Source organism: Pseudomonas sp. TMW22091 (assembly GCF_022496705.1).
GTDB lineage: Bacteria > Pseudomonadota > Gammaproteobacteria > Pseudomonadales > Pseudomonadaceae > Aquipseudomonas > Aquipseudomonas saxonica.
In genome coordinates this window covers 115,343-173,013 of the sequence record NZ_SCFI01000009.1, presented here as the reverse complement: position 1 = coordinate 173,013, position 57,671 = coordinate 115,343, and the positions used below count along the sequence as shown (strand labels likewise).

Below are 57,671 nucleotides of genomic sequence, written 5' to 3'. Positions count from 1 at the left end.
AGACCACGACGGGAGTGGTGATCTTTGCTGTTAGCTTTGAAGTGACCTTGCAGCGTGTTGATGTTAAAGGTCAGCAGTGCAACCTGCACTTCTGGAGAACCTGTATCACCTGGAGCTTGCTGGTAGTCTTTTACGATTTCTGCTTTGTGTTCGATTGTCAGTGCCATGAGGCATTTCCTTTCAATTAGGGGTCTGCTTGCGAACAAGACAGATCCAATAGGCCGAGGACAAATCCTCGTATTTAAAAATGAGATGTGACCGTGCCTAATAACAGCCACCCTCGTTTCAGTCCGGCCCGGGACAATAACATCCCGACCCGGCCTGTTCCGGTCATTCCGACCGAATCAGTCGACGCGGCGCAATGCGCCCGTCTTCGCTCACTTCACCGATACCGATAAAGCGACCGTTGTGATCTTGTACCCGCACCATGCCGAACTTGGGCGCATCGGGAGCGCGTACTGGCTGGCCATTGAGCCAGTAAAACGCGCTAGCCTCCGAAAAGTGCAGTAACGGCCAATCAAGCAAACCGCTGTCTGAAGGCATCAGGAAACGATCCACCGCTTCGTTACCACCTTCGGCATGCACAGCTTCCAGCTCTTCCAGCGTGACGGTTTGGGCCAGGCTAAACGGGCCTGCATGCGTACGACGCAGTTCTGCAACGTATGCACCGCACCCTAATTGCTCACCAATATCTTCCACTAGGGTACGGATATAAGTGCCTTTGGTGCAGTCGACGGCCAAGCGTGCAGTGTCGCCTTCGCTGGCCAACAATTCGAGGCGGGTAATAGTAACAGAACGCGGTTCACGCTCCACCACTTCGCCTGCACGTGCCAACTTGTAAAGGGGCTGGCCATCACGTTTGAGAGCAGAGTACATCGGCGGTATCTGACTGATTTGCCCGCGAAATTTCGGCAATATAGCTTCAATATCGGCGCGACCAACGGTCACCGGGCGCGTCTGTAAAACCTCGCCTTCGGCATCGGCCGTTGTCGTAGTCTTGCCCAATTGCATCAAGGTTTCATAACCCTTGTCGGAATCGAGCAGGTATTGCGAAAACTTGGTGGCCTCGCCAAAGCACAACGGCAAGACGCCGCTGGCCAAAGGATCGAGACTACCGGTGTGCCCTGCCTTTTCAGCATTGAGCAGCCAGCGGACTTTCTGCAAAGCCGCGTTGGAGGTAAACCCAAGCGGCTTATCGAGCAGGATGATGCCACTGACGTTACGACGGATACGCTTGACCTGAGCCACCGGTTACTCCTTGGTGTCTTCAGGAGCGGTGGCTTCAGGGTGCTGATTGTCTTCAGCCACTGCACGCTCGATCAAAGCGGACAGATGAGCGCCACGTACAACGCTTTCGTCATAGTGGAAATGCAACTGAGGAACACTGCGCAGCTTCATTTCACGCGCCAGTTGCATGCGCAGGAAGCCTGCAGCGGAGTTCAGAACCTTGATGGTCTGAGCAATATCTTCAGCGTTGTCCTGACCCATTACCGTAATGAAAATCTTGGCGTGACCTACGTCACGGCTGACTTCTACCGCAGTAATAGTGACCAGACCCACGCGCGGGTCTTTAACTTCGCGACGGATCAGCTGTGCCAGCTCACGCTGCATCTGATCGCCGATACGTTGGGTACGGCTGTATTCTTTTGCCATGTCTTGTTACCTGTTACTCACCCATGGGAAACCCATGCGTTCTGAAAGCGGCAAACGCCCGGCCAGACAAAAGCCGGACCGGGCGTTGCGTTTAGAGTCCAGACAGAGCGCACTGCATCTGCATGCTGCGGCTCGTCTTTGCTCTTGAGGTTCGCGGTTTACAGGCTGCGAGCAACCTGAACCTTCTCGAACACTTCGATCTTGTCACCGACTTTAACGTCGTTGTAGCTCTTGACGCCGATACCGCATTCCATGCCGGCACGCACTTCGGCAGCGTCATCCTTGAAGCGGCGCAGGGATTCCAGCTCGCCTTCGAAGATAACGATGTCGTCACGCAGTACGCGGATTGGACGGTTACGGTGAACAACACCTTCCAGCACCATACAGCCAGCAATTGCACCGAACTTAGGCGAACGGAACACGTCGCGGACTTCAGCAATACCCAGGATATTCTCCCGAACGTCGCTGCCAAGCATGCCGGTAAGGGCTTTCTTGACGTCTTCGATGATGTCGTAGATGACGTTGTAGTAACGCATGTCCAGGCCTTCTTGCTCGACAATCTTACGAGCGCCTGCATCAGCACGCACGTTGAAGCCGAACAATACAGCGTTGGAGGCCAGTGCCAGGTTAGCGTCGCTTTCGGTGATACCACCGACGCCGCCGCCCACTACGCGCACTTGCACTTCATCGTTACCCAGGCCACTAAGAGCGCCCTGCAAAGCTTCCAACGAACCACGGACGTCAGATTTGAGGACGATGTTAAGCGTCTTCTTCTCTTCTTGGCCCATGTTCTCGAAGATGTTTTCCAGCTTGCCTGCGTGAGCACGCGCCAGTTTCACTTCGCGGAACTTGCCTTGACGGAACAGGGCAACTTCACGCGCCTTCTTCTCGTCGGTCATTACGCTCATCTCGTCGCCAGCATCTGGCGTACCGTCCAGGCCGAGAATCTCGACAGGGATGGATGGACCGGCTTCCTTGATAGGCTTGCCGTTCTCATCGAGCATGGCGCGGATGCGGCCGTAGTTGGAGCCGACCAGCACCATGTCGCCTTGGCGCAGAGTACCGTCTTGAACCAGAACGGTTGCAACAGGGCCGCGGCCTTTGTCCAGACGGGACTCAACCACTACGCCACGGCCAGGAGCCGATGGAGTGGCTTTGAGTTCCAGAACTTCAGCTTGCAGCAATACGGCTTCGAGCAATTCGTCAACGCCGGTACCCATTTTCGCCGAGACCGAAACAAACGGAGTGTCACCACCCCACTCTTCCGACGTCACGCCGTGAACGGACAACTCGCTGCGGATGCGATCGAGATCAGCACCTGGCTTGTCGATTTTGTTCACTGCAACCACCAGCGGCACACCAGCTGCTTTCGCATGCTGAACAGCTTCGATGGTCTGCGGCATTACACCGTCGTCTGCAGCCACAACCAGAATCACGATGTCAGTCGCCTTGGCACCACGTGCACGCATTGCGGTAAACGCAGCGTGACCCGGGGTATCGAGGAACGTAACCATGCCGCGTTCGGTTTCAACGTGGTATGCACCGATGTGCTGAGTAATACCACCGGCTTCGCCAGCAGCTACTTTGGCACGACGGATGTAGTCGAGCAGGGACGTTTTACCGTGGTCAACGTGGCCCATTACGGTCACAACCGGTGCACGGGAGAACGACTCGCCTTCAAACTTCAGGGACTCGGCCAGGGAATCTTCCAGGGCGTTGTCGCTAACCAAAGTCACTTTGTGGCCCAGTTCCTCAGCAACCAGTTGAGCAGTTTCCTGATCCAGTACCTGGTTGATGGTCGCTGGCGTACCCAGCTTGAACATGAACTTGATGACTTCAGCAGCCTTGACCGACATCTGTGCGGCCAAATCGCCAACAGTGATGGTCTCGCCGATCTGAACGTCACGAACCACAGGGCCGGTTGGGCTCTGGAAACCGTGAGCGTTACGTTTCTTCAGCTTGCCCTTGCCACGGCCACCACGACGGAAGCTATCGCTTTCTTCATCGGAAGTGCGCGGAGCAACACGTGGCGTCGGTGCTTTTTCTTTAACCGAAGCACGATGCGGAGCGTTCTTGCGATCACCGTCGCTGTTACCACGACGATTGTTATCATCGGCACGTGGTTTGTCCGGGCGACGCTGTTCGTCACGCTTGCGTGCATCAGCAGGCGCTGGAGCAGGTGCCGCGCTCGGAGCCGGAGCTGCTTGCACAGGTGCAGGCGCTGCGGCTGCCGGGGCAGCAGCTTGAGCAGGCTGACGGCGCGCTTCTTCTTCGGCGCGACGCTTGGACTCTTCTTCAGCCTTTTGACGTGCAGCATTTTCTACTGCGCGGCGTTCATCCATCTCACGTTTGCGCTCGGCTTCAATTTCTTCCGGGCTGCGCTGTACGAAGACTTTCTTCTTGCGCACTTCAACGCTGATGCTTTTGCTGCCAGCAACACGCAGGGTGCTTGTGGTTTTACGCTGCAAAGTGATCTTGCGCGGTTCTTCCACTTTAGCCTTGTGGCTGCTTTTCAAGTGAGTCAGCAGAGCTTGCTTCTCACTGTCGGTTACATTCTGCTCGGCGGCGGTGTGCGGCAGACCTGCCTCACGCATCTGCTGCAACAGGCGCTCAACCGGTGTTTTGACCTCATCGGCCAGTTGTTTCACCGTGACTTGCGTCATGCATTTCTCTCCTCAGGCCGCGCCTAGTTACTCGAACCAATGGGCTCGGGCGGCCATGATCAACTTGCCGGCACGATCTGAGTCAATGCCGTCGATGTCGAGCAGATCGTCAATAGACTGCTCGGCCAGGTCTTCGCGGGTAATTACGCCGCGCACCGCCAGTTCCATCGCCAAATCCTTGTCCATACCCTCAAGCGAGAGCAGGTCTTCGGCCGGATGGGCGTCTGCCAGCTTTTCCTCAGTAGCGATGGCTTTAGTCAACAAACGATCCTTGGCTCGAGCGCGAAGCTCGTTGACGGTATCTTCGTCAAAGCCATCGATGTTGAGCATTTCCTCCACCGGTACGTAGGCAATCTCTTCCAGGCTGGTAAAGCCTTCATCAACCAGTACCTGCGCGAGGTCTTCATCAACTTCCAGCTCTTCGATGAAGTTACGCAGGATGTCGCCGGTTTCTGCTTGCTGTTTAGCCTGGATGTCCGATTCGGTCATCACGTTCAAGGTCCAGCCAGTCAACTGGCTAGCCAAACGTACGTTCTGACCGCCGCGACCAATCGCCTGGGCCAGATTGTCTGCGCCAACGGCGATGTCCATTGCATGGGCATCTTCGTCAACAATAATTGCCGCTACTTCAGCTGGCGACATTGCGTTGATCACGAACTGCGCCGGGTTGTCATCCCAAAGGACGATATCCACTCGCTCTCCGCCCAATTCGCCAGACACTGCCTGGACGCGCGAACCGCGCATACCAATGCAAGCACCTTGCGGATCAATGCGTTTATCTTTGGAGCGAACGGCTATTTTAGCGCGAGATCCAGGATCGCGGGAGGCCGCCATCACTTCGATCAGACCTTCGGAGATCTCTGGAACTTCAATACGGAACAGCTCGATCAACATTTCTGGCGCTGTACGCGACAAAATCAGTTGAGGACCGCGGTTCTCGGTACGAATTTCCTTGAGCAGCGCGCGAAGGCGTACGCCAACGCGGAAAGTTTCACGCGAAATGATGTCTTCACGGGCCAGCAACGCTTCAGCGTTGTTACCCAGATCAACGATCACATTGTCACGTGTCACCTTTTTAACGGTGCCCGAAATGATTTCGCCCAGACGCTCACGATAAGCATCGACTACTTGAGCACGCTCAGCTTCGCGGACTTTTTGCACAATGACCTGTTTGGCCGTTTGTGCAGCGATCCGACCGAATTCGATAGAATCGATTTTCTCTTCGATAATATCGCCAGCTACAGCGCCTGGCTGTTTCGCTTGGGCCTGGTCTACCGCCAACTCGATTGCTGGATCATCCAGATCTTCGTCTTCGACCACAGTCCAGCGACGGAAAGTCTCATAGTTACCGGTGTGGCGATTGATTTCCACACGCAGATCGACTTCGTCTTCAAAACGTTTTTTGGTCGCAGTGGCCAAAGCCAATTCCAGCGCCTCAAAAATAACGTTTGCCGGTACGCCCTTTTCATTGGACACCGACTCAACAACCAGCAGTACTTCTTTGCTCATCGTACGCCTCGCCTTTCGCAAGCCATTGGATCCGCGGGATCCGCGTCTCAGTCAAAACTGGGAATAATGTTGGCCTTGTCGATCATATCGATCGGCAACAGGAATTCATGGTCTTCAACCTGCACCACAATGTCCTGCTCTTCTACGCCGCGCAGAAGGCCCTGAAAGTTGCGTCGCCCTTCAAAAGGCGAGCGCAGCTTGATCTTCACTTGCTCACCGACAAATTGGGCAAACTGTTCGAGAGTGAACAGAGGGCGTTCCATGCCAGGAGAAGAAACTTCAAGGGTGTATTCAACAGCGATAGGATCTTCGACATCCAGAACGCCGCTGATCTGACGACTGACAATAGCGCAGTCATCCACCAGTACGCCGCCTTCCTTGTCGATATACACACGCAACATTGAATGGCGGCCTTGAGCCGAAAATTCAATACCCCAGCATTCATAGCCTAGGGCCACGACCACCGGGGCCAACAAGGCCTGCAACTCTTCTAGCTTGCTCGACACCTGAACCCCCTAGTGCATGTTTGTGCATGCTGTGCAAAATAAAAAAATGGGCGAAGCGCCCATCTCTGAAACGTCGTTGAATACCGACGCTATAAAGTGTCCAGTTAACAAAAAGCCCCTAATAAGGGGCTCCGCTAAAACTGGTTGCGGGAGCCGGATTTGAACCGACGACCTTCGGGTTATGAGCCCGACGAGCTACCAGACTGCTCCATCCCGCGACAAAGCTGGAGCGGAAGTATACGGTTGATCCTTTTCAGGGTCAATCCAACCTTCCACATACAAGAAAGCCCGCTACTGCGGGCATTCTTGATAATTGGTACCGAGAAGGGGACTCGAACCCCTACACCCTATGGGCACAACCACCTCAAGGTTGCGTGTCTACCAATTCCACCACCTCGGCAATACTGCATTTACATCATGAAACCCGTTTTACTTTTGCTCTTGAGCTGGAGGTATGTCAGTCGCAGGTGTTGCCGACTTTTGCTCTTCAAGCACCGGAACATCATCTGAAGCCGGCTTTTGCACTGGAACTTCCAACACCGCTGGATTTGGCAAACCTACTTGAGTCAGCTGTTCAGCTTTCTCTTTAGCAAAGTAACCTAACCCTAAGCTGGTTATGAAAAAACCTGCGGCAAGTATAGCAGTAAACTTACTAAGAAAGGTAGAGGAACCTTGGCTTCCGAACACAGTATTTGATGCACCTGCGCCGAAAGATGCTCCAGCATCCGCTCCCTTACCCTGTTGCAGCAGAACCAGGGCAATTACACCCAATGCTGTCAGCAGATGAAACACAGTTACGACGTTATCCAGCATTTCTCAGTTTCCTGCGGCACGAATGATCGCACCGAACTCATCTGCATTCAGGGAAGCCCCGCCAATGAGTCCCCCATCGATATCCGGCATGCTGAACAGTTCGACCGCATTGGCCGCCTTCACGCTGCCGCCGTATAGAAGCCGCACACCTTGTGCCACTTCAGAATTCTTTTGCGCGAGCTGTGAGCGAATGGCCGCATGCACATCTTGCGCTTGCTGCGGTGATGCGGTCAGCCCGGTGCCAATGGCCCAGACCGGCTCGTAAGCAATCACAGCATTTACAAAAGCATCAATACCAAACTCGTCGATCACGGCATTCAGTTGACGCTCTACCACTTCCAGCGTTTGTCCCGCTTCGCGCTGCTCAAGGGTTTCCCCTATGCACAACACTGGCGTCAAGCCAGAGGTTTGAGCTGCTGCAAACTTGCGGTTAAGTGTCTCATCCTGCTCACCCAGAATCAGGCGACGCTCAGAGTGACCCACAAGTACCAACTTGCAACCTGCGTCCAACAACTGACTCGAAGAAATCTCGCCAGTCAGGGCGCCCTGCTCCGAATTCACCGCAGCATCCTGAGCACCAACCGAAATCGGTGCACCTTGCAAGCCATTGATAACACGATCAATAAACAGCTGAGGCGGAAAAACTGCAACATCAACATCGTTAGGCAAGGCCAGACCACGCAGACCGTTGATCAGCGCATCGACGCTGGCGCGGGTACCGTACATCTTCCAGTTACCAGCTACCATCATGCGACGCATGCTTTACCTCATCGGTCAAAGTGGGCGCAGATGTTACCCAACCACATCCGCGCTGGCAAGCCGAATTCAGACACAAACTTCACTTACCAGTTTTGCCAGCTCTTCGGCGCATCCGCGAACCATGCTTTCGTCATCGCCTTCGACCATCACACGCACCAATGGCTCGGTGCCGGACTTGCGCAACAGCACACGCCCACGACCCTGCATGGCCTCTGTTACCCGCGCGCACGCCTCTTTGACAGCTGGGTGCTCCAACGGATTAACACCCCCGCCAAAACGCACATTGATCAGCACTTGTGGACACTTGCGCAAGGCTTGACGCGACTGAGCCAGGCCTTCGCCACGACGGCGCAAAGCCATTAACACCTGAAGCGCCGCGATAATGGCATCACCCGTTGTGGTGTTCTGCAGGCAGAGGATGTGACCGGAGTTCTCACCGCCAATCTGCCATTCGCGCTCTTGTAGCTCAGCAATCACATAGCGGTCACCGACATTGGCGCGCACAAATGGAATCCCAAGATTGCCCAGCGCCAACTCAAGCCCCAAATTGCTCATCAATGTGCCGACGACACCGCCTTGCAACTTGCCGCGCTCGTGCAAATCTCTGGCGATGATAAACAACAGCTCATCGCCATCAACAATTGCACCCGTATGGTCCACCATCAAGACCCGATCACCATCGCCATCAAAAGCGATGCCCAGATCAGCGCCCTCAGCCAGCACGGCCGCCTGCAATGACTCCATATGGGTCGAGCCGCAGTTATCGTTGATATTCAAACCATTAGGCTGAGCCGACAGAACCGTGACTTGCGCACCCAACTCCTTGAACACGCTAGGGGCAACTTTGTAGGTAGCACCATGGGCACAGTCGAGAACGATATTGAGATCACTGAAATTGGTGCTGGTAGGAACACTGCTTTTGCAAAATTCGATATAGCGACCCGGAGCATCATTGATGCGCGACACCTTGCCGAGCTTGTCAGAGTCAACGACCGTCATGGGAGCATCCAGCAACTCCTCGATCATCAATTCAACATCATCCGGCAGCTTGGTGCCATCGCCCGAAAAGAACTTGATACCGTTATCGTCATGAGGATTGTGCGATGCGCTGATCACAATACCCGCCTGCGCATGAAAGGTACGCGACAGATAGGCAATGGCAGGTGTTGGCATTGGCCCCAAGAGCATCACATCGGCACCGGCTGCAGACAGGCCCGCCTCCAGGGCAGACTCAAACATGTAACCTGAAATCCGCGTGTCCTTGCCTACCAGAATCCGGCAAGCCCCCTTACTGCGAAACGCCATGCCCGCAGCCCACCCCAACTTAAGCATAAAGTCAGGGGTTATCGGATAGACGCCGACCCGACCACGAATACCGTCGGTGCCAAAATACTTCTTTGTCATAACTACTCCATTATTCTTAGTCGGCAGACTCTACTGCTGCGATCATCCGTACCACATCAACTGTTTGGGCGACGTCATGGACGCGTAAAATGCGCGCCCCTTTATTCATCGCCAGTGCCGCAAGTGCCAGACTGCCATAAAGCCGCTCTTCAACCGATCGGTTAAGCGCCTGGCCAATCATGCTTTTACGCGAGACCCCTACCAACAAAGGACGCCCCAGCAACAGCAAGGCATCCATATGTTTGAACAGGCTCAGATTATGCTGCAAGGTTTTGGCAAAGCCAAAACCCGGATCCAGGATAATTCGATCAGACGCAATACCGGCCGCTGCACACTGCTGCATACGATCGGCCAGAAACGCAGAAACTTCGCCCACCAGATCATCGTAATGCGGATTGTTCTGCATATCTCCCGGCTCACCCAGCATATGCATCAAGCACACTGGCAAACCTGTCGCCGCAGCTGCCTGCAAGGCACCCTCACGACGCAGAGAGCGCACATCATTGATGAGGCCAGCGCCAAGACGGGCAACCTCAGTCATGACGACGGGAGCCGAAGTATCGACTGAAATAATGACGTCCAGTTCGCGACTAATGCGCTCCACAACCGGGGCAACACGATCGAGCTCTTCTTGTTGAGAAACTGTCGGGGCGCCGGGTCGGGTTGACTCACCGCCCACATCAACAAGAGTCGCACCGGCCAGGACCATCGATTCAGCATGGCGCAATGCAGCGTCCAGCGCGGCAAAGCGGCCACCATCAGAAAAAGAGTCGGGGGTTACATTGAGAATGCCCATCACGTGCGTATGGGCCAAATCAAGAACCCGGTTGCCGCAAGGCAACCGGGTTGAGGGCTGAACAGAGGTCATTTCAAGCCTTATTGATCAGCAGCCGGGCCGCCGATAGGTGTTTCAGGACGTTCAGTCTTGTCGAGTTTCGGCGCTGTCGGAGTTCCCGAACCGCCATCTTCCCAATCACGTGGCTCACGCGGTGGTCGACCCGACATGATGTCATCGATCTGATCAGCATCGATCGTCTCGTATTTCATCAAGGCATCCGCCATAGCGTCCAGCTTGTCACGGTTCTCGGTGAGGATCTGCTTGGCCGTGTTGTAACAGTGATCAATAATGCTGCGCACTTCAGAGTCGATCAGCTTGGCTGTTTCCCCTGAAACATTCGCACTCTGACCACCGCCGCGCCCCAGATAAGACTCTTCATCCTCGGCATACATGAGCGGCCCCAGCTTCTCGGAAAGTCCCCATTTGGTAACCATATTCCGGGCAATCTGACTGGCGCGCATAATGTCGTTTGACGCACCCGTCGTCACACCATCAAAGCCCAAGGTCATCTCTTCAGCAATGCGACCGCCGTAAAGCGAGCAGATCTGGCTGATCAGCGCACGCTTGGACAGGCTATAACGATCCTCTTCAGGCAGGAACATCGTAACGCCAAGCGCGCGACCACGAGGAATGATCGAGACCTTATAAACAGGGTCATGCTCAGGCACTACACGCCCAACAATAGCGTGACCTGCCTCGTGGTAAGCCGTATTACGTTTTTCTTTATCAGACATAACCATCGATTTGCGCTCTGCGCCCATCATGATTTTGTCTTTAGCCAGCTCAAACTCTTTCATCTCAACAACACGCTTACCGGTGCGCGCTGCGAACAAGGATGCTTCGTTCACCAGGTTAGCCAGATCTGCACCCGAGAACCCCGGTGTACCACGCGCAATAACAGCCGGCTGGACGTCATCGCCCATTGGCACTTTGCGCATGTGGACTTTGAGGATCTGCTCGCGACCACGAATGTCCGGCAAGCCAACCACCACCTGACGGTCAAATCGACCTGGACGCAACAGCGCAGGGTCAAGCACGTCAGGACGGTTAGTGGCGGCAATCACAATGATGCCGTCATTCATCTCGAAGCCATCCATCTCAACCAGCAACTGGTTCAGAGTTTGCTCGCGCTCGTCATGCCCACCGCCCATACCGTTACCACGGTGACGGCCGACAGCATCGATTTCATCGATAAAGATGATGCAAGGTGCGTGCTTCTTGGCCTGTTCAAACATGTCACGGACACGACTTGCGCCGACGCCCACAAACATTTCAACGAAGTCAGAACCTGAAATAGTGAAAAACGGCACCTTGGCTTCGCCGGCAATGGCTTTAGCGATCAAGGTTTTACCGGTACCCGGCGGGCCTACCATCAACACGCCACGGGGAATACGACCACCCAGACGCTGGAACTTGCCCGGATCGCGCAAGAACTCAACCAGCTCACCGACTTCTTCCTTGGCTTCATCACAGCCCGCTACGTCAGCCAGAGTCGTTTTGACCTGGTCTTCGGATAACAGGCGCGCCTTGCTCTTGCCAAAGCTCATCGGACCGCCCTTACCGCCGGCTCCGCCTTGCATTTGACGCATGAAGAACATGAAGACCGCGATGATCACCAGAATGGGGAAGCTCGCAACCAACAGTTGTGTCCAGATACTTTGTTGCTCAGGCAGTTTGCCCTCAACGGTCACATGGTTATCAACCAGATCACCGATCAAACCATTGTCCTGAATCGCCGGACGGATGGTTTTGAAAGAATCGCCATCGCTGCGTTTGCCGGTAATCACGTAGCCGTCAACGGCAACGCGCTCGACCTTGCCATCCTTAACTTGCTGGATGAAGTCGGAATAGTTGAGGGTTTGTGGCTCGTTTGGACTGGAGAAGTTGTTCATCACTGTCACCAGGACAGCTGCGATGATCAACCACAGGATCAGATTCTTTGCCATATCGTTCAATTAGCTACCCTCTGAAGCAAGCCCCGCTACTGAAGCGCGCTTCGCATGATATTCACCGGCATAACTTACTACATTGCCTACAACCCTTGTAGGCTCCGTCTGTAACCCTTTGTGAAGCTTGACTACACAATATTCTTTATGTCGGCTCTGTAAAGCGATACAAAAAAACCTATCAGCCTGTTCAGAGACGCTCATCGCTGGCAGAACCATCGATGCCACGGAAGCCACGCCCCAGTAAATACTGCTCGCGAGATCGGTCTCGCGACGACGAAGGCTTGCGCATTTGTACCTTATCAAACAGCTTGCGAATATCTTTGTGGTATTGATCGAAGCCTTCCCCTTGGAAAACCTTGATCAGGAAATCACCACCCGGACGCAATACACGACCGGCAAGATCCAGCGCCAACTCGCAGAGGAACATCGCACGAGGCATGTCCACAGCTGCCAATCCACTCATATTGGGGGCCATATCAGAAATCACAAGGTCTACTTGCGTATTTCCGACCGCCTCCAGGATTTCAGCCAGTACCGCATCCTCAGTAAAGTCACCTTTGATGAAGGTCACATCAGGAATGCTGTCCATATCCAGAATATCGGACGCGATCAAACGACCCTGACCACCAATCAGACGACTGGTCACCTGAGACCACCCACCCGGGGCTGCCCCCAAGTCGATCACAGTCATGCCTGGACGGATCAGTCGATCACGCTCTTGAATCTCCAGCAATTTATAGCTCGCACGCGAACGATACCCGTCTTTTTGCGCCATTTTGACGTACGGGTCGTTGAAATGCTCTTTCAGCCAGTTAAGGCTAGTCTTGGAACGGGCCACGGGCCACCTCAAAAAATTTAAACGGGTCGTGATTAACCGGGCGGTCTCTGACTCGCTCGGGTAAACTGGCCGCCGCTTTTTACAAGATCAGACACAGGGGTCAGATTATGCCGCTCACTCAAGAGCTGAAGAAACAGTACAAGTCCATTGGCCACCATCTGAAACCAGTTTTGACTGTGGCTGACAATGGTTTGACTGAAGGTGTTTTAGCCGAACTCGAACGCGCATTGGGCGATCACGAGTTGATTAAAATCAAAGTCAACATCCTGGATCGCGAAGCCCGTTTGGCGGCCATTGCAGAACTTTGCAAGGCTGGCAAAGCGGACTTGGTACAGGTTATCGGTAAAATGGCGCTTCTGTACCGCAAAAACGTCAATGTGAACAAGCAACTGTCGAACGTCCATCGTTTCAAGTGATGCCGACAAGGGTCAAGGGTGCGCATGGCGCACCCTGACACTCTTGCCTTCAGACCTACCATGATCTCTGCCCGCGCAACGCATCAGGCAGTCATAGCATCCTGCGCTACATCCCCTCTCTACTCGCTGCACGACACACTCAGACACACGACCTGACATTTCGCCCAACATCACTGCCAGCCTGTCTTGACCAGCAGCGCCCAACAATTCTGTGTGAAGCATATAAAGACCGCCAACCCGAGACAACCGGGTCAGCCGCCAAAGCAGTGCGCCCGCACGAAGCGGGCGCCTTTACTCAGATGTGACGCACTTCGACAATCTCGTACTCAATAACACCACTCGGTGTTTTCACCGCGACTACATCGCCTTCTTCCTTGGCAATCAAGGCGCGCGCAAGAGGCGAACCCACGGAGATTTTGCCAAGTTTGAAGTCGGCCTCATCCTCACCCACGATCTGGTACGTCACGCTTTCGTCAGTTTCAACGTTAGCAATTTCTACCGTAGTGCCGAAAATCACTTTGCCAGTATGAGGAATAGTCGTGACATCAATGATGACCGCGTTTTGCATGCGGCCCTCGATATCACGAATACGCGCCTCAACCATACCCTGCTGCTCACGAGCAGCATGGTATTCAGCGTTTTCTTTCAGGTCGCCCAATTCACGGGCCGTACCGATGTCCTGGCTCAGCTTCGGTCGAACAACCTTGGTCAGATGAGCGTGCTCTTCTTCCAGGGCTTTGGCGCCCTGGACTGTCATTGGGTATTTGATCATGCCTTCAATCCTGCGTGTAGATCCTGCAAGCTGCGTACGGTTTTTTCAGGACCGAATTTAAGCGCTTCACAGATCGCTTCGCCAGCAGCAATGGTCGTTGTGCAGTAAATCTTGTGCTGCAGCGCGTTGCGGCGAATGGAGTAAGAGTCAGCAATCGACTGACGACCCTCAGTTGTATTGATGATCAAGCTAACTTCGTCATTCTTGATCATGTCGACAACGTGTGGACGACCTTCGGTCACCTTGTTCACGCGGCGGACTTTAAGGCCGGCAGCCTCGATAAACTTGGCAGTGCCCACCGTCGAAACGATTTCGAAGCCCAGATTGATCAGGTCACGGGCAACACCCGCCACCAAAGGCTTGTCGTCGTCACGCACGCTGATGAACGCAGTTCCGCCTGTTGGCAGCACTTCGCTAGCGCCCATTTGAGCCTTGGCAAATGCTTCACCAAAGGTATCGCCCACGCCCATCACTTCACCGGTGGACTTCATCTCTGGGCCGAGAATCGGGTCAACACCCGGGAATTTGGCGAACGGGAAGACCGCCTCTTTCACACTGTAGAAGTTAGGAATGATTTCTTTGGTGAAACCAATTTCCTTCAGGGTTTTACCAGCCATGACGCGTGCTGCGATCATTGCCAGAGAAACACCGATGCACTTGGATACGAAAGGAACGGTACGCGAGGCACGCGGGTTCACTTCAATGACGTAGATGTCTTCGCCTTGCAGGGCAAGTTGCACGTTCATCAGGCCGACAACGCCCAATTCCAGAGCCATTTTCTTGACCTGTTCGCGCATCTCATTCTGGATGTGCAGCGGCAAAGAGTAAGGCGGCAGCGAGCACGCGGAGTCACCGGAGTGAACACCGGCCTGTTCGATATGCTGCATGATCGCGCCGATGACTACATCCGTGCCGTCGCAGACTGCATCAACGTCCATTTCGATTGCGCAGTTGAGGAAGTGATCCAGCAGCACCGGGCTGTCATTGGACACTTTCACCGCATCACGCAGATAACGCTTGAGCTCTTCTTCTTCGTAAACGATTTCCATCGCACGACCGCCCAACACGTAGGAAGGACGCACCACCAGCGGATAACCGATTTTGGAGGCTGCGCGAATGGCTTCGTCTTCGCTGCGCACTGTCGCGTTTGGCGGCTGACGCAGGTTCAGGCGTTCAACCATCTGCTGGAAACGCTCGCGGTCTTCTGCACGGTCGATAGCATCCGGGCTGGTACCGATGATCGGCACGCCAGCTTCTTCAAGAGCACGAGCCAGTTTCAGCGGGGTTTGGCCGCCGTACTGAACGATCACGCCTTTTGGCTTCTCGACACGAACGATTTCCAGCACGTCTTCCAACGTGACCGACTCAAAGTACAGACGATCCGATGTGTCGTAGTCGGTGGAAACGGTTTCCGGATTGCAGTTGACCATGATGGTCTCGTAACCATCGGCACGCAGCGCCAGAGCGGCGTGAACGCAGCAGTAGTCGAACTCGATACCTTGACCGATACGGTTCGGGCCACCACCCAGAATCATGATCTTGTCACGATCCGAAGGGTTGGATTCGCACTCTTCCTCATAGGTGGAGTACATGTAAGCCGTATCAGTAGCGAACTCGGCCGCGCAGGTGTCAACACGCTTGTAAACCGGGAACACTTCCAGCTTGTGACGATGGCGACGCAGATTTTTCTCGGTCACACCCAGCAGTACAGCCAGACGTGCATCCGAGAAGCCTTTGCGCTTAAGGCGATACATCGCATCGCGATCAATCGAGGACAGCGCCATCGTCTTGATCTTTTCTTCATCCTTGATCAGATCTTCGATCTGTACCAAGAACCAAGGATCGATCATGTTCATGCCAAAGATATCTTCGACAGTCATGCCTGCGCGGAATGCATCAGCCACGTACCAGATACGCTCGGCGCCCGGAACAGTGAGCTCACGCTTGAGCACGGCCATGCTTTCCGGATTGCTCAGGTCGAGCTTTGGATCCAGACCGCTAACGCCCACTTCCAGACCGCGAAGGGCTTTTTGCAGAGATTCCTGGAAGGTCCGGCCGATAGCCATCACTTCACCCACCGACTTCATCTGAGTCGTCAGGCGCGCGTCAGCTTTCGGGAACTTCTCGAAAGCAAAACGTGGCAGTTTGGTCACAACGTAGTCGATGGACGGCTCGAACGAGGCCGGCATCGCACCGCCGGTGATTTCGTTTTGCAACTCATCCAGGGTGTAACCGATGGCCAGCTTGGCAGCGATGCGCGCAATCGGGAAACCGGTGGCTTTGGAAGCCAGCGCTGAAGAACGCGATACACGCGGGTTCATCTCGATCACGACCATACGGCCTGTGTTCGGGCAAATGCCGAACTGAACGTTGGAACCGCCCGTTTCAACGCCAATTTCACGCAGCACCGCCAAAGAGGCGTTCCGCATGATCTGGTATTCCTTGTCCGTCAGGGTTTGCGCTGGCGCAACGGTGATCGAGTCACCTGTATGCACGCCCATCGGATCAAAGTTTTCAATCGAGCAGACGATGATGCAGTTGTCCTTCTTATCGCGGACAACCTCCATCTCGTACTCTTTCCAACCAATCAGCGATTCGTCGATCAACAGCTCTTTGGTGGGCGACAAATCCAGACCGCGGGAACAAATCTCTTCGAACTCTTCACGGTTGTAAGCAATACCGCCACCGGTGCCGCCCATGGTGAAGGAAGGACGAATGATGCATGGAAAGCCCAGCTTTTCGAGAACCGCATTGGCCTCTTCCATGCTGTGCGCGATACCTGAACGCGGGCAATCAAGGCCGATGGACTTCATGGCTTTGTCGAAACGCGAACGGTCCTCAGCCTTGTCGATGGTGTCGGCATTGGCACCGATCATCTCTACGCCAAACTTCTCCAGAACGCCTTCACGCTCCAGATCCAGTGCGCAGTTCAGAGCAGTCTGGCCACCCATGGTTGGCAACAGTGCGTCTGGGCGCTCTTTTTCGATGATCTTGGCAACGGTCTGCCACTTGATCGGCTCGATGTAAGTTGCGTCGGCCATGTCCGGGTCGGTCATGATGGTGGCCGGGTTGGAGTTAACCAGAATGACGCGGTAACCCTCCTCACGCAGAGCCTTGCAGGCCTGGGCGCCGGAGTAGTCGAATTCGCAGGCCTGGCCGATAACGATCGGGCCAGCGCCGAGAATCAAGATGCTTTTAATGTCTGTACGTTTTGGCATGGGTTTGTCACTCAAATCCGCAGGTCAGTCGGCAAGCTGTCAATCAAGATGCTGAAGCGCCCGAGGGGCCACCGAAGCTCGGGGCCACCATCGAACTGCAACGCAGCATTGATCAGCGGCGCTTGGCCATCTCATTGATGAAGCGATCGAACAGCGGTGCTACGTCGTTCGGGCCCGGGCTGGCTTCAGGGTGACCCTGGAAGCTGAAAGCGCTCTTGTCGGTCAGTTCGATACCCTGCAGGGTGCCGTCGAACAGCGACTTGTGAATCGCACGCACATTGGCTGGCAAAGTGGCTTCATCCACCGCAAAACCGTGGTTCTGGCTGGTGATCATCACAACACCGGTGTCCAGATCCTGAACCGGGTGGTTAGCACCATGGTGGCCATGACCCATTTTCACAGTCTTGGCGCCCGAAGCCAGTGCCAGCAGCTGATGGCCCAAGCAAATACCGAACACCGGTATCTCGGTAGTCAGCACTTCCTGAATCGCCTTGATTGCGTAGTCGCAAGGCTCAGGATCACCCGGGCCGTTGGACAGGAACACGCCATCAGGATTCAGCGCCAGTACATCACTGGCAGGCGTCTGAGCCGGAACCACGGTCACGCGGCAGCCGCGCTCAACCAGCATACGCAGGATGTTCCACTTTACGCCGTAGTCGTAAGCCACAACGTGGTAAGGCAACTCGCTGGCTTCGATAGTCGGATGACTGTCGGTCGCCAGGTTCCAGACGCTGGAACGCCACTCGTAGGCTTTATCGGTCGTGACGACTTTCGCCAGGTCCATGCCTTTGAGGCCAGGGAAACCACGTGCAGCGGCAATGGCCGCTTCGTCAGAAATGTTGTCGCCAGCCATGATGCAGCCGTTTTGTGCGCCTTTCTCACGCAGAATGCGTGTCAGGCGACGGGTGTCGATACCGGCGATAGCCACAACATTGTTGGCTTTCAGGTAGTCAGACAACGACATTGTGTTACGCCAGTTGCTGGCAACCAGTGGCAGATCACGGATCACCAAACCTGCGGACCAAACACGATCAGACTCGGCATCTTCCGGTGTAGTACCGGTATTGCCGACATGCGGGTAAGTCAGGGTCACGATTTGCTGAGCGTAGGAAGGATCCGTCAGGATCTCCTGGTAGCCAGTCATTGCGGTGTTAAACACCACCTCACCAACGGTTTGACCGTCGGCACCAATGGCTTCGCCGCGAAAAATGCTGCCATCAGCGAGGGCGAGTATGGCTTGCTTAGTCAAGAAGACCTCCCGTAAATAAAGCCTGAAAGGGCGATCGCAGGTTGTAAAAAAGCGGAGTGACGTATGGACACGTCACCCCGCTTCTTCACTGAATAATTCTGCGCGCTTTTAGTGGACACACTAAAGCTGTAGCTTACAGAAAAAGGCTTTTTTGGTCTACCGCTAAAGAGCCGAAAAGGCTGAGGAATGCGACAGGACATCGCTTAGCGGTTAAAAAACGGGCTATTGATTGCGCAATAGCCCGATATTACAGAGGTATTTCAACGCAGCTCGAGCACATCCTGCATGTCATACAGGCCCGGCTCGCGGCCCTCCAACCATAGCGCAGCGCGAACCGCACCCTTGGCGAACGTCATGCGGCTGGACGCTTTGTGGGTAATCTCAAGGCGCTCACCTTCAGTGGCGAACAGCACCGTGTGATCTCCAACTACATCGCCACCGCGAACCGTCGCAAAACCGATAGTCTCGCGCTCACGTGCGCCGGTATGCCCTTCTCGACCGTAGACCGCAACCTTTTGCAGGTCACGCCCCAACGCATCGGCAATTACCTCACCCATGCGCAGGGCAGTACCGGAAGGCGCATCGATTTTATGACGGTGGTGCGCTTCGATGATTTCAATGTCCGCATCCTCCCCCATCACTCGAGCAGCCATATCCAGCAACTTAAGCGACAAATTTACGCCTACGCTGAAGTTCGCAGCAAAAACGATCGGAATGTCTTTGCCCGCCTCGGCGAGCAATTGCTTTTGCAACGGACTCAACCCTGTCGTACCAATCACCATGGCCTTGCCAGACTGACGGCAAATCTCAAGGTTTTTCAGCATAACGTCAGGAAGCGTGAAGTCGATCAATACATCGAAGTCATCCGCAACCGTCTGCAAATTAGCCGACAGCGCAACACCAAGACGACCCAGGGATACCAATTCACCGGCATCTGCACCGATCAACGAGCTGCCCGGACGAACAATCGCAGCGGTCAGGCCGCACAGCGGCGAACGCTGCTGCACCGCATCAATCAGGGTTTTACCCATGCGCCCGGCAGCACCCATAACAGCTATACGTCGCATGTCCCGCCCCTTATAAGTCGCCGAAGAAGCGCTTCACGCCTTCGAACCAGCCTGTTGCGTTAGGCGAGTGACTGCTGTCACCTTCCAGCGTGGAGCGAAACTCTTCCATCAGCTCACGCTGACGTCGGCTCAACTTCACCGGCGTTTCAACAACCACACGACACATCAGATCACCAGCACCACCACCCCGCACAGGGGCAACGCCCTTGCCGCGAATACGGAACTGTTTACCGCTCTGAGTGCCCTCAGGCACTTTCAACTTGACTCGACCGTCAAGCGTCGGGACTTCAAGCTCTGCACCCAGCGCCGCATCAGCAAAATTGATAGGCACTTCACAGAACAGATGCTTGCCGTCGCGCTGGAAAATCGCGTGCTCACGCACCTCGATAACCACGTACAGATCGCCCGCAGGACCACCCTGTACGCCAGCCTCGCCTTCACCCGACAGACGAATGCGATCGCCGGTATCAACACCCGCAGGCACTTTCACCGAAAGGGTTTTGTACTCTTCTACGCGACCTTCACCACGGCAGCTGTCGCACGGATCAGAAATGATCTTACCCTGACCATGGCAGCGCGGACACGTTTGCTGAACCGCAAAGAAACCCTGCTGCATACGCACCTGGCCAATACCGCCACAGGTCGTACAGGTAACAGGCGAAGAACCCTTCTTGGCGCCAGAACCGTCACACGGCTTGCAATTAACCAGCGTAGGAACACGAATATTGACCGTGGTACCGCGCACAGCCTCTTCCAGGTCCAGCTCAAGCGTATAGCGCAAATCGCTACCACGCTGAGCGCCGCCCCGGGAGCCGCCACGACCACCGCCAAAGAAATCACTGAAGACATCACCAAAGATGTCGGAGAAGTTTTGCCCACCAAACCCAGCACCGCCGCCACCCATTTGCGGGTCGACACCGGCATGCCCGTATTGATCATAGGCAGCACGTTTGCTGGAGTCCGACAGGACTTCGTAAGCTTCGTTCGCTTCTTTGAACAGCTCTTCTGAAGCCTTGTCATCCGGATTACGGTCCGGGTGATGCTTCATTGCCAGACGTCGGTATGCCTTCTTCAACTCCACCTCAGTGGAAGTACGCTCGACACCCAAAATTTCGTAATAATCGCGCTTTGCCATAATTCTTTGCACTCTCAAGGACGTTCGGCAAAACCCTCCCGAGCCTCACCAAACCCGCCAAATCCGATAGAGACCAGACTCGACTCACGTCTTTTTCAACGATATTGGTTTCTGATTAACAGCCAATGCATTGGCTGACAGGAGCGGTTTCGTGCGGGCGGAACATAAAAACCTCCAAGCCCAACCGCCAGCATCCGACCTTGTCGCATGCTGTAAAAATTCCTCTACTCCAGACACGCCAACGCGGGAGCAAGCTCCCGCGCGGCGACATCCTACCAGTCACCGCAAGCGCGCGGTCAACCGGGCGACAAACAAGCTAATTACTTGTTGTCTTTTACTTCTTCAAACTCAGCATCGACAACGTCGTCAGCTTTTTCAGCCGAATCAGCTGGCTTGGCCGCTGCGTCTGCAGGGTTTGCTTGCTCAGCGTACATCTTCTGAGCAACTGGAGCAGACACTTTGGACAGCTCTTCAACCTTGGCTTCGATAGCCGCTTTGTCGTCGCCTTTTACAGCAGCTTCAAGAGCAACCACTGCAGCTTCGATTGCAGCTTTCTCTTCCTCAGTCACCTTGTCACCAGCATCGGCGACCATTTTGCGAGTCGAGTGAACCAGTGCGTCACCCTGGTTACGGGCAGCTGCCAGTTCTTCGAACTTGCGGTCTTCCTCAGCGTTGATCTCGGCGTCGCGAACCATCTGAGCAATTTCTTCCTCGGACAGACCGGAGTTGGCCTTGATCACGATCGACTGAGATTTGCCGGTCGCCTTGTCTTTCGCGCTCACGTTCAAGATACCGTTGGCGTCGATGTCAAAGGTTACTTCGATCTGAGGCACGCCACGTGGAGCTGGTGGAATGTCAGCCAGGTCGAACTTGCCCAACGACTTGTTCTGAGCTGCTTGCTTACGCTCACCTTGCAGCACGTGAATGGTCACAGCGCCCTGGTTGTCGTCAGCGGTCGAGAACACTTGCGATTTCTTGGTAGGAATCGTGGTGTTTTTCTCGATCAGAGCAGTCATGACACCGCCCATGGTTTCGATACCCAGAGTCAGCGGGCTCACGTCCAGCAGCAGAACGTCTTTAACATCACCGGCCAATACCGCGCCCTGGATAGCAGCACCCATTGCAACAGCTTCGTCCGGGTTCACGTCTTTACGTGCTTCTTTACCGAAGAACTCAGTCACCAGTTTTTGAACCAGTGGCATACGAGTCTGACCACCGACCAGAATCACGTCGTTGATTTTCGACACATCGATACCGGCGTCTTTCAACGCGATACGGCAAGGTTCGATGGTGCGTTGAACCAGGTCTTCAACCAGCGATTCCAGCTTGGCGCGCGAAATTTTCACGTTCAAGTGCTTAGGACCAGTGGCATCTGCAGTGATGTAAGGCAGATTCACGTCAGTCGACTGGCTCGAAGACAGTTCGATTTTGGCTTTTTCAGCAGCTTCTTTCAGACGCTGCATGGCCAGCGGATCACCTTTAAGGTTCATGCCGCTTTCTTTCTTGAACTCGTCAACCAGGTAGTCGATCAGACGGATATCGAAGTCTTCACCACCCAGGAACGTGTCACCGTTGGTTGCCAGCACTTCAAACTGATGCTCGCCATCCACTTCGGCAATTTCAATGACCGACACGTCGAAAGTACCGCCACCCAAGTCATAAACGATGACAGTGTGGTCGCCTTTCGCCTTGTCCATACCGTAAGCCAGAGCAGCAGCGGTTGGTTCGTTGATGATGCGTTTTACGTCCAGACCCGCGATACGGCCGGCGTCTTTAGTCGCCTGACGCTGGCTGTCGTTGAAGTAGGCCGGAACGGTAATAACCGCTTCAGTCACTGCCTCGCCGAGGTAATCTTCGGCGGTTTTCTTCATTTTCTTCAGAATTTCAGCCGAGATTTGTGGCGGAGCCATTTTCTGGCCGTTCACTTCAACCCATGCGTCGCCATTGTCAGCCTTGACGATTTTGTAAGGCACCATCTGAATGTCTTTCTGTACAACTTCTTCGTCAAAACGACGACCGATCAAACGCTTCACCGCGTACAGGGTGTTATGCGGATTGGTCACTGCCTGACGCTTGGCCGATTGGCCAACCAGAATTTCGCCATCATTGGCATACGCAACGATCGACGGCGTAGTACGCGCGCCTTCTGCGTTTTCGATAACTTTTGCTTTACCGTTTTCCAGAACCGAAACACACGAGTTAGTGGTCCCGAGGTCAATACCGATAATTTTGCCCATGTTTACTCTCCCTAAATTTGAATTTTTTTGCCGCAGCAGTAATGACCAACTGCGGCACTGCTTAACGCTTGACTTCTAAATGGGGGCCTTGCGGCCGATTTCAAGCCTGCTCGTCAATCGATGGCGAAACCGGCGCTGGCGCCTTGCTGACTACGACCATAGCCGGGCGCAGCAAGCGACCATTGAGCTGATAGCCCTTTTGAAACACCTTGAGCACACTGTTTGGCTCCAGGTCAGCGCTTTCCTGCATGGCCATAGCTTGATGATGCTCGGCATTAAAGGGTTCGCCGTGCGGATCAATCGCTTCCAGCTGATAACGCTTCAGGGTGTCCTGGAACATTTTCAGTGTCAGCTCAATCCCTTCGCGCATTGGGCGAATGTTCTCGTCATCCGGGCTGGACAGCTCAAGACCACGCTCAAGACTGTCAATTACCGGCAAGAGATCGCCAGCAAACTTTTCCAATGCGAATTTGTGTGCTTTCTCGACGTCCTGTTCAGCGCGGCGGCGAACGTTCTGCAGATCAGCAGCAACACGCAAAGCCTGATCATGAGCTGCGGCCAGTTGCTCTTCAAGCGACTGCACGCGAGCGACCAGATCTTCGCCAGCGGCATCGGCGGCCTGATTTGCTTCTTGGTTTTGCGTATCCATAGTCTGTTCGTCTGCCATAGATTTCTCCTTTCAAACTTTGTCCGCGAGCTCGACTCGCGCTTCTGCCAAGGTATATGGGGTCGCAATTTTCAGGTTCAAGAGCCACAACGCACTAACAGTGCGTCTTTGTCCTGCCCCAAATCCCGCAAAAAAATCAAAACGCGCTAAAAATTCAGAAAAACAAAGCAAATCGTACTAACGACAGCCATTGTCAGCACGAAACAAAACACTGTATAAATAACCAGACATTACGTTTTGGAGCAGCTCCTATGCTGGTGCACCTGTCCGTTCATAACTACGCCATCGTTGAACATCTCGATCTTGAACTGGATCGCGGGATGAGTGTAATCACTGGCGAGACCGGTGCAGGAAAATCGATCATGCTTGATGCGCTGGGCCTCACCTTGGGAGACCGAGCCGATAGCGGTGTAGTTCGTCCAGGCGCCGATAAAGCCGACATTCTTGCCACCTTCGACCTCCAAGACATTCCCGAAGCACGTGCCTGGCTCGCTGAGCGCGACCTCGAAACGGATGGCCCGTGCATTTTGCGTCGTGTTATCACGACTGAAGGGCGCTCACGCAGCTACATCAATGGCACGCCCTGCCCACAAGGCGACCTCAAAGCCTTGGGCGAGTTGCTGATTGATATCCACAGCCAGCATGAGCACCAGTCGCTGCTAAAACCGGACACCCACCGTCGCCTGCTGGACGAATACGCGGGTGCCACCGACCTGTCCCGCCAGGTTCAACTGGCTGCACAAAGGTGGCGCCAGGCGCGGCAAGAACTCGAACACCTCTCCAACTCCGGCGATGAACAACGCGCACGTCATCAGTTACTGAGCTACCAGCTTGAAGAGCTCGAAACGCTGTCGCTGGGCGAAAACGAACTGGATGAACTGGAGCAGGAACACAAAAACCTGACCAATGCCGAAACCTTGCTCACGATCTGCCGCCAAGTGGTTGAACAGTGCAGCGAAAACGACTCCGGCAACGTCCTTAATGCATTGACGGTCAGCCTGAACCGACTTTCAAGCATCAACAACAGCTCCGGATCTCTGAGCGAAGCAACCGACCTGCTGGCCAGTGCACAAATACAGGTTGAAGAAGCCGTAGGCGAACTCAACCGATTTCTTGATCACTTTGATGCTGACCCGGGCCGCCTGCAGTACCTGGAAGAACGTCTGGACACCATCTATACACTCGCGCGCAAACATCGTGTACAGCCAAGTGACGTTCCTGCGCTGCAGCAAAGACTGCTGGATGAGCTCGAAAGCCTCAATGCCAACGACGAATCCATCGAACGCCTGACCCACGAGCTGGCAGCCTATACACGCCACTATCAGGAATGTGCACGCGAACTCAGCAGCCTGCGTGCTCAGGCAGCATCGCGCCTGAGCAGTGCCGTAGAAGAAGAAATACAGCGCTTGGGCATGCCCGGCGGGCGCTTTTTGATCGAGCTGCGCCCACAAGCCAGCATTGACCCGATGCCACACGGGCTGGAGCACGTAGAGCTACTGGTAAGCGCCAACCCAGGCCAACCCCTTAAAGCGTTGGCGAAAGTAGCGTCAGGTGGCGAGCTGTCACGCATCAGCCTGGCCATCCAGGTCATCACCGCGCAAACCTCACGGGTGCCTACCCTGGTATTTGACGAGGTCGACGTCGGCATTGGCGGTCCTACTGCTGAAATCGTCGGCCAACTGTTACGCCGTCTCGGCGAACGCGGCCAGGTACTGACAGTCACCCATTTGCCGCAAGTGGCTGCGCAATGCCATCAGCATCTATTTGTGCACAAGGTTCGCGAGAGCGACACCACTCGCACTGCCGTATCGAAACTGAGCAAGAAAGAGCGCATAGAAGAAGTTGCACGCATGCTTGGCGGCATCGATCTGACCAAAGAATCGTTGGCGCACGCAAAGAAAATGGTGGTTACTGCGAAAATTCTTGCAGCTTAGCGACGAACGGTAGAAAAAGCCGTCATTCAGACAGCACAAAGGCGACCCTTGGGTCGCCTTTGTTGGTTTCGCGAACCAGAAATTCGCGCTACAGACTTATTTTGTTTGCTTGCGCACGTACAAAACAAGATTGTGATCCACCAGCTCAACACCGTGTTTTGCAGCGATGGCGTGCTGCAGTTTTTCGATGTCTTCGTCGAAAAATTCGATCACTTCACCGCTGTCCACATTGACCATGTGATCATGGTGGCCACCGTCGGCATCGGCCAATTCGAAGACTGCATGACCACCATCAAAATTGTGGCGGATCACCAGCCCTGCGGACTCAAACTGAGTCAGTACACGGTAAACCGTGGCCAGCCCCACATCCTCACCCGCGGTCATAAGTGCCTTGTAAACATCCTCGGCGCTCATGTGACGCTGCTCGGCAGAGTCAAGCATTTGCAGGATTTTGACTCGTGGCAGAGTCACCTTCAGTCCGGCTTTACGGAGTTCGCTATTTTCAACCATGGTTAGCTTTCTCGCGGAAGCCGCTTCGCAGCTTCTATTAATACGGGTATGATCGGCGTTTACGTTGTCCCAGCCAAGATAGTGGAAGTCGCCCACCGATGCAAAACACCAAGCTCTTGCTAACCAGTTTCACCTTTGTGGGACTGCTCGCACTCGCCGGTTGTTCATTCCCCGGGGTTTACAAAATCGACATCCAACAGGGCAATGTCGTCACGCAGGACATGATAAACCAGTTACGCCCGGGAATGACCCGTCGGCAAGTGCGGTTTATTATGGGCAACGCCCTGCTGACCGATACATTCCACCCTGACCGCTGGGACTATTTGTATAGCCTGCAGCCCGGCGGCGGCCAGCGCCAACAAGAACGCATCAGTGTGTTCTTCAACGAAAATGACCAGCTCGTTAGCTTGTCTGGCGACTTCAAGCCAGGCGTAAGCCGCGATGAAGCCATTCTCGGCAAGGACGGCGCCACTAACGTGGTTGAGCCGGCAGCGCCTGACGCTCCAGCTGAAGAGAAGAGCGACGTACCCGCCAAGCCGGGTTCACTGCTCGATCAAATCCAGAAGGACGTCGACGGCGTCGAAACGGTCCCCGTTCCGACTCCAGAGCCTCTGGATACCGACGACCAATAATCGTCCGGTACAAAAAAGCCCGGCATGCCGGGCTTTTTGTTGTCTGCGATAACGCTGTTACACCTGACTCTGACGCTTGGCCTCGGCCGCTTTAGCAGCGCGCTGACGACGTATCTCTTTAGGGTCTGCCAACAGCGGCCGGTAAATCTCGATGCGCTCCCCCGCCTGCAACACTCGGTATTGCGGGTCTGCCACCTGCTTGCCAAAGATCCCCACAGGGCAGCTTGTCAGATCAAGCTCAGGGAACTCCTTTCCAATGCCAGAAGCCAGCAGCGCAGCGCGCACGCTTGTACCCTGCGCAACCGAAAATGCCAGCAAGCGCTGCCGATCAATCGCCGCATACACCACTTCGACGTCAATCAACGACTCAACCATAAAGCTGCTTGGCGCGCTGGCAAAAAGCATCCACTAACGTATTGGCTGCCTGATTGAACAAAGGCCCCAAGGTCGCCTTGACCAGCGGCCCGGCGTAATCGAAGGTCATGTCCAGGCTTATCTTGCAGGCCTTCTCACCCAAAGGTTTGAACACCCAAAGACCATGCAATTGTTTGAAAGGCCCCTCTTCCAGGTTCATTTCAATCGACTGCCCCGGCACCAGGGTGTTGCGCGTCACAAAGTGCTGGCTCAGCCCAGCCTTGGCCACGCCCAGACTGGCACGCATCAGCACATCGGACTTTTCGATCAGCTCGACGGAGGAACACCACGGCAGAAAGTCCGGGTAATGCTCAACATCGTTAACCAGGTCATAAAGCGCTTGCGCCGGATAAGGCAGCAAAGCAGAGCGTTGGATATGGGTAGTCATGTCAGCGTTATTTCCACAGCTGGGCGGCAAACACAATCAGAATGCCGAGTGGCGCCACATAGCGCATCAAAAAAAGTGTCAAGGCGAACAGCACCGGGCTACGCATCGACAATTCGTCGCGTACCGCACCACGCCCCATGATCCAGCCTGCAAAGACCACAAAGCACAGCCCGCCCAAAGGCAACATGATACGCGAGGTGAAGAAATCAACGACACCAAAGAAGTCGAGACCGCTCGCAGCGCCCCACTGATATAGGTGAAAACCTGAGTCTTCACTCACAAAGAACTTGGCTTGTTTCCAGATATTGAAGGAAAACACCGTGCCCAGCCCCACAAACCAGCAACTGAACGCCAACCAGAACGTCACCCACAGGCGTCGGACCTTGGTTCGCTCAACCAGATAAGCCACCATCGGCTCAAGCAATGAAATCGCCGAGCTCCAGGCCGCTACGGCCACCAACACAAAGAACACCACGCCCATCAGCTGCCCGAACGCCACATTGCCAAAGGCAAACGGCAAGGTCACAAACATCAGACCCGGCCCTTCGCTGGGGTTCAATCCCGAAGCAAATACAATTGGAAACAATGCCAACCCGGCGAGCAATGAGACAAACGTATCGATCAACGCCACACCGACCACAGTCCCGGAGATTGAGGCGTTCTTGGGCATATACGCACCATAGATCATGATCGATCCAACGCCCACGCTCAGAGAAAAGAACGCATGCCCCATCGCTGCCAGTAAGCCATCGAGCACCCGATCAGGGTTGAAGTCGAACATGAAATGCACGCCTTCCATAAAATGCCCCGTGGTCATGCTGTAACCCAGCAACACCAGCAGCAGCACAAACAGAATAGGCATCATGATCCGCAGACTGCGCTCAAGCCCCGCCACCACCCCTTTGGCAATCACATAGGCCGAGAGCAGCATAAAAGCCGTGTGCCAGAACGTCAGACGCCACGGGTCAGCGATCACACCCCCGAAGTAAGCACCGACCTGATCTGCCGTAGCGCCCTGAAAATCGCCCTTGCCCATATTGATGATGTAATCGAGCGACCAGCCGCCAACCACGCTATAGAAAGACAAAATCAGCAATGCCGTGATCATCCCGGCAAATGCGCCCCACGACCAACGCGCCGAGTGCCCGGCTTCGACCGCCAGCACTTTCAAGGCATTCGCTGGGCTTAGCCGCGCCCGCCGACCCATCAGGGTTTCGGCCAGCATGACCGGCACACCAATCAGCGCGATGCAGGCCAAAAACACCAACACGAAAGCGCCGCCACCATAGACGCCAACCATGTAAGGGAATTTCCAGATACTGCCCAAACCCACGGCGGAACCGGTCGCAGCGAGAATAAAGACCCAACGGCTTGCCCAACTGCCGTGGACAGAAACCTTGTCTGTCGACATCGTTACTACGCCCAACCACTAAAAAAAGAGGGCGCATTGTCCGGGAATCACCCTACCGGCTCAAGCGCGCTGTCCCGCACACGTAAACTCGTTGCATGACCGTAGCCGACACGCTCGCAACTGCCTATAATGCCGGCCCTATGGCTAAACAGAAGAAACACCCCACAGGGACCATCGCGCAGAATAAAAAAGCGCGACACGATTACTTCATCGAACATCGGTTCGAGGCTGGTCTGGTCCTGGCCGGCTGGGAAGTAAAAAGTCTGCGTGCAGGCAAGGCACAGCTGGTCGACAGCTACGTGCTACTCAAGGACGGCGAAGCATGGTTGCTCGGCAGCCATATTGCCCCCCTGACGACCGCCAGCACCCACGTTATCGCCGACCCTACGCGCAGTCGCAAACTGCTGCTTAACAAGCGCGAGCTTGAGAAGCTGTTTGCAGCGGTGCAACAAAAGGGTTACGCCTGCGTTTGCCTTTCTATTTACTGGAGCAAGCACTTGATCAAGTGCGAAATTGCCCTGGGTAAAGGCAAGAAGGAATACGACAAGCGCCATACCGAGCGCGAACGTGATTCCGATCGCGAGCTACAACGCGCGGTGCGCAACAAGGGCAAGGAAGACTAACCCAAGCCCTATGCTCTTGTAGCCGCTGCCGCAGGCTGCGATCGGCTGCGCAGCAGCTGCCGTCTGTGATACCAAAAACCCCTTCGGGGTTTATCGCAGCCTGCGGCAGCGGCTACAAAAGAATTCACAACCCATTACGCCGCTCTGCCCGCGCCATGCGTTGCACCTCCTGACGCACCTCTTCCAATACTTCCTGCACATACATTAAATGTCGACTCGCCACTTCGCGCGCGTCTTCTGCACGCCCTTCGATAATGGCCAGATACAACTCGCGATGCTGACTGATCAGCATGTCGCGCGTTTCGCTGCGTTGTTTGTACATGCCGCCGATATTGGTCACCACGTTGCGCTTGAGCAAATCAAATAGCCCGCGAATCGTGTGCAGCAATACGGCGTTATGACTGGCCTCGGCAATGGCCAAGTGAAAGCTGGCATCTGCCTCGCCCTCCTCGGCCCGGCTCACCTCATCCACCCGTGCATAACAATCCTGCAAGCGCTCGAACGCCAGGCGCAAACGCTCGCGATCCATCTCCGTGGCGCGCAACGCTGCGTAATACGCGCAGGACGCCTCCAGCGTATGACGGAATTCAAGCAGATCACGTTGCGCTTCAGGGTTGCTTTCGAGCAGTTGCAGCAACGGGTCACTGAACGTCGAACCCAGCGAAGTCGCTACATAATTGCCCCCGCCCTGGCGACTGACCAGCAGGCCTTTGGCCGCCAGCTTTTGAATGGCCTCACGCAATGACGGCCGTGACACACCGAATTGTTCCGCCAACGCACGCTCTGCTGGCAAACGCTCGCCAGACTTCAACGTGCCCTCAAGGATCATTCCCTCAAGCTGCTCGACAATATCGTCCGACAAGCGGCGCTGACGGACTTGATCAAACCCCATAACTGCTCTCCATCAACCCGACCATGCGCCGAGGGGGCGCTATTCTCGCCTATTGCCGCGTCGTATACACGCATCAGAAACACCGCCCAACACCGCATCAGATGCTCCAACAACGAACAACCAGACGAAAGATTTAGCAGCGGCAAATTGACACACACCACACGAGGCTTCTAACCTAGCGAACAGTGATTGTAAATTGGTATTACCAATTATCCAATAGCACTGATGGCATCGACCAATAACAATTAGGGGCCACCCCATATGCAAACCTGGCAACAGCTCTATAGTCCGCTCGGCAGTCTTGGCTGGTCCGCACTCGCGGCCGTCATTCCGATTGTGTTCTTCTTCCTGGCTCTGGCCGTGTTCCGTCTCAAAGGACATGTGGCCGGCAGCATTACCCTTGCCCTGTCGATTTTGGTGGCCATCTTTGCCTTCCAGATGCCTGTCGACATGGCCATCGCAGCAGCGGGCTATGGATTTGCCTACGGCCTCTGGCCCATTGCATGGATCATTGTGGCCGCGGTGTTCCTCTACAAATTGACCGTGAAAAGTGGCCAGTTTGAAATTATTCGCAGCTCGGTACTGTCGATCACTGACGACCAACGCCTGCAAGTGCTGCTGATTGGCTTCTGCTTCGGTGCATTCCTTGAAGGTGCAGCCGGTTTCGGCGCGCCTGTGGCCATCACTGCCGCACTGCTCGTGGGTCTGGGTTTCAACCCGTTGTACGCCGCGGGCCTTTGTTTGATCGCCAACACCGCCCCGGTTGCCTTTGGTGCCCTGGGCATCCCGATCATCGTGGCAGGCCAAGTGACCGGCATCGACGCATTCAAAATCGGTGCAATGGCCGGGCGCCAACTGCCGCTGTTGTCATTGTTCGTGCCGTTCTGGCTGGTCTTCATGATGGACGGCCTGCGCGGCGTGCGTGAAACCTGGCCCGCAGCGCTGGTGGCGGGCTTGAGCTTTGCCGTCACTCAATACTTCACCTCGAACTACATTGGGCCTGAACTGCCAGACATCACCTCGGCCCTCGCCAGCCTGATCTGCCTGACCCTGTTCCTGAAAGTCTGGCAGCCAAAACGCACCGCAGGCGCCCAGATTGCTGGCGTCAGCTCTGACGTTATCGTGACCGCCAGCGCAGGAGGCTTCGGCAAACCGAGCAACCTGATGGCATCGCCTTACAGCCTGATGCAGATCCTCAAAGCCTGGTCACCGTTCCTGATCTTGACCGTACTGGTCACCATCTGGACCCTAAAACCGTTCAAGGCTCTGTTCTCACCCGGTGGCTCGATGTACGGCTGGGTATTCAACTTTGCCATCCCGCACCTGGACCAACTGGTGATCAAGACTGCGCCGATCGTCAACGCACCCACCGCCATTGCGGCCGTGTTCAAGCTTGATCCCATTTCGGCCACCGGCACCGCGATTTTCTTCTCGGCGCTGATCTCGATGATGATCCTGAAAATCGACTTCAAAACCGGTCTGACCACTTTGAAAGAGACTTTCTACGAACTGCGCTGGCCGATCCTGTCCATCGGCATGGTGCTGGCCTTTGCTTTCGTCACCAACTACTCCGGCATGTCCTCGACCATGGCACTGGTGTTGGCGGGTACTGGCGCGGCGTTCCCGTTCTTCTCGCCGTTCCTCGGCTGGCTGGGCGTATTCCTGACCGGCTCGGACACTTCATCCAACGCCCTGTTCAGTTCGTTGCAAGCCACCACCGCGCACCAGATCGGCGTTAGCGACACCCTGATGGTGGCCGCCAACACCAGCGGCGGCGTGACCGGCAAGATGATTTCTCCGCAATCCATCGCCGTGGCCTGTGCGGCCACAGGCCTGGTGGGCAAAGAATCCGACCTGTTCCGCTTCACCCTCAAACACAGCCTGTTCTTCGCCACCATCGTCGGCCTGATCACCTTGGCCCAAGCCTATTGGTTTACCGGCATGCTGGTGCACTGATAAGGACTATGGTTACTGCACGTTAAGGGTGCCGGGGCTCTCCCCGGCACCTGTAATTCACGACCCGGTCCACTTAAGTGGACATATAACCGGGACCACCCGGAGACGCCTGATGAGCGAGCTTTTTTACAACGCCGTGCCGAATGCGACCCGTGTCGCCCCGCCCTTGCCTGTGCCACGCCAATACCCCGCGCATAAACCGCGCAAGGTTTACCTGTTCGGCACCTGTGTCGTAGACCTGTTCTTTCCCGAGGCCGGGATGGACGCGATTCACCTGATTGAACGTGAAGGCATTGAAGTCGATTACCCCCAAGGCCAAAGCTGCTGCGGCCAACCGGCCTACACCTCGGGTTACACCGAGCAGGCTCGGGAAGTCGCCCGCTCGCAACTGGCCCTGTTTGCCGAAGACTACCCGGTAGTTGTACCGTCCGGTTCTTGCGCCGGTATGTTGCGTGAGCACTACGAAGACCTGTTCAAGGACGAGCCCGAGACCTTGAAAAAGGTCCACGCACTGGCCGAACGCACCTTTGAACTCACCGAATTCCTGCTATTTGTGTGCAAAGTGCAATTTAAAGACCACGGTGCTCCGGTCAAGGTCGCCCTGCACACCTCCTGCTCGGCACGTCGCGAAATGAACACCCACCTGCACGGCCGCGAAATGCTCGCGCAACTGAGCAATGTCGAGCGTATCGACCACAGCCACGAGAGTGAATGCTGCGGTTTTGGTGGCACATTCAGCGTGCGCATGCCGGACATTTCCGGCGCGATGGTCGCTGACAAGACCCGCTCCCTGATTGAAACCGGCGCGCATCAAGTGCTGACCGCTGACTGCGGTTGCCTGATGAACATCAACGGCTCGCTGGAAAAACAGAAACAAGCCCTGCGCGGCCAGCATCTGGCCAGTTTCCTGTGGCAGCGCACCGGAGGTGAACAATGAGCACCAGCACACTGATTCCTACCGTTGCAGTGGAAGAAGACTTCCGCGAGCGCGCCCATGAAGCGCTAGCCGACACGCAACTGCGAAACAACTTTCGCAGTGCTATGGATTCTCTGATGACCAAGCGCGCAGTGGCCTTCAGCGACGCCCATGAGCGCGAACATTTACGCGCACTGGGCAACGCGATCCGCGCCCGTGCCCTGTCCAAACTGCCTGACCTGCTGGAGCGACTGGAAGCCAACCTGACCCGCAATGGTGTGCAGGTGCACTGGGCAGAAACCGTTGAACAAGCCAATGAAATAGTCATGTCCATCGCTCGCCGCCGCGCCGCCAAACAGGTGATCAAAGGCAAGTCGATGGTCAGCGAAGAGATGGAGATGAACCACGTGCTCGGCGCCCAAGGCATTGAATGCCTGGAATCCGACATGGGCGAGTACATCGTTCAACTCGACAACGAGAAACCGTCACACATCATCATGCCCGCCATTCACAAGAATGCCGGGCAAGTGGCCAACCTGTTTCACGAAAAACTCGGCGTGGAATACACCAAAGACGTCGACCAACTGATCCAGATTGGCCGTCGCGTACTGCGTCAAAAATTCTTCGAAGCAGACATCGGCGTGTCCGGAGTCAACTTCGCCGTCGCTGAAACCGGCACGCTGCTACTGGTCGAAAACGAAGGCAATGGCCGCATGTCGACCACCGTGCCGCCTGTGCATATCGCCGTGACCGGGATCGAAAAAGTCGTCGAAAATCTGCGTGACGTCGTACCGCTGGTTTCGCTGCTGACCCGCTCGGCCCTCGGCCAGCCGATCACCACCTACGTCAACATGATCTCCGGCCCGCGTAAGCCCGGCGAGCTGGACGGCCCTGAAGAAGTGCATTTGGTGTTGCTCGACAACGGCCGCAGCCAGGCATTTGCCGACAGCGAATTGCGCCAGACCCTCAACTGCATTCGTTGCGGCGCCTGCATGAACCACTGCCCGGTTTACACCCGCATCGGCGGCCATGCCTACGGTGAGGTCTACCCCGGCCCGATTGGCGCCATCATCACGCCGCATATGGTGGGCCTGAACAAAGTGCCGGATCACCCAAGCGCTTCCTCATTGTGCGGCGCATGCGGCGAAGTGTGCCCGGTAAAAATCCCGATCCCGGCACTGCTGCGCCGTCTGCGCGAAGAAAACGTCAAAGCGCCCGACACCGTACCTCGCATCATGCGCGGCCAAGGCAGCAAGTACTCACGCAAAGAGCGCCTGATCTGGAACATGTGGGCCAAGCTCAACAGCTCACCCGCGCTTTATCGCACATTCCTCAAAGCCGCCACTCGCCTGCGCGCACTCACGCCGAGCAAGGTGGGCCCGTGGACACAAAACCACAGCGCACCCAAGCCCGCTGCCCGTTCGCTGCACGACATGGCCCGTGAACATTTGGCGAAAAAATCGGGAGACTCGCGATGAGCGCTAAACAAAACATCCTCAACAAACTGCGCAAAAGCCTGACAGGCACCACGCCCGTGCCTGACAACTTTGATGAAGTGCTGGTGACCGAGCCGTGGACTTACACCGCCGAGCAGCGCATCCCGCAACTGCGCAAGCTGATGGAAGCGGTGCACACCGAAATTCACCTCAGCACCGAACAGGACTGGCCCGCGCTGCTGGCGCAATTGGTCACTGACCGCCAACTGCCCAGCCTGCTGATTGCGCCAACGACACCGCATGGGCAAAAAGTCACGGCACATTGGGCGCAAAACCCTGCGTTACCCTTACTCAAAGCCTACGACCGGCCGGTTGAGGAGTGGAAAACCGAACTGTTCAACGACACCCCTGCCAGCCTGACCACCACCCTGGGCGCCATTGCCGCCACGGGCAGCCTGATCATGTGGCCGACGCCTGAAGAGCCGCGATTGATGAGCCTGGTTCCCCCGGTGCATTTCGCTTTGCTCAAGGCCAGTGAAATCCGTGACAACTTCTATCAAGTGCAACGAGAAATGAATTGGACTGCAGGCATGCCGACCAATGCGCTGCTGGTGTCCGGCCCGTCGAAAACCGCTGACATCGAGCAAGTATTGGCCTACGGCGCTCACGGCCCGAAAGACTTGGTGGTCCTGATTCTGGAGGATGCATGAGCCTGCCCAGCGCCTTTGTGCGTGACGCCGAACGGCTGATCCCGCAAGACCGTCGCTTCACCGATGCACTTTCTACGCTGGCCTTCGGCACCGACGCCAGTTTTTACCGGCTGATTCCCAAGCTGGTGATCCGCGTTGAGTCAGAAGACGAAGTGGTCGAGTTGCTGCGTCTGGCCCGTCGCGATCAAGTGGCTGTCACTTTTCGCGCCGCCGGCACCAGCCTGTCTGGCCAGGCCATCAGTGATTCCGTACTGATCGTGCTGGGCGACAACTGGAACGGCAAAGAAATACGTGGCCAAGGCACGCAAATCCGCCTGCAACCGGGCGTTATTGGCGCTCAGGCCAATGCATGGCTGGCGCCCTTCGGCCGCAAGATCGGCCCTGACCCGGCCTCGATCAACGCCTGTAAAATCGGTGGCATCGTCGCCAACAACGCCAGCGGCATGTGCTGCGGTACGGCACAAAACACCTACCACACCCTGGCCGGCATGCGCGTGGTATTGGCCGACGGCACCCGTGTCGACACAGAAGACGCTGCCAACGTCGCGGCCTTTCGCCAAAGCCACGCGGCTTTGCTCGATCAGTTGGCGACGCTGGGCCGCGAGACCCGCGCCAATCCTGAGTTGGCTGCAAAAATTCGCCACAAATACCGTCTGAAAAACACCACCGGCCTGTCGCTCAACGCCCTTGTGGACTTTGACGAGCCGCTGGATATTCTCAGCCATTTGCTGGTGGGCTCTGAAGGTACGTTAGGCTTTATCAGCTCGGTGACTTACGACACCGTGATCGATCACCCGAACAAAGCCTCGGCGCTGATTGTCTTTCCCGACGTCGAAACCTGCTGCAACGCCGTCACCGTGCTCAAAAGCCAACCCGTTTCTGCCGTCGAGCTGCTGGACCGCCGCAGCCTGCGATCGGTGCAAGACAAACCCGGCATGCCGGCTTTCGTACAGCAATTGTCGGCGAATGCCTGCGCTTTGCTAATCGAATCCCGCGCTGCCACGCAGACCTTATTGCACGAACAACTGGCACACATCATGGCCTCACTGGCCAGCTTCCCGGTTGAGAAGCAAGTCGACTTCACCGAAGACCCGAAAGAAAACGCCAAACTGTGGGCCATCCGCAAAGACACCTTTCCGGCCGTCGGCGCGGTGCGCAAGACCGGTACGACCGTCATCATCGAAGACGTCACCTTCCCGGTGGAACAACTGGCCATCGGCGTCAATCGCCTGATCGAGCTGTTCGAAAAGCACCACTACGACGAAGCGATCCTGTTCGGCCATGCCCTGGAAGGCAACTTGCACTTTGTCTTCACCCAAGGCTTTAACAACCCCGAAGAAGTGGCCCGTTACCAGGCGTTCATGGACGATGTGGCGCAACTGGTGGCTGTCGAATTTGGCGGTTCCCTCAAGGCCGAACACGGCACTGGTCGCAACATGGCCCCCTTTGTCGAGCTGGAATGGGGCAGCGACGCCTACCAATTAATGTGGGCACTCAAACGCCTGCTCGACCCGCAAGGCATTCTCAACCCCGACGTGGTGCTCAGCGAAGACCCGCACATCCACCTCAAACACCTCAAACCGATGCCTGCCGCGGACGAGATTGTGGATAAGTGCATTGAATGCGGTTTTTGCGAGCCGGTGTGCCCGTCCAAAGGGCTGACCCTCAGCCCACGCCAACGCATTGTCATCTGGCGCGATATTCAGGCCAAACAGCGCGCCGGGGTTGATACCCGCGAGCTTGAAGAAGCCTACGCCTACCAAGGCATTGATACCTGTGCTGCCACCGGGCTTTGCGCCCAACGCTGCCCCGTGGGCATCAATACCGGCGAGCTGGTGAAAAAGCTGCGGGCCCGCACCGCCACCCACCTCAAAACGGCCGACTGGCTGGGTAATCACTTTGCCACAACGCTGCAAGGCGCCCGCTTCACGCTTCATGTGGCCAACGGTGCCCGCATGCTGCTGGGCGCACCGCGTCTGGCAAAAATTTCGTCAGCATTGACCAAGGCCAGTAAAGGCCGGGTGCCACTGTGGACCAACGCCATGCCTCAGCCTGAGCGGGCGGTTCGCTTAACCCCACCCATTGAAGATGCGCGCCCACGGGTGGTTTATCTGGCGGCCTGCGTATCACGGGTGATGGGCCCGGCGGCTGGCGACAAAGAACAAATGTCGCTGCTGGACAAAACCCGTGGTTTGCTTGAAAAAGCCGGCTACCAAGTGATCTTCCCCGACAACATGGACAGCTTGTGCTGTGGCCAGCCGTTCGCCTCCAAAGGGTATAACGAACAGGCCGAACACAAACGCCAGGAACTGATCGGCGCACTGCTGCACGCCAGCCGTGGCGGGCTTGATCCTATCTATTGCGACACCAGCCCCTGCACCTTGCGTTTAGTGCAAGACCTGGGCGAATCGCGCCTCGATCTGTACGACCCGGTTCGCTTCATCCGCACCCACCTTGTGGATAAGTTGAGGTTCACCCCTCAAACCGCGCCCATTGCCGTGCACGTCACGTGCAGTACGCAGCATCTGGGCGAAAGTCAGGCGTTGATCGACATTGCACGGCTGTGCAGCACACAAGTGGTCATACCCGAAGGGATTCATTGCTGCGGCTTTGCCGGGGACAAAGGGTTCACCACACCGGAGCTGAATGCACACTCACTGCGCACCTTGAAAGACGCGGTGCAGCAGTGCAGCGAAGGCATCTCCACCAGCCGTACCTGCGAGATCGGCCTGACCCAACACGGTGGCATTGATTACCACGGGCTGGTCTATCTGGTGGATCGGGTGACGAGCTAAGGGGCTACTCCAACAAGCAATTTAACGCGCCTGTCGCCAAGCAGGCGCGTGCTGCTTAGTGCGTCGCCAAACCGTCCAGCGATTTATCGACATACGCCTTGGCCAGCTCCACCAAATGCGTCACCGACAACACCAAATCGCGCTGCAACCCGCTCAAACCCTTCCCCGCCTCACTGGCCGAAGCACCCGCGCAGCGCAACAAGTCTGACGCTTGGGCCAAAGCCGCTTCTAAATTGACACTGTCGGGGATGGTGTACGTGACCATGACCTCCTGCCGTGGAGGCTTAAAGTCGAGCAAGTAGTAATCAAGGGCGCGATCAGCAGCGGCACGGTCCAACGACTGTGCTTCACACTGAGCAGCAGCGAGTGGGGTAAAGACGGGTGGATCGGGGGTGATTTTTTTCATGATGTAACTCCAGATGCCTCAAAGGAGCTATCACACATCGCTACTAAACGATTGGGTGGCAGCCGTGCGCAGGTTAGTAGACCGGTGCATCTGGAAACCGGCGCGCCCGAAGGCGCCCTGCGCACGGCCACCATAACGCGGGGCCGAAAAAAAGCGCCTCACGGAAGGTGGCGCTGATGCGCCAGATGACTATCCGGGCTACTAAACCCGACCGCTGATGAGCAGCGATGGGCCGAGACTATGCCCCGAAATGAACTGGCACAAGCGAGCGGGAGTTTCTCGGAAGTTTCACCAGATGGAAAGGGACTTTTCGTACGAAACGGCTGATTTTGAGGTGCACCCACCCACGTGTCACTGCCGAAGGTTGCTTTCTATACGGCCTCAGTACTCGCCCTGTTTTAGGGCGCAAAAAATAATCCTCAATGATGGCCCTCTGAGAGCAGAACTCCTGATCCCAGCTATAGTCAATTGGCTTAAGGCCCCGTATTTGGGGCATATAACCGAGCCTGGAGAAACCGGGCCTATCATGAGCACAAGGAGTTTTCCCCTATGAAACGTTCCGCATTGGCTGGTCTTTTCGTTTGCGCTGCGATGTTGGCTTCTCCGGTGTTTGCGGCCGAAACAACCAGTAACACTGGCAAGTTATGTTCTGACAACCTGCAAAGAATTAAAGATTATTTGTCGAGCATCCCGACAACCAGTGAAAACACCACCGACAACCTCAAAAAGGCCTACGAAACGGCGCAGGATGCACAGGCGAAGGGAGACAACCAGGCCTGTGTTGACGTGACCACCGCAGAGATCGCGAAAATTCAAAAACTCACCACAGGCGGAAACCAGTAAGTCGTTGTTGAGGTTGCCCTTGTGTGCGGGATTGGCGTAGACTCCGCAGCTTGCTGGTTGCATACAGCAAGCACTGGGGCCGTTTAGGATTCGACGCCGGTTGCGAAACTCTAGGTGCATGCCGAGTTGGTAACAGAACTCGTAAATCCACTGTTGCAACTTTCTATAGTTGCCAATGACGAAACCTACGAGGGTCAAGCTCTCGCAGCGTAAGCTGCCTTAGCCATCCTCCTGGTACCTTCGGGTCCAGCAATCACTAGGGGATGCCTGTAAACCTGAAGTGATTGTCATATAGAACAGGATCGCCGTGCAGTACGTTGTGGACGAAGCGGCTAAAACTTACACAACTCGCCCAAAGCACCCTGCCCTTCGGGTCGCTGAGGGTTAACTTAATAGAAACGGCTAAGCATGTAGTACCGACAGCGGAGTACTGGCGGACGGGGGTTCAAATCCCCCCGGCTCCACCACTTTTACATCTAAAGACGTCCACGGACGTCTTTTTTTGTGCCTAAAATCCAGTGAATACAGGGGTTTAGAGTCCACGAGCGTCCACCAGCATCCGTGACCATCTAAGATTTCGTGTATTCCAAGTGGTATTCCAAGCCCTCACCTGCTATTTTTTGGAATACATAAACAGCACTGGAATACACCATGGGGGCCCAAGCCACGCGCCTTTCAGACGTAAAAGTCAAAGCCGCGAAGCCAAAGGAAAAGGACTACATACTCACCGATGGCAACGGCCTTCAGATGCGAGTGAGAATCAATGGCTCAAAGCTATGGAATTTCAACTACATCCAACCCGTGACGAAAAAGCGGATAAACATGGGATTGGGCACCTTTCCTGAGGTAAGCCTGGCTCAAGCACGCAAGAGAACCGTGGAAGCGAGAGAGCTCGTCGCCCAGGGGCTGGACCCTAAAGAGAAACGCGACGCCGAGCGGCACGCGAAAAAAGCAGCCACGGAACACACTTTCGAAAATATCTCGACAGCGTGGTTCGAGCTAAAAAAGGATTCAGTCACCCCAGCGTACGCCGAGGATATTTGGCGCTCTCTCACGCTGCATGTTTTCCCTGATCTGGCCACCACCCCAATATCTGCTATCACTGCCCCTAAAGTCATAAATTTGCTTCGACCCCTCGAGTCGAAGGGCAGCCTCGAAACCGTTAAACGTCTAACCCAACGCCTCAATGAAATCATGACCTATGGCGTCAACTCGGGATTGATTCACGCAAATCCGCTCAGCGGAATCCGCGCTGTCTTCAAAAAGCCCAAAAAGAAAAACATGGCGGCTCTTGCCCCCGATGAGCTGAAAGAGCTCATGGTAGCAATTGCCAATGCCAGCATAAAAAGAACTACGCGCTGCCTTATTGAGTGGCAACTTCACACCATGACTCGGCCAGCCGAGGCTGCCACTTCCCGCTGGGCTGATATCGACTTCGAAAAGAAGGTCTGGACGATACCGGCTGAGCGCATGAAGAAGCGTCGGATACACATCATTCCGCTGACTGATCAAGCTTTGGCACTTTTGGAGGCGATCAAGCCCTACAGTGGGCATCGGGAATATGTCTTCCCTGCAGACCGTAACCCTCGTACCCATTGCAATAGCCAGACCGCCAACATGGCACTGAAGCGAATGGGCTTCGCAGGACGCTTGGTTAGCCATGGCATGCGATCAATGGCGAGCACCATCCTCAATGAACACGGCTGGGAGCCTGAACTGATTGAGGTTGCGCTAGCCCACGTTGATAAGGATGAGGTACGTAGCGCCTATAACCGAGCCGACTATATTGATCGCAGACGCCCGATGATGGCTTGGTGGAGCGAGCACATCCACAGTGCGGCAACCGGCAGCCTTTCAGTGTCAGCAACCAATGAAAATAGGGACCGTAAAGTCGTTTCGATCCGTTGAGACTAAAACCGGTGGCGAGCAGGAGTCTGGGGGTTGGGACGCGTGCAGCGCTATCGGTTCGTTCATCACTTGCTGACCTCCTCAACATTTGATGTCATTTTTGCATACATCTTCTCGAGCAATGGCTCGACGATGAGCACTGCCTCGGCCCAGTGGTCTTCCCGGAGCATTGAGTACGGCGCATCCAGATGGATCTCTTTGTCAAACGGAAAGTCCGTTTCTGTTTCTAATCCAACGATTAGCTGCATGTCATCTGGTAGCTCTTTTGCAATGAACTGAAGCACCGCCGGCAGGTTGACGTCGTCTTGAGCCTGCTGGTTCGGCGAGTCAATCACCACGGGTACGTCGAAAGTCCCGGTTACACCCTGGCACGTTTGCCAGAGTGCGGCGTAGTAAGCCAGAATTGAGCGAGGACCTCCGCTTCCTGATAGATCTGGACGTCCAGCAAGCTTCATCTTCGATGCGTCTACTGCGGGAAGTTGCAAGGCAACACGCCCAGACACGTAGTAGGATCTGAACTTCTCCAATATCGCCCGAGTCCTTTTCGGGGCACGGAGCAACTTCATTTTTTCATCTAGAGCATCCACGGCACCCAGAGCCTTATCGATCGCGCCCTGCAGAAGTTTACGCTCGGCTTCGAACGCCGCGGCTGCGCTTTCCGCCCCAATGCTTTCAACGACATCCTGAAACTTTAGGTCTCCTCTGCGGGTATCCAGAAGCTTAGAGATTCGCTGGTAGCTCTCGTCTAGGGTATGGAGCCTGGCTAACGTGGCGTCATATCGATTCCGAACCTCGTTCGCGTCATCCCTGAGACACCCTGCGAGCTCTCGTAGCACTCGTGCATCCTCAGCGAATTGGAGCAAGTCATAAAACGACTTCGTGTGCTCTGCATTACAGGTTGGGCAAATCAGAGGTTCCGCCCCTTCAGCCCGTAGATACTTTGCGTCATGACCATATGCCGCGAGAGCGTCATCGGCTAATCGGATCTGCTGCTCAAGACTGGAAAGCAAATCTTGCTCACGAACGGCAGCACTACGGAGCATCTCCTGCCTCTGATTAAGCTCAGTAACCTCCCGGGTCAACAGTGCAATCTCGTAGGCAAAGTTCTCAGGGTTGAGTTTAGGACCAGATAAGGGCAGCGTTCGGCTGAACCGCTCCATAGTTCGCTCTAGAAGTTTGTATTCTCGCCGATGCTCATCAAGCGCTTTGGATTCTTGAACTCTCTCGGCTCTGGCCCGGTAGTACTCGGGCGGACATACGCCAGTGAAGTACTCCAAGATAGCGCTCCAGGGAGAGCTGAACCTTTGGAGGCCGATAAAAGTGTTCCAGCCGGACTGCCAACTGCCATCCTGATTTACGTAAAACGGCAAAAAAAAACATGCAGGGTCTGCCGGTTTAATAGCTGACTCTCTTTTATCGGTAAACACCAGATTAAAATCAGTAATGTTGCAGAACGCCTCGGACCACTCTCCGAACTTAGAGGTGGCGACGATCATCTCCTGATTTGCGTTGAAAAGCGCGCGTCGCCCATTCTGGTGCAGTGCGAAGAAATGACATCCTCCAATTGAGAACTCTAGGAGAGAGACGGTATTTTCATCCCACGATTCGAGCTTTCCCTGGGGCTTGGCACCAAGGGTCTCAAAAAGGCTTCGAATCAGACTCGTCTTGCCAGTGTGGTTCCTTCCCCTCAACAGGTTTTTCTTCGGGTGGAAGCCCACGTGTCTCGCCTTCTTGTCGCGGTGCGAGAGCAGCCAGATGTTTTCGAATCGAAAGCTTTTCATAGTTCTTAGTTCTCAAGCTACGAACGAGGAATCTCAGTTCGGGTCCACGCATTTTTTAATAGCCCTCATTGCAAAGCGCGCGAGTAGTTCGGCATCGCGAAAGCTAGTGAAATTCTTTTTCAGTTCGGCTAAACAAGCCTCAAAGTACGGCCGCAACTGTGGTCCGGCCACGTTGAGTTCGATCCAGCTGTCACAGAAATCGTGAACAGATCGGGCATCGGGCAGTGTTGTGCCTGCTAGTTGCTCCCGAACCACACGCGCAGTTTCAGCTCGCACCGCGGTAACCAACATGAAGTCCATTCCTTCGGTTTGTAGCTGCGTGAGCCAGACACCCAAATAGGCCGAATAATCTGGAGTTGCTTCAAGTGCCCCCATTGCAGCTACAAACTCATGCCTCGCGAACCCACGCTGCTTAATGAGCTCTCCGAAAGACGAACAAGTATCAGTGTGGCGACCTAGAGGCGAAATCTTCGTGACGAGGGATTCTACGAACGAAGCAGCCTGGCCCGCATGAGCAGGACTGCGATGCATCAACAATTCCAGCGCAACTTTGATGACGTAGCTACTGGGCTCATCGGGGTGGATAGCAACTCTCTTCAGCGTAAGCTTCGTCAAATCCGGAGCAAGCGAGCCGCTCGCACCAAGCGAACTTAAAGCTTGAGACAACAAATCTGCATGATCAGGAGAAAAATCCGCGAGCGAGCAAGGCATCGACGTCGCTGCATTTCCCCCCGCAGCAAGAGGAATGTCACATCCAGCGTTCGAGATAAAGAAGGCCTGAACAGGTAACTTATCGAATGCTGCGAGGCTGAGTTGAAGCTTGCCAAGGGCACTGTCGCCGACTTTTTCAAACTTAGGTATTACCGCCTTCGCTGAAGCTGCTGGGTTCTTCTTTTTCGGAGGCACCGCTGTGCCAGTGAGTACGGACCAGCTCCACTCGCCTCGATCTTTCTTTTTTACCTGGTAAACGCGCGCACGCGACGGAGTGTGTGACGAGTCCAGCTCGGTGACATCCTGCACCGTTTCGAAAAGCAGCAAGAAATCAATCTCGCCCGCCTGCTCCAGCTCTACCATTCGGAGCACGGCCCACCACCGCTGAAAATCCACACCTTTAGCGCCGTGGCCACCGCCTGTCTCTGTGAGGCCCGGTTTGTTCGCGACGAGGAGTAACTCTGCGGCGCCAGCTGAAATGGTCAAGGCATGCTCCCTATGCACTTTCGCCACCTAGGATGGCACCTTGTCATCATCATTCACATTGCGTTCGCTGTAAAGGTGACCGTCTTCTACATCCCGAATGCGCAGCCTGAATAGACCATTGCGACGGATTATCGAACTAGAAGCCGGCCCCCAGAAATGACTTATCCCAAAATGTGCTGACCCGCTACCCACTGAGCGAGCTAGTGAAATCGGCCAGTTGCCGCCGCATCAGTGGATGCCTGCCCGACCTCCGAAAAGTGTGTTGCCCGTTCGCTTACCCTTCAGTGCTCGAACATCGACGGAGTGGTGATTGACCGCAAGCGACGTGCAAAATCCTCGTGTGCAATGCGGCATATACCCTATATCTGCTTGCAGCTAGTCGAGGTTGAACCCCCTTTGGTAATAGCGTCGCAGTGCCGCCAGCATTGCCGCCTGATGAGCATTGGCCGAGGCATTTCCCCACTCATTTTTCGAATAGATCAAGTCCATTTTCAAGGAGTCAGGCCGCTTCTCGAGCGCCCTTTTGTTAAGGAATCGCTGGCGCTTTTCGTTGTAGGGCAGATTGCCGTACTCCGAGTTGATACTGCGCGAGACAAGCGCGAGATTGCCAAAACGGTCCAGCCAATCCTTCGAGACCTTGTTGGTGTCGGTCGCTTGTGGATTCTGCGGCGAAATATGTTCTACCGAGTTCTTTGCGGTAAAACGGAAATTGCCCCATAGCTCATGGTCACGTTGCTGTTCATGCCAGAGTACGAAGTCCAGCTTGTAGAACCAGTAATGCGCAAAATCAACGCCGCGGCTCCACGACAGCACATCCTCGAACTGGAGTGCAGATGCGGTGCGCCAGGGCTCGTCCATAAACGAGCGGGTACGCGCGACCAACGGTTTGTTGGTAGCCTCCCCCAGCAACTGGTTATCCAGATGACACAGGAAGCCGTAATAGCGCTCCACCTCGCTGCCGCCACCACGCACGGTGTGCGCATGCTTGTGGATGAAGTAGAGAAATGGCGTCAACCAGTAATGAGTGGTGATCTCCTGCGAGTGATACAGCATGCTCTGCAGCAACGACAGGCCCTGATGCAGGGAATTGTCACGGCTGCGATTGATGTAACGCTTGTCATCACTGGGAGAAATCGAGGTATGGCAAACCTGGTGGATCTCTTCATCGCCTTGATCGACCCACTTGATGATGTACTCATCCCACAGCACGCGCATACGCCAGAGCAGATCGATGAATCCCTGCGCCCTCGCCTTACGCTGCATTGGCTCCGTCGGCACCAGCAAGTGCGCCTCGAACAAGGCGAGCAACTGGCGATCTAGCACGCGGGGCAGATCCGCCCGCCCTTGCTCCTTCAACCAAATGCGCAGCACATGAAGCAAGAAGAGCGGAAAGCCGATAATGCTTCGCGCCCAGGGCGCTTCTCCGTCATCCACGGCGATGGCTGTCGGATCCGTGCCGATGCCGGTAAGCCCGCCGTCAACGATAGCTTGCAAGGTCAGTCGTTCGTCGTCTTCCGCTTGCGCAGCGTCAACCTTTCGGCTCAGCAGCCCGTGCACGGCGCCTGCATTCAGCAGTTGCCCCTTGTTATAGAGATCTCCCAGTCGATGCGCCTCCAGCTGGGTTTCAAGGCAAAAATTGCGCTCGACAAAGCCACTCATGTCGGCACAGGCATTCCACAATGCCGCATAGCGGGAACGGCTTTCTGCAGGGATGTCGCGCAGCAGCCTGGCCTTGAGAATCTCGTGGTGCTGTAGCTGGATGCCACGATTATTGATGACTTCGAACAGCTTGTTCAAATCCATGCCCTCGGGCACCTGTGTGAGCACCAGCGAGACGTTGCGATAAACAAAGCCGGCCAGCGCCTTGAGATATTCATCATCCACAGGCCCGCCGTCCGCACGCTTGTAAGTCTGCGCGAAGGAGGCCATCAATTGCTGAGCCTCTCTCATGCTCTGGGTGTCGATGGCTTCGCTGGTCGTCGCTCTACCTCCCGGCATCATGCTGGCAAGGAAGACGTTCACCTGCTCTCGGATCGAGAAGTGCAGGCGCGGAATCGCACCGTCCTTCAGCACAACCCTGCTGAAGTCCCCCATCACCTGGCTCCATACCGCCACCGTGCTGAGCATCCACAGCGTGGTGAATCGCTGCTGCCCGTCGATTAGATCGAAGCGGCGCACGCCCTGATCGCGGTCTTCCTCGGCGGTTTTCTCCACCAACAGCGTGCCACCCAGGAAAAACTGCGTGTCGCGTCGATCGAAGGCATTGGCCATATCAGTCAGCAGCGTCTTGATCTGGTCATCACCCCATACGTACAAGCGCTGGTAGATCGGCACATTGAAGCACCAGGCGGCGTCTTGCTTGTTGACCAACTGCTCCAGAGTGCAGAGGCTGGAATCAATTTTCATGGCGATCTTCCTGGAAAGCCTTCAGGCTCGCCTCGAGCCATTGCGATTTGCCCGCAAGGCTGCGGCATTCAGAATCCGCTTGCCCCCGATAGAACTCCAGGACAGCCCTTTTGTATCGCCCCTGCACACCATTCCCCACTTCAATCGTTTCATTGGCATACAACGACGCCACGGCCTGTTGCCGTTGCTGCAGAAAATCCAGCACCTGTTTCGGGTGGTAACTCTGTGCAATCACATCCAGCAGGTTCAGCTCGGCCAGCCTGAAGAAGTTGGCGGCAGTCTCCTGTTTGACCTGTTTTTTCTCCAGACGAATCGCGCCCAGCAGAAACTCCAAGCGCAGGGCAAACGCGGTCAGTTGCTCAACTTCGAACTGATCCACGTACACCAAGCTGCAGAGCATAAAGATCTCGCGCAGATACTCCTGGTTGTTGCGCAGCAGCTGTCGATAGATCACGCGGAACGAACTCACGTGCCTGCATGGCTCAGGATCGTTGATCAGCCTTTGTAGCAGCGCGGCGTACTTATCTGTGTAGAGAAAGAATCCCAAACCCTCATGAATGGGCTGGCGCAGCGCCATCGGCAAGTTTGCGGGGTTGTGGCTGACACGCAGTTGACTGCCCTGCAGTAGGTACTCGCCGTCGCCCGCCAGCGTCAGCGCAGTCGCCAGCCGATTGTGCCGGGTGGCGTAGAGTGGCACGCTGTCGATACGACTGCGGCTGTCTGCAACATGGGGCCAGGTGTCGCGCTGGAACTCGGCCAGTAGCGCCTCGTGCCTGCCCGCAGGCGTTTGCGATCCGCGCCAACGTCGCGCACGCCAGAGAAAACGATTGAATAGGTTGGGTGCGAAATCCTGACCTGGAGAAAGTATCGCGGGGTGGCGTTGCAGTGACTCCCAACGCTCAGCGCAGTGCTGCTGCAGTGCTGTCTTGAGCCTGCCCTCACCATCTGCATGATCGATCGCACGCAGGTGATAAGCCTTGAGCAAGTCGGTGGCCTCTAGGCGCACTCCGCGGTTGTTCTGGGTATCGAAAAAGGTGAAGGCAAGATCGGTGCTGTCCACTTCGATCACCGTCAGACGAAGTTTTTCGATAACCTCCCGCGCAATCGGCTCTAGCTGCTTCAAAGCCTGCAGTCCTGCAGAGATATGCCGCGCGGATTGCCCCGAATAGCTGAGCGCCTGGCCCGCTGGCAGCATGCCGGTAGCCCGGTAGTACAACAGCGACAACGCTGTAACGCGTTGCTGACCATCGATGATGAACCGTTTCGACTGGTATGCATTGCGATGCAGTAACACCACACCCATGTAGTAAGGCAGGGTGTTGTCCGCCTGCTCTGCAAATTCTGCGAGGTCACTGGCCAGTTGCATCAGTTTGTCCGGGCCCCAGACGAAGCCGCGCTGATAGCTGTCCAGTGCCAATGGCCAGTCACTTGTCTTCAGCAAATCGGAGAATGACAGGGTGCTGACCCGAACAAGAGATTCCTGCGTCATGGATCGAGCTCCCCTGCTCAGCTCTCCTCCCAGCGTTTACGCAACGTCCTGATCCGGGCATCACCCCGCAGCGCACGCCGATCTGGCCCACATAGTGCGACTGACCCTTCCGGCAACCCAAAGACTTCTTCGATCGCTGCCCGAATGCTGCTTACTTTCGCATCCGAACGTGCGGCACGATACCGCGCCGCCTTCCGGCTGGCAGTGACAACGGCCAGGTCTTCATCCTGCTCATCCGAAGAATCCAGCTCCTCGACATCCCAGACCTCGTCCTCCTCATCCTCCTCGATAGGCTCGGCATCGTCACTGCCCTCTTCGGCCTCTTCGGCTTCAGCTGTCAGGTCTGCCAGACTCTGGCCGTGGGAATACCAGGTGCAGGCATCCTCTTGCTCCCATACCAAACCATCCTCGAGATGGAAAGTGCGCAGGGCGGCAGAAGACGAAATGTAATCACTAAACCGCGACTTCACCGTCGACAACTGCTCAAAGCCGGCGCCCAAGGCAAGCAGAACTTTCTTGGGACCTGCAACCAACAAGAATTCAGACCAGCACGGCTCGTGGAAATTGACGCTAACAGAACCGTACATGTAGAGAGTCGCCCGCAGTGATGCGTCCTGTTCGGCCAACCGGGTCAGTACCTGCATCACGGTGCGGTAGATGCTGAAGCCAGCATTCTCGATGGACTGCGAATCAACCTCGACGGTGGGCAGCGGGGACCCACTATTGACGAACGCGAGCTCCGATACCGATTTCTTGATCATTGCATTCATTCCTTGAATAGGTCTTGGGCGGGCACGTCGCCGTTTGCGGCAAAGTAATGAGCTGGTTGCAAATCCTTTCGACCGAGTGTGATGAGGTCACGCCCGATAATGGCAAAGGGATGGCTAATTGCGCAGATGGTGCCGGGATACTGCAGTGGCAGCAAGCCCCAAAATCATGCCAGAGCGCTCCCCCGACAGATCATTGCCACCGCCCAACACTATCAGCGTCGACATATCCGTCTCCCTGTCAGCACCACCTGCCCCAAGAAAGCCCTCCATGCCTATTCAAAAAGCAGCTACCGGCAACCTGTCAGTGTCAGCTATCAAGGAAAACAGGGCCAGAAAAGTTGTGTCGATACGGTGATCTACGGCTCAGTGTCGGACAAACCAATGGTTCTCGGGTAGAGAGAACGTCATTGCTCCGACACCTCGTCGTGGGACTTCTCTAAATCGAATTTCATCGTTGCACAACATCTTCTTGAGCAATGGCACAACGAGCCTCATAGGCGTTGTCGGCGGCAATGGGTTTGTCGCATAACTGGATGTGGGTTGATCACTACGTCCTGAGTGATGTGCAACCTACCTCTAAATTCCGAGTCTGCGAAACAAGTAGTCGCTACCAAAATTAAAGGTTATTCACTGAGGGCCGATAGCCATACGCCAGCATTGTACCGATGTCGACGGTGTTCCCCGAGCCGCAAGGACGATAAGGTTGCTCAATTTCCCGCACCACGCCTCCTTATGCATGCCTCGGATCGCCGAGATGACTGGGGTGCATCGCCTGAACACAACTTGCGCGCCCCATAATTCTAGATAGCAACAGGTCGCTGCGGCGAATCGAGTACATTTAGTCAGACAGGAAGACACCATGACTGCCGCCGAAGACATCTCCGAAGGCCTCTACCTTAAACTTATCGATCACATCAGCACCTTGCTCAAAGCCTTGGCACGGGGTGCCGACGATCCAAGCCTAGCCACGGCTCAGGCAGAAGCGCAAAGCAAATTGCGGGAAATCGAACAGGCGCTGACCAAGGCAATTAACGAGCTAAAGGACAACGCCGAACACAAAACCTTCACCGTTGCGTTCTATGGCGAAACCAACGCTGGCAAGTCGACACTGATCGAAACCTTGCGCATCTTGCTCAGGGAAAACACCAAACGTGAGCAACGTCAGCGCTTCCTAGCCTTGCAACAGCAGTCGGGGTTGAGCGAAGAGGCGTTACAGGCACTGGAAACAGAAATCGAGTCGCTGGTCAGCCGCCTGGCCCAGGCCGAAAGTGAAACGGCCGCCGTCGATGCCCTCCATGACCAGCGCCAGGTCGAACAGCAGTTGCAAGAGGACGCCCTGCGCGCGCGTATCGAAGAACAGAAGCGAAGCGCTGGTCTGATCCAGCGCATTATCAACCTGCTACGCAAGCTTCCCGAAGAAATCGCTCTGGTGCAGTTGCAGGCCGGCGCCTCTGTTTTGCCCCTGCAGCGTGAAACCGAACTGACCAGACTGCGTCAGCACAGCGAAGAGATTCAGTCCCGGCTAGGCGAAACCCGTCAGCAACATGCAACGGCACTGGATAATCTGCAGCAACTGGCGGCCTTCGAAGACGGCAGCATCATCGGTGATGGCCGCGCTGACTTCACCCGTCAAACTCAAGCGTATGCCTTTGATTCAGAAGGGCAGCATTTTCAGTTGCTCGATGTTCCTGGCATCGAGGGTGACGAGAGCAAGGTCAGTGAGCAGATAAACAACGCGGTCAAGCGTGCCCATGCGGTGTTCTACGTAACGTCCAAAGCGGCACCTCCGCAGACCGGTGATGCCGGACGTCCTGGCACCCTGGAAAAAATCAAGGCACAACTGGGTGCGCAGACGGAAGTCTGGACGCTCTACAACAAACGCATCACCAACCCCATGGCTTTGCAAAAACCCGCCCTGATCAGCCCTGACGAGCAGGCCAGCCTGGATGATCTCGACCAGATCATGCGCAAGCAACTGGGCGAGCATTACCAGCGCAGTATGACCCTCTGTGCCCTGCCCGCGTTCTATGCAGCAGCCGATTGCCTGGTGCCACGCTCCACGATAGCGATCAGCCGCAAGAAATTCCTCGATGCCATGGCGCCAGACGCGCTGCTGGAAAAATCCGGCGTCAAGCAATTCTATCGACACCTGACCCGAGACCTGGTCACAAACGTGAAGGCCAAAATACGCCGCTCGAACATGAACAAGGTTCAACTCGCGGTAACCGACGTTTGCTCAGAAGTGAAAGCCATCCAGGTAGCGCAGTTCGCCCCACTGGCCAAAAAACTGCACGAGGAAGCCGAGAACGCCTGCCACCAGCTGCAAATTGCGTTCAAGTCCCTCAACAGCCGCCTGAACAATGCGGGCGAGCAGGCCATCGGCGAATTTGAAGATGCCGTGCGCAAGCGCGTTTACGACCGCATCGATGACGACATCAGCAACGATGATTTCAAAGCCGTGCTGGAACGGGTACTAAAGAGTGAGCAGTCGACACTGCAAGACAAACTGCCGGCAACACTCGACAAGCAGGTTGATCAGTTCCAGAAGAATGTCAGCGAAATTGTCCAGCGTTTCGAATCGCATGCCAAAGACCTGTTGGCCGGCTACTCACAGATCGGTAAGGCACGTCTGGCCGGAGACTTCAGCCTGAACGTGAGTATCGACAACGGGATCAACGTCGTGGGTTTACTGGCCAGTCTGGCCGGTGGTGCAGTGATGATCTGGAACCCCGTGGGCTGGGTGCTGATGACCATTGGCGTGGCGACGCTACTAGTCGGTCTCGCGAAGGCCGTGTGGAGCTTTTTTGACAGTGACTACAAGAAAGGCCAACAGCGCAAAGCCACCGACAACAACCTCGACAGCGCTTGCGAGGCCATCCGCGACGGTTTCCGCGAAACCCTCGCGCAGGCGCTGCCGCCACTGGAAGAGAAAATCGAGCAGATCCGTACCGTTCTGCAGAAGCCCGCCCTGCAAGCACGGCACATCAACCAAAAACTCGACGCTGCCCACCTCGGCCTGAAAAAGATCGCCAGCGACCTCAAAGCATAAGGAACTGCACCATGAATTCGACCCTTGAGCTCTTTCTGAATCAAAACAACAAGGCTCTGGCACTGCTGGACAAACTGCGTGTATTCCTCGAGCAAGGTGCTGCACTGGGCGTCAACATCGACCCGACACTGCTGAGCAAACTCGAACATGCCAGCCAGAACCTGGCCAAAGACAAGCTCAAAATTGCCTTGATCGGCGGTTTCTCTGAAGGCAAGACGTCCATCGCTGCGGCCTGGATGGAACGTCTCGACAAATCCAGCATGAATATCAGTCAGCAGGAGTCATCGAACGAGGTGAAAGTCTACGAAGTGGATGACAACTTCGTGCTGATCGACACTCCCGGGCTATTTGGTTTCAAGGAACAGTACAACGCCGATATCAATGCGATGGAGAAGTACAAGGACATCACGCGCAAATACGTCAGCGAAGCCCACCTGGTGCTGTACGTGATGAACTCAACCAACCCGATCAAGGACAGCCATAAAGATGACCTGAACTGGCTGTTCCGCACGCTCGATCTGCTGCCGCGCACCGTATTCGTATTGAGCCGTTTCGACGAAGTGGCCGACGTGGAGGATGAGCCGAGCTACGCGCAGCACCTGCAGGTCAAACGCAACAACGTCGAAAGCCGGCTTCGCGAGTCCATCGACGCCAGCGACGCGGAGGTGGCTGCGCTGAGTATCGTCGCGGTGGCTGCGAACCCGTTCGACATGGGGACTGACTATTGGCTCGAACGCCTTGGCCAGTTCAAGACGCTGTCGCACATCGTCAGCCTGCAACAGGCCACGGCGAGCAAGATTCAGTCCAGTGGCGGCCCTGCGGCGATTGTCGATCAAGCGCGCAAGAGCGTGATCCTCGACGTGCTGCATAAGGAACTGCCGGTGGCGGTGGAAAACGATCAGCGCCTGGGCGATGAAGTCGAGCGCCTAAGTGGCGTCAGCCGCACGCTCAGTCGTCAGCTCGTCGGCGCCAAGAGTCAAATAGGCGAGGTGCGTATCGGCCTGCGTGATTTTGTCTCACGCTATTTCTCCGGGCTGATCATGCGTACGGAGGGACTGACCCAGGAAACCTTCAAGGAGTTCTTCGAGCGTGAGATTGGGCGTGATGGCGTCATGGTGACCACGCGCCTGCAGAACGAATTCGATCGTCAACTCAACGGAGTGAGCCAGGAACTCAGCCGCATGCGCCTCAGCTTTGACTCCGAGATCGATCACTTCAACACCAACGTGATCAACCTGGGCAAGCAAGGCGTGAACTATGTGATCAAGGGCAACCTGATCAACAACGGCAGCATTTTGGCTGCCCGCGATGGCATCGTTAACGTGGCCAAGACCCTCGGCGTGGATCTGGGCAAGGCACTGAAATTCAAGCCTTGGGGCGCGATTAATCTGGCGAAAAACCTCAACGGCATCCTGTCGGTTGCAGGCTTGGCGCTGGAAGCCTGGGACAGCTATGAACGCAAGAAACGCGAAGATCAGTTCAGACAGGCTATCGCAGAGATGGTAGACAACTTCAACAACCAGCGTGAAGAACTGTTAACCATGATTCAAGACGTCTCGTTCGAGGAGCGCTTCTTCCCCGATTACGCCTCGCTTGATGCCAATGCCGCAGACGTTCAGGTCGCCATCGATACGCAGAAAAGGTTGCGTGAACAATTCAAGGAATGGCGCCAAAGCGGGGAGTTGATAGAAGCCGAATTCACCCGGATCGAGGGCTAAGATCATAATGAACACGATGTGCGTGAGCCGCTGGTTAATGGTTTCTCCAAAGGGCCCCGAAACCTGCGCCGAGAATGGCGCCCTGGTGCATCTGCGCCAGGGCGATGCCGACGGCGCTTGTGGCCCATACGCGCTGATGATGGCGTTGCTCACACTCGGCGTGCTGGAGCGTAAAGAGATCACTGATATGAACCTCTGGGATGGTCGCAGCCGCGAAGGCAAGTTTCGTAACGCGCTGATCTCCCATGGCGCGTTGATTTCTTCCGGTACCAACGGCGAGGATCTGGCGAGTCTTGCCCAGCATTTCCGCGGAAGCGGCATTGAAGCCGAGCACGTGACAGGCAGCAAAAAACAGCTAGTCAGCAAACTACGCCACGCGCTGGACAGGGACGCCATTCCATTGATAGGCGTAAGCTGGTCGAAGCATAGTGGCCACTGGATGATGGTCGTGGGCCATCAAGGCTATGTGCACAAAGGTCAATATCAACTGACCCATTTGCTCTGCCTTGATCCTAGTACTGAAGCCCCCAGGGCCTCCCTCTGGAACGCAGTGATTGAGGTATTCACCGAAGAGGGCCAGTCAGTGTCGCGCGGTATCTACAGCAGTAATCACTGGGGAATGGACGGCAATACCAGCGCCTGCAAGCTTGATGAAGCGGTTGTGCTCGAATGCAATGAGGAGTGATAAAAACATGTCAGATAACGCATTTGAAAAGGACTACTCGGACGATTCCTTCTGGGAAAAAGTCAAAAGCTACGCAAAATCCGCAGGCGAGGCCGCCCTCGAGCCAGCGCTGAAGATGTATTACGCCGCAACAGATTCGGATACCCCAACGTGGGCGAAAACTACCATTTATGGAGCGCTGGGATATTTCATCTCGCCGATTGATGTCATCCCGGACATCACTCCAATCGTAGGATACACCGACGACATCGGCGTTTTATGCGCGGCTTTGGCCGCAACCGCGACCCACATCAAGGCCGAGCATGTGACACGGGCGAAGCAAACACTGAAACAGTGGTTCTCCTGATCGCAACGCGATGCCTCACGCAAGACTGTGTTTGAGTGAGGCATCGACAAACCCGGGCCATCACAATCTGACACTCCATGCGTCCCAGACTCCTGGATTACCAGCCCAGCCCCTCAAGACGCGTCACCGACTTGAACGCGACAACCATCACATCAACCTTACACAGCGCGTTCACCGATAATTTTAGGTTACGCTTCGCACCATACTGCACCAAAGAAAAAACCGAACTAGCCGGCTTGTTTCTGAAGAAAAAGGCAGAGCGCTACATGACTCTGTAGGTGACCGCAGGCTGGTGAGACCAACACCACGAAATGGTGAGATTATGGGGGGATGGCGAACAGCTTCTCTAAGCGGCTACCCGCAAAACTGTCACAGCAGTCTCCTGTGCGCACAAAATTCTGCATGCCCTCGAGATTTTAGGTGGATAAATACAACAAATGAATTCGAATAATTTTTATCCTCTAAAAGCTCGCTGGCCCCAGCTGTATCAGCATGCATCGTTTGCCGAATGCTACGTGTTTTCAGACCCGCACACGGCGGCCATCAAGATGCGCTGCTTCGCTGAAGTCCTGGTTGGCATTCTCTACAGAGAGCTGAGACTTCCGAGCGAACCGACAGATGGTTTTTTTGAAAAGCTCAAATCGCCGGATTTCCGGGAGGTTGTCGGCGACGCCGTCCTCCAAAAACTCCATGCCCTTCGGATGCTCGGCAACAAAGCCGCCCACGGCAACTCGATGGGTGCCGATATTTCCCTTCTACTGATTGAGGAGGCATACCTTATCGGTCAGTGGTTCTACAAGACCTACAGCGGGGAATGTCTCGACGGGTATCCGCCCTACACTGCTCCGACTAAACCCTCTGAGCATCTCGCAGAGCTGAGCAAGACAGGAGAAAACCTTGCTAAACAGTTGGCCGCTGCAAAGGAGGAGTTGAGCCTATTGGAGGCTGCGGAGAAAGCCGCCCAAGCCGAAATCGCAACCCTAAACCAGACGCTTGACGAGGCTAAACTCCGAGATTTCAAAAACTCTGCCGCGCGGGTCACCGAAACAATCGATTTCAAATCCGCGCACACGCGCAGGCTGATAAGCACCAACGACGCCTTCGCCGGGTATTCACTGACTGACGGACAGGCGGAGCTGATTAACCGGCTGGAACGATTCCTCGACGGCAATGAGGAAAGCGTGTTCCTCCTCAAAGGCTACGCGGGCACCGGCAAAACCTTCGTCACCAAGGGCCTGACCGAGTATTTTCGCGCGATAGGCCGAAACTACGTTCTTGCCGCGCCGACCGGCAAGGCGTCCAAAGTAATCGCCAGCAAGACAAAGTCACCCGCTTACACGATTCACAAGACCATTTACTCGTTCGACGACATTTCTGAGTACCGCGACGCCGGGATAGACGGAACCGAGACGTTCAAGTTCTACGCTCAAGTGGCGGTGAACAGCCTTTCAGCTGATACGGTCTACATAGTGGACGAGGCGTCCATGATTGCGGATATCTACCAAGAGGCGGAATTTTTTCGTTTCGGGACGGGATACCTGCTGGCCGACTTCCTCAAGTTCGTGAACCTAGACCACAACGATCACAGCAAAAAGGTGATTTTCATCGGTGACGACGCGCAGTTGCCACCGGTGGGCATGAGCTTCTCGCCTGCTCTGGACGCGGATTACCTATTGCGCAAGCATCACACACGCTCGACCGGGTACGAACTGTCGGAGGTGGTTCGGCAAAAATCGGAAAGCGGCGTAATCGCAAACGCAGTACCGATTCGAAAGTCTTTGCAAGCCAAGGTTTTCAATCAACTGGTGATCGATTTCGACCATCCCGACGTCCAGAAGGTGGAACACCAGGATCTGATGTTGCGCTATCTCGAGTCCTGCGGCGGCAAGATTAACGGGGAATCCATAGTCATCGCGCACTCAAACTCCGACGTTGGGGACTACAACCGCCAAATCCGGGAGCATTTTTTCCCAGGCTGTCCAGAGGTTATGCCCGGGGACAAGGTCATGGCGGTCTCGAACAGCGACGCCTGCGGGATATTCATCTCGAACGGTGATTTCGGCTTGATCCGGCAGGTAATTTCCTCCCCGGAGAAACGAACCATTACGCTTAAAAGGAAAGTCCCTGACTCGGGAAAACTCGAGGAAATACCGGTTGAGCTGACGTTTCGTGATGTAGTGGTAGGCTTCAAAGATCTGGAAGGCGTTGCTCGTTTTTTCCAGATAAAAATCCTGGAGGATCTGCTCTACAGCAAGGAGCCCGGCCTCTCGTCCGATCAGAACAAGGCACTCTATCTGGATTTCTGCATTCGCAACGAAGGCATTAAGAGGAACAGCGCTGAGTTCAAGCATAAACTGAAAACCGATCCGTATTTCAACGCGCTGAGGCTCAAGTTCGGCTACGCAATCACCTGTCACAAAGCCCAAGGCAGCGAATGGAATCATGTGTTTGTGAAATCCAAGAGCCACCAAAGCCAGCTGACAGCCGACTATTTCCGCTGGTTCTACACCGCAATCACGCGCACGGCAAAAAACCTTTATTTGCTCGACCCGCCGAACCTGCAACCGTGGAGCCGCATTAAAATCGTTTCGAATCCTGCTTTGGACTTACTTCAAGTCCCGAATCCGCTGAAGGATATTCTTGCCATGCCCGCCAGCCCACAGCAGCCGTCTGTGGCCCTTGCTCTGCAGAACTCCGACACATTTGGCATTCCCGCGACGGCGTCGTTTCTGCTTTCTCTGCTGGCCGAGGTCTGCAAGCTGA

General features: G+C 55.4%; 46 protein-coding genes, 2 tRNA genes and 1 other RNA gene (2 of these 49 running past the window's edge). 17 read left to right on the top strand and 32 right to left on the bottom strand.

What is annotated here, in order from left to right; all coding sequences use genetic code 11:
• From rpsO to rlmE, 14 genes are all read right to left on the bottom strand, one after another.
• Positions 1-167 carry the 5' portion of a 30S ribosomal protein S15 gene (gene rpsO / locus EQV93_RS17350; protein WP_122783702.1) on the bottom strand. It extends 103 nt beyond the left edge of the window, so the window shows 167 of its 270 coding nt (coding positions 1-167); its start codon is at positions 165-167; its stop codon lies off the left edge, out of view.
• 163 nt (positions 168-330) lie between these two features.
• The gene (gene truB / locus EQV93_RS17345; RefSeq protein ID WP_240892043.1) at positions 331-1,248 is read right to left on the bottom strand and encodes a tRNA pseudouridine(55) synthase TruB; all 918 of its coding nucleotides are present in this window, start codon (positions 1,246-1,248) and stop codon (positions 331-333) included.
• Positions 1,249-1,251: 3 nt separating this feature from the next.
• The gene (gene rbfA, locus EQV93_RS17340) at positions 1,252-1,653 is read right to left on the bottom strand and encodes a 30S ribosome-binding factor RbfA (RefSeq protein WP_048383699.1); all 402 of its coding nucleotides are present in this window, start codon (positions 1,651-1,653) and stop codon (positions 1,252-1,254) included.
• A 158-nt stretch (positions 1,654-1,811) separates the two neighbouring features.
• Positions 1,812-4,316: a translation initiation factor IF-2 gene (gene infB / locus EQV93_RS17335; protein WP_122783703.1), complete on the bottom strand. Its 2,505-nt coding sequence runs from the start codon at positions 4,314-4,316 to the stop codon at positions 1,812-1,814.
• 27 nt (positions 4,317-4,343) lie between these two features.
• Positions 4,344-5,825, bottom strand: a complete 1,482-nt coding sequence (nusA, locus tag EQV93_RS17330) for a transcription termination factor NusA (protein ID WP_003439619.1) — start codon at positions 5,823-5,825, stop codon at positions 4,344-4,346.
• Positions 5,826-5,872: 47 nt separating this feature from the next.
• Complete coding sequence (gene rimP / locus EQV93_RS17325) at positions 5,873-6,331, bottom strand: ribosome maturation factor RimP (RefSeq protein ID WP_122783704.1); 459 nt, start codon at positions 6,329-6,331, stop codon at positions 5,873-5,875.
• Between the two features lie 141 nt (positions 6,332-6,472).
• A tRNA-Met gene (locus EQV93_RS17320) sits at positions 6,473-6,549 on the bottom strand.
• Between the two features lie 96 nt (positions 6,550-6,645).
• Positions 6,646-6,731, bottom strand: a tRNA-Leu gene (locus tag EQV93_RS17315).
• A gap of 29 nt (positions 6,732-6,760) precedes the next feature.
• On the bottom strand, positions 6,761-7,144 hold the full coding sequence (gene secG / locus EQV93_RS17310; RefSeq protein WP_240892042.1) for a preprotein translocase subunit SecG: 384 nt from the start codon (positions 7,142-7,144) through the stop codon (positions 6,761-6,763).
• 3 nt (positions 7,145-7,147) lie between these two features.
• A complete protein-coding gene (gene tpiA / locus EQV93_RS17305) occupies positions 7,148-7,903 on the bottom strand; it encodes a triose-phosphate isomerase (protein ID WP_240892041.1) in 756 nt (251 codons plus the stop codon).
• A gap of 66 nt (positions 7,904-7,969) precedes the next feature.
• Entirely contained in the window at positions 7,970-9,307 is a 1,338-nt protein-coding gene (gene glmM / locus EQV93_RS17300; protein ID WP_240892040.1) for a phosphoglucosamine mutase, read from the bottom strand.
• 16 nt (positions 9,308-9,323) lie between these two features.
• Positions 9,324-10,175, bottom strand: a complete 852-nt coding sequence (gene folP, locus EQV93_RS17295) for a dihydropteroate synthase (protein ID WP_240892039.1) — start codon at positions 10,173-10,175, stop codon at positions 9,324-9,326.
• 8 nt (positions 10,176-10,183) lie between these two features.
• A complete protein-coding gene (gene ftsH, locus EQV93_RS17290) occupies positions 10,184-12,091 on the bottom strand; it encodes an ATP-dependent zinc metalloprotease FtsH (protein ID WP_122783709.1) in 1,908 nt (635 codons plus the stop codon).
• A 190-nt stretch (positions 12,092-12,281) separates the two neighbouring features.
• Positions 12,282-12,932: a 23S rRNA (uridine(2552)-2'-O)-methyltransferase RlmE gene (gene rlmE / locus EQV93_RS17285; protein ID WP_122783710.1), complete on the bottom strand. Its 651-nt coding sequence runs from the start codon at positions 12,930-12,932 to the stop codon at positions 12,282-12,284.
• A 107-nt stretch (positions 12,933-13,039) separates the two neighbouring features.
• Between rlmE and EQV93_RS17280 the strand changes: the two genes are divergently transcribed.
• Positions 13,040-13,348 carry a YhbY family RNA-binding protein gene (locus EQV93_RS17280; RefSeq protein ID WP_122783711.1) on the top strand — a complete coding sequence of 103 codons (309 nt, stop codon included), beginning with the start codon at positions 13,040-13,042 and terminating at the stop codon, positions 13,346-13,348.
• Between the two features lie 295 nt (positions 13,349-13,643).
• Here EQV93_RS17280 and greA read toward each other — a convergent pair whose 3' ends face one another.
• The 7 genes from greA to grpE all read right to left on the bottom strand — a co-directional run bounded on the left by greA (position 13,644) and on the right by grpE (position 23,693).
• Positions 13,644-14,120, bottom strand: coding sequence for a transcription elongation factor GreA (greA, locus tag EQV93_RS17275; protein ID WP_122783712.1), 477 nt, complete (start codon positions 14,118-14,120; stop codon positions 13,644-13,646).
• Positions 14,117-17,338, bottom strand: a complete 3,222-nt coding sequence (gene carB, locus EQV93_RS17270; protein ID WP_146387007.1) for a carbamoyl-phosphate synthase large subunit — start codon at positions 17,336-17,338, stop codon at positions 14,117-14,119. The genes greA and carB overlap by 4 nt, the downstream gene beginning before the upstream one ends.
• 112 nt (positions 17,339-17,450) lie before the next feature.
• Positions 17,451-18,587, bottom strand: coding sequence for a glutamine-hydrolyzing carbamoyl-phosphate synthase small subunit (carA, locus tag EQV93_RS17265; RefSeq protein WP_122783714.1), 1,137 nt, complete (start codon positions 18,585-18,587; stop codon positions 17,451-17,453).
• A gap of 260 nt (positions 18,588-18,847) precedes the next feature.
• Positions 18,848-19,654, bottom strand: a complete 807-nt coding sequence (gene dapB, locus EQV93_RS17260) for a 4-hydroxy-tetrahydrodipicolinate reductase (protein ID WP_240892038.1) — start codon at positions 19,652-19,654, stop codon at positions 18,848-18,850.
• 10 nt (positions 19,655-19,664) lie between these two features.
• The gene (dnaJ, locus tag EQV93_RS17255) at positions 19,665-20,789 is read right to left on the bottom strand and encodes a molecular chaperone DnaJ (RefSeq protein WP_122783716.1); all 1,125 of its coding nucleotides are present in this window, start codon (positions 20,787-20,789) and stop codon (positions 19,665-19,667) included.
• 320 nt (positions 20,790-21,109) lie between these two features.
• Complete coding sequence (dnaK, locus tag EQV93_RS17250; RefSeq protein ID WP_122783717.1) at positions 21,110-23,026, bottom strand: molecular chaperone DnaK; 1,917 nt, start codon at positions 23,024-23,026, stop codon at positions 21,110-21,112.
• Between the two features lie 100 nt (positions 23,027-23,126).
• On the bottom strand, positions 23,127-23,693 hold the full coding sequence (grpE, locus tag EQV93_RS17245; RefSeq protein WP_122783718.1) for a nucleotide exchange factor GrpE: 567 nt from the start codon (positions 23,691-23,693) through the stop codon (positions 23,127-23,129).
• Positions 23,694-23,944: 251 nt separating this feature from the next.
• Here grpE and recN point away from each other — a divergent pair, with 251 nt between their 5' ends.
• Positions 23,945-25,627: a DNA repair protein RecN gene (gene recN, locus EQV93_RS17240; RefSeq protein ID WP_240892037.1), complete on the top strand. Its 1,683-nt coding sequence runs from the start codon at positions 23,945-23,947 to the stop codon at positions 25,625-25,627.
• Positions 25,628-25,723: 96 nt separating this feature from the next.
• On the opposite strand, the gene fur is transcribed toward recN, so the two are convergent.
• Positions 25,724-26,137, bottom strand: coding sequence for a ferric iron uptake transcriptional regulator (gene fur, locus EQV93_RS17235; RefSeq protein ID WP_122783720.1), 414 nt, complete (start codon positions 26,135-26,137; stop codon positions 25,724-25,726).
• Between the two features lie 98 nt (positions 26,138-26,235).
• Between fur and EQV93_RS17230 the strand changes: the two genes are divergently transcribed.
• Positions 26,236-26,769 (top strand): outer membrane protein assembly factor BamE, encoded by a 534-nt coding sequence (locus tag EQV93_RS17230; protein WP_146387002.1) that lies wholly within the window; start codon positions 26,236-26,238, stop codon positions 26,767-26,769.
• A 57-nt stretch (positions 26,770-26,826) separates the two neighbouring features.
• Here the strand turns inward: EQV93_RS17230 and EQV93_RS17225 are convergent, their stop codons facing one another.
• The 3 genes from EQV93_RS17225 to EQV93_RS17215 are packed head-to-tail and all read right to left on the bottom strand — an operon-like array spanning position 26,827 to position 28,982.
• The gene (locus tag EQV93_RS17225) at positions 26,827-27,144 is read right to left on the bottom strand and encodes an RnfH family protein (RefSeq protein ID WP_146387000.1); all 318 of its coding nucleotides are present in this window, start codon (positions 27,142-27,144) and stop codon (positions 26,827-26,829) included.
• Positions 27,137-27,571 carry a type II toxin-antitoxin system RatA family toxin gene (locus tag EQV93_RS17220; protein WP_122783722.1) on the bottom strand — a complete coding sequence of 145 codons (435 nt, stop codon included), beginning with the start codon at positions 27,569-27,571 and terminating at the stop codon, positions 27,137-27,139. Before EQV93_RS17220 ends, EQV93_RS17225 begins: the two co-directional genes overlap by 8 nt.
• 7 nt (positions 27,572-27,578) lie before the next feature.
• Positions 27,579-28,982 carry a sodium-dependent transporter gene (locus EQV93_RS17215; protein WP_122783723.1) on the bottom strand — a complete coding sequence of 468 codons (1,404 nt, stop codon included), beginning with the start codon at positions 28,980-28,982 and terminating at the stop codon, positions 27,579-27,581.
• Positions 28,983-29,122: 140 nt separating this feature from the next.
• Here EQV93_RS17215 and smpB point away from each other — a divergent pair, with 140 nt between their 5' ends.
• On the top strand, positions 29,123-29,605 hold the full coding sequence (gene smpB / locus EQV93_RS17210) for an SsrA-binding protein SmpB (RefSeq protein WP_048365986.1): 483 nt from the start codon (positions 29,123-29,125) through the stop codon (positions 29,603-29,605).
• Between the two features lie 124 nt (positions 29,606-29,729).
• Here the strand turns inward: smpB and EQV93_RS17205 are convergent, their stop codons facing one another.
• Positions 29,730-30,497, bottom strand: coding sequence for a GntR family transcriptional regulator (locus EQV93_RS17205; protein ID WP_122783724.1), 768 nt, complete (start codon positions 30,495-30,497; stop codon positions 29,730-29,732).
• Between the two features lie 261 nt (positions 30,498-30,758).
• On the opposite strand from EQV93_RS17205, the gene EQV93_RS17200 reads away from it, so the two are divergent.
• The 5 genes from EQV93_RS17200 to EQV93_RS17180 all read left to right on the top strand — a co-directional run bounded on the left by EQV93_RS17200 (position 30,759) and on the right by EQV93_RS17180 (position 38,310).
• Positions 30,759-32,453 (top strand): lactate permease LctP family transporter, encoded by a 1,695-nt coding sequence (locus tag EQV93_RS17200; protein WP_146386995.1) that lies wholly within the window; start codon positions 30,759-30,761, stop codon positions 32,451-32,453.
• 112 nt (positions 32,454-32,565) lie between these two features.
• A complete protein-coding gene (locus EQV93_RS17195) occupies positions 32,566-33,390 on the top strand; it encodes a (Fe-S)-binding protein (RefSeq protein ID WP_122783726.1) in 825 nt (274 codons plus the stop codon).
• The gene (locus tag EQV93_RS17190) at positions 33,387-34,847 is read left to right on the top strand and encodes a LutB/LldF family L-lactate oxidation iron-sulfur protein (RefSeq protein ID WP_122783727.1); all 1,461 of its coding nucleotides are present in this window, start codon (positions 33,387-33,389) and stop codon (positions 34,845-34,847) included. Before EQV93_RS17195 ends, EQV93_RS17190 begins: the two co-directional genes overlap by 4 nt.
• A complete protein-coding gene (locus EQV93_RS17185) occupies positions 34,844-35,515 on the top strand; it encodes a LutC/YkgG family protein (protein ID WP_122783728.1) in 672 nt (223 codons plus the stop codon). The genes EQV93_RS17190 and EQV93_RS17185 overlap by 4 nt, the downstream gene beginning before the upstream one ends.
• On the top strand, positions 35,512-38,310 hold the full coding sequence (locus EQV93_RS17180; protein ID WP_240892036.1) for an FAD-binding and (Fe-S)-binding domain-containing protein: 2,799 nt from the start codon (positions 35,512-35,514) through the stop codon (positions 38,308-38,310). Before EQV93_RS17185 ends, EQV93_RS17180 begins: the two co-directional genes overlap by 4 nt.
• Before the next feature lie 55 nt (positions 38,311-38,365).
• On the opposite strand, the gene EQV93_RS17175 is transcribed toward EQV93_RS17180, so the two are convergent.
• Positions 38,366-38,716 (bottom strand): DUF6124 family protein, encoded by a 351-nt coding sequence (locus EQV93_RS17175; protein WP_122783730.1) that lies wholly within the window; start codon positions 38,714-38,716, stop codon positions 38,366-38,368.
• A gap of 549 nt (positions 38,717-39,265) precedes the next feature.
• Here EQV93_RS17175 and EQV93_RS17170 point away from each other — a divergent pair.
• The 3 genes from EQV93_RS17170 (at position 39,266) to EQV93_RS17160 (ending at position 41,467) form a co-directional block, all read left to right on the top strand.
• Positions 39,266-39,559, top strand: a complete 294-nt coding sequence (locus tag EQV93_RS17170) for a hypothetical protein (protein WP_122783731.1) — start codon at positions 39,266-39,268, stop codon at positions 39,557-39,559.
• A gap of 75 nt (positions 39,560-39,634) precedes the next feature.
• Positions 39,635-40,026, top strand: a transfer-messenger RNA (tmRNA) gene (gene ssrA / locus EQV93_RS17165).
• Positions 40,027-40,210: 184 nt separating this feature from the next.
• Complete coding sequence (locus EQV93_RS17160; RefSeq protein ID WP_240892035.1) at positions 40,211-41,467, top strand: integrase domain-containing protein; 1,257 nt, start codon at positions 40,211-40,213, stop codon at positions 41,465-41,467.
• Positions 41,468-41,532: 65 nt separating this feature from the next.
• On the opposite strand, the gene EQV93_RS17155 is transcribed toward EQV93_RS17160, so the two are convergent.
• The 5 genes from EQV93_RS17155 to EQV93_RS17135 all read right to left on the bottom strand — a co-directional run bounded on the left by EQV93_RS17155 (position 41,533) and on the right by EQV93_RS17135 (position 49,101).
• A complete protein-coding gene (locus EQV93_RS17155) occupies positions 41,533-43,248 on the bottom strand; it encodes a hypothetical protein (RefSeq protein WP_240892034.1) in 1,716 nt (571 codons plus the stop codon).
• Positions 43,249-43,281: 33 nt separating this feature from the next.
• A complete protein-coding gene (locus EQV93_RS17150) occupies positions 43,282-44,445 on the bottom strand; it encodes a dsDNA nuclease domain-containing protein (protein ID WP_240892033.1) in 1,164 nt (387 codons plus the stop codon).
• 375 nt (positions 44,446-44,820) lie between these two features.
• Positions 44,821-46,851, bottom strand: a complete 2,031-nt coding sequence (locus tag EQV93_RS17145; RefSeq protein ID WP_240892032.1) for a DUF262 domain-containing protein — start codon at positions 46,849-46,851, stop codon at positions 44,821-44,823.
• Positions 46,841-48,340 (bottom strand): DUF262 domain-containing protein, encoded by a 1,500-nt coding sequence (locus EQV93_RS17140; RefSeq protein WP_272492678.1) that lies wholly within the window; start codon positions 48,338-48,340, stop codon positions 46,841-46,843. Before EQV93_RS17140 ends, EQV93_RS17145 begins: the two co-directional genes overlap by 11 nt.
• Before the next feature lie 17 nt (positions 48,341-48,357).
• Positions 48,358-49,101 (bottom strand): hypothetical protein, encoded by a 744-nt coding sequence (locus EQV93_RS17135; RefSeq protein WP_240892030.1) that lies wholly within the window; start codon positions 49,099-49,101, stop codon positions 48,358-48,360.
• A gap of 868 nt (positions 49,102-49,969) precedes the next feature.
• On the opposite strand from EQV93_RS17135, the gene EQV93_RS17130 reads away from it, so the two are divergent.
• The 5 genes from EQV93_RS17130 to EQV93_RS17110 all read left to right on the top strand — a co-directional run.
• Positions 49,970-52,159 carry a hypothetical protein gene (locus EQV93_RS17130; RefSeq protein ID WP_240892029.1) on the top strand — a complete coding sequence of 730 codons (2,190 nt, stop codon included), beginning with the start codon at positions 49,970-49,972 and terminating at the stop codon, positions 52,157-52,159.
• Between the two features lie 11 nt (positions 52,160-52,170).
• Positions 52,171-53,877, top strand: a complete 1,707-nt coding sequence (locus EQV93_RS17125) for a LeoA/HP0731 family dynamin-like GTPase (protein WP_240892028.1) — start codon at positions 52,171-52,173, stop codon at positions 53,875-53,877.
• A 37-nt stretch (positions 53,878-53,914) separates the two neighbouring features.
• Positions 53,915-54,562 carry a hypothetical protein gene (locus tag EQV93_RS17120; protein WP_240892027.1) on the top strand — a complete coding sequence of 216 codons (648 nt, stop codon included), beginning with the start codon at positions 53,915-53,917 and terminating at the stop codon, positions 54,560-54,562.
• Between the two features lie 7 nt (positions 54,563-54,569).
• A complete protein-coding gene (locus tag EQV93_RS17115; RefSeq protein WP_236309613.1) occupies positions 54,570-54,908 on the top strand; it encodes a YkvA family protein in 339 nt (112 codons plus the stop codon).
• 437 nt (positions 54,909-55,345) lie between these two features.
• Positions 55,346-57,671: the 5' portion of an ATP-dependent DNA helicase gene (locus tag EQV93_RS17110; RefSeq protein WP_240892026.1), read on the top strand. Its footprint extends 500 nt past the window's final position; 2,326 of the gene's 2,826 nt are visible here — the first part of the coding sequence; the start codon lies at positions 55,346-55,348; its stop codon lies beyond the right edge, outside the window.

Bases quoted from the DNA above. Each gene is read 5' to 3' on its own strand.
- rbfA (WP_048383699.1), bottom strand. From the start codon at position 1,653: ATGGCAAAAGAATACAGCCGTACCCAACGTATCGGCGATCAGATGCAG.
- infB (WP_122783703.1), bottom strand. From the start codon at position 4,316: ATGACGCAAGTCACGGTGAAACAACTGGCCGATGAGGTCAAAACACCG.
- nusA (WP_003439619.1), bottom strand. From the start codon at position 5,825: ATGAGCAAAGAAGTACTGCTGGTTGTTGAGTCGGTGTCCAATGAAAAG.
- secG (WP_240892042.1), bottom strand. From the start codon at position 7,144: ATGCTGGATAACGTCGTAACTGTGTTTCATCTGCTGACAGCATTGGGT.
- tpiA (WP_240892041.1), bottom strand. From the start codon at position 7,903: ATGCGTCGCATGATGGTAGCTGGTAACTGGAAGATGTACGGTACCCGC.
- glmM (WP_240892040.1), bottom strand. From the start codon at position 9,307: ATGACAAAGAAGTATTTTGGCACCGACGGTATTCGTGGTCGGGTCGGC.
- folP (WP_240892039.1), bottom strand. From the start codon at position 10,175: ATGACCTCTGTTCAGCCCTCAACCCGGTTGCCTTGCGGCAACCGGGTT.
- ftsH (WP_122783709.1), bottom strand. From the start codon at position 12,091: ATGGCAAAGAATCTGATCCTGTGGTTGATCATCGCAGCTGTCCTGGTG.
- EQV93_RS17280 (WP_122783711.1), top strand. From the start codon at position 13,040: ATGCCGCTCACTCAAGAGCTGAAGAAACAGTACAAGTCCATTGGCCAC.
- greA (WP_122783712.1), bottom strand. From the start codon at position 14,120: ATGATCAAATACCCAATGACAGTCCAGGGCGCCAAAGCCCTGGAAGAA.
- carB (WP_146387007.1), bottom strand. From the start codon at position 17,338: ATGCCAAAACGTACAGACATTAAAAGCATCTTGATTCTCGGCGCTGGC.
- dapB (WP_240892038.1), bottom strand. From the start codon at position 19,654: ATGCGACGTATAGCTGTTATGGGTGCTGCCGGGCGCATGGGTAAAACC.
- dnaJ (WP_122783716.1), bottom strand. From the start codon at position 20,789: ATGGCAAAGCGCGATTATTACGAAATTTTGGGTGTCGAGCGTACTTCC.
- dnaK (WP_122783717.1), bottom strand. From the start codon at position 23,026: ATGGGCAAAATTATCGGTATTGACCTCGGGACCACTAACTCGTGTGTT.
- grpE (WP_122783718.1), bottom strand. From the start codon at position 23,693: ATGGCAGACGAACAGACTATGGATACGCAAAACCAAGAAGCAAATCAG.
- recN (WP_240892037.1), top strand. From the start codon at position 23,945: ATGCTGGTGCACCTGTCCGTTCATAACTACGCCATCGTTGAACATCTC.
- fur (WP_122783720.1), bottom strand. From the start codon at position 26,137: ATGGTTGAAAATAGCGAACTCCGTAAAGCCGGACTGAAGGTGACTCTG.
- EQV93_RS17230 (WP_146387002.1), top strand. From the start codon at position 26,236: ATGCAAAACACCAAGCTCTTGCTAACCAGTTTCACCTTTGTGGGACTG.
- EQV93_RS17225 (WP_146387000.1), bottom strand. From the start codon at position 27,144: ATGGTTGAGTCGTTGATTGACGTCGAAGTGGTGTATGCGGCGATTGAT.
- EQV93_RS17220 (WP_122783722.1), bottom strand. From the start codon at position 27,571: ATGACTACCCATATCCAACGCTCTGCTTTGCTGCCTTATCCGGCGCAA.
- EQV93_RS17215 (WP_122783723.1), bottom strand. From the start codon at position 28,982: ATGTCGACAGACAAGGTTTCTGTCCACGGCAGTTGGGCAAGCCGTTGG.
- smpB (WP_048365986.1), top strand. From the start codon at position 29,123: ATGGCTAAACAGAAGAAACACCCCACAGGGACCATCGCGCAGAATAAA.
- EQV93_RS17205 (WP_122783724.1), bottom strand. From the start codon at position 30,497: ATGGGGTTTGATCAAGTCCGTCAGCGCCGCTTGTCGGACGATATTGTC.
- EQV93_RS17200 (WP_146386995.1), top strand. From the start codon at position 30,759: ATGCAAACCTGGCAACAGCTCTATAGTCCGCTCGGCAGTCTTGGCTGG.
- EQV93_RS17195 (WP_122783726.1), top strand. From the start codon at position 32,566: ATGAGCGAGCTTTTTTACAACGCCGTGCCGAATGCGACCCGTGTCGCC.
- EQV93_RS17190 (WP_122783727.1), top strand. From the start codon at position 33,387: ATGAGCACCAGCACACTGATTCCTACCGTTGCAGTGGAAGAAGACTTC.
- EQV93_RS17185 (WP_122783728.1), top strand. From the start codon at position 34,844: ATGAGCGCTAAACAAAACATCCTCAACAAACTGCGCAAAAGCCTGACA.
- EQV93_RS17180 (WP_240892036.1), top strand. From the start codon at position 35,512: ATGAGCCTGCCCAGCGCCTTTGTGCGTGACGCCGAACGGCTGATCCCG.
- EQV93_RS17175 (WP_122783730.1), bottom strand. From the start codon at position 38,716: ATGAAAAAAATCACCCCCGATCCACCCGTCTTTACCCCACTCGCTGCT.
- EQV93_RS17170 (WP_122783731.1), top strand. From the start codon at position 39,266: ATGAAACGTTCCGCATTGGCTGGTCTTTTCGTTTGCGCTGCGATGTTG.
- EQV93_RS17160 (WP_240892035.1), top strand. From the start codon at position 40,211: ATGGGGGCCCAAGCCACGCGCCTTTCAGACGTAAAAGTCAAAGCCGCG.
- EQV93_RS17155 (WP_240892034.1), bottom strand. From the start codon at position 43,248: ATGAAAAGCTTTCGATTCGAAAACATCTGGCTGCTCTCGCACCGCGAC.
- EQV93_RS17145 (WP_240892032.1), bottom strand. From the start codon at position 46,851: ATGAAAATTGATTCCAGCCTCTGCACTCTGGAGCAGTTGGTCAACAAG.
- EQV93_RS17140 (WP_272492678.1), bottom strand. From the start codon at position 48,340: ATGACGCAGGAATCTCTTGTTCGGGTCAGCACCCTGTCATTCTCCGAT.
- EQV93_RS17135 (WP_240892030.1), bottom strand. From the start codon at position 49,101: ATGATCAAGAAATCGGTATCGGAGCTCGCGTTCGTCAATAGTGGGTCC.
- EQV93_RS17130 (WP_240892029.1), top strand. From the start codon at position 49,970: ATGACTGCCGCCGAAGACATCTCCGAAGGCCTCTACCTTAAACTTATC.
- EQV93_RS17125 (WP_240892028.1), top strand. From the start codon at position 52,171: ATGAATTCGACCCTTGAGCTCTTTCTGAATCAAAACAACAAGGCTCTG.
- EQV93_RS17120 (WP_240892027.1), top strand. From the start codon at position 53,915: ATGGTTTCTCCAAAGGGCCCCGAAACCTGCGCCGAGAATGGCGCCCTG.
- EQV93_RS17115 (WP_236309613.1), top strand. From the start codon at position 54,570: ATGTCAGATAACGCATTTGAAAAGGACTACTCGGACGATTCCTTCTGG.